Below are 56323 nucleotides of genomic sequence, written 5' to 3' on the forward strand. Positions count from 1 at the left end.
CCGAAGGGCCTTTCCGCTCGACTTGCATGTGTTAAGCACGCCGCCAGCGTTCGTCCTGAGCCAGGATCAAACTCTCCAACAAAAACTTAAGAGAATCAAACCCGGCAACAAAAAACACTTTGTCGCCAAACAATAATCAAACCATTTGGCACTGGCTTATCAAGCACCCTGTTGAGTTCTCAAAGAACAACCACACACCGAACACGGACCTCGGTTGAGGACCACCCTCGGGGCAATCACCCGCACCCGCCGTTTCCGCCGGGCACTCGTAGTACCTTACCCGACTGTTTCCGCCTCGTCAAACCGATGTCTCCCGGTTTGTCACGCTTCGTCCAGCCGTCGTGCACCCGTACGGCGCAGCGGGTTACCGCCGCAATCGTTCGGGGTTCGGCAGGCCGGCCACCGCGGTGTTGCTCCGCGGGCTTGCCCGGTGCCCTGCCGGGAGAGAAAGTTACACGGCCGGGCCGGTAACGCCAAATCGGGGTCGGCCTCGGGCAGAATTGCTGGTCAAATCTGAAATGTCGGACTCTTGGTAGTGGCGACTCCGCCGTCGCGCCGCCGGTTCCGGCCCGACCGGGGACCCGTCAAGGCCCACCCCGTGGCCGCTGCCGGAATCCAGCCGACCCGTGCCGCTACCGCAACCCGGAGGCCGGGGGAACGCCGCCGGGCCGGGCATCGACGAAGACGGCAATGCCGTCCAGCATCCGGCTCATCCCGAACTCGAAGAGCTTGTCGATGTCGAACTCGAACTCCGCCTCGGCGATCCGGGCCAGCGTCGGAACGGCTCCGGAGGCGAAGATGCGGGCCAGCGCCGACCCCTGGCTCGCCATCCACTCCTCGTCGGTCAACCCGGTCTCGTGCTCCGCCTCCGACTCCCAGACCAGGCTGGCCGCCATCCCGTGCACATAACTGGCGACCGCGACCGAGAGATAGAACATCGTGGGCGGGTCGAGCCCGAGTCCGTCCACCGCGCTCATCGTCCAGTCGGTGTGCGCCATCCCCCTCGGTGAGAGCATCGGCCGGGTCAGCGACATCGTCTGCTGCATCCACGGGTGCCGCCGGAACGCCGTCCACTGCATCCGAGTGATCACTTCCAGCCGGTCCCGCCAACCCGGTGGCGGCGGTTCCGGGAGGACGATCTCGCCGAGTACCTCCTCGACCATGAGCTTGACGAGGTCGTCCCGGCCGGGCACGTACCGGTACAGCGCCATGGTGCCGACCCCGAGCTGCGCCGCGACCCGACGCATCGACAGCGCCGCGAACCCCTCGGCGTCGGCGACCTCGATCGCGGCCTGGACGATCCGGTCCCGGGTCAGCCCGGGATCCGCCTCCCGGGTCGCCCGGCGCCGCGCGGGGCCGGGCACCGGCGGAGGTTCCGGTTCCGCCACCACGGTCCCGATTCCGGGTACGGCCCGGACCAGGCCCTCCTGGCCGAGCACGGTCAGCACCTTGGTGGCGGTGGCCATCGCGACACCCCACTCGGCGGTGATCCGCCGGGTCGACGGCACCCGGTCGCCCGGGCGCAGTTCGCCAGCGGCGATCCGGCGCCGGATCTCGGTCACGATCCGACGGTACGGCGGCTCTGCTCCGGTACGGTCCACCGCTGCTCCTCGCTGTCGCCGACGACGTCGCGTACTAGTGCACCAGGCGCGGCCGAGAGTACCGGGTGGCTGCCCGCCGGGCCGGCGCGTCGGGGCCGCGCACCTCAGTCCCCGCTCGAATCCGATCCTTGGAGCACTAGTGCACTAGCGCGGTCAGTCACCTGTTATACCTCGCTATTGTGCCTGCCGAGTCACTTGCTTAGCCTGTACGCAATCACGTTGACCGGGTACCCCGACCGGCCCGTACGGGGATGAGGAGTGGGTGCGATGGCACCGGGATTGACGATCGAAGCGACCGGCTTGGCGAAGGCGTACGGGTCGGTGCGGGTGTTGACCGGCATCGACCTCCAGGTGCCGGAGGGCAGCGTCTTCGCCTTGCTCGGACCCAACGGGGCGGGCAAGACGACGACGGTACGGATCCTGGCCACCCTGGTCCGGCCGGACGGCGGACAGGCCCGGGTCGCCGGTTTCGACATACTGCGGCAGCGGCACCAGGTGCGCCGCCGCATCAGCCTCACCGGGCAGTACGCGACAATCGACGAGTTGCAGACCGGCGAGGAGAACCTCCGGATGATGGGCCGGCTCTCCGGCCTCTCCACGGCGGGCGCCCGGGCGCGGGCCCGCGACCTGCTCGACGGGTTCGACCTCGCGGACGCGGCGGGCCGCCGGGTCGGCACCTACTCCGGCGGGATGCGACGACGCCTGGACCTGGCCGCCGGGCTGGTCGGCCGGCCCTCGGTGATGTTCCTCGACGAGCCGACCACCGGACTCGACCCGCGCAGCCGACAGGCGCTCTGGCAGGTGATCGGCGGGCTGGCCGAGTCCGGGGTGACGATCCTCCTCACCACGCAGTACCTGGAGGAGGCCGACCGGCTCGCGGATCGGATCGCCGTGCTGGACGCGGGGCAGGTGGTCGCGGAGGACAGTCCGGCCCGGCTCAAGCTCCGCTTCGCCGAACAGCGGCTGAGCCTGACCCTGGCCACCGGGACGGACTTCGAGAGCGCCCGGCGGCAGCTCGGCGCGCGGGTGCTCCGGGCCGACCCCGCCAGGCTTGCCGTGGACGTCGCCACCGACGGCACCGCCCCGGGCATCCGCGGCCTGCTCGACGAGGTCGACCCCGGGCGTACCGCGGTGACCCGCTTCGCGGTCCGGACCGCGACCCTCGACGACGTGTTCCTGGCCCTGACCGGCCACACCGCCGGCCGCGCCGAGCCGGCCGCCAGCCGTACCGAGAAGGAGCCCGCCCGTGTCTGACCTCGCACTCGCCGGGCGGCGGCCGTTCGGCACGGACCTGCTGACCATGGTCGGGCGCTGCCTGCGGCTGTCCCGGCGCAACACCGACGCGGTGCTGATGTCGCTGCTGCTGCCGGTGATGCTGATGCTGCTCTTCGTCTATCTGTTCGGCGGTGCCGTCAACACCGGCATGGCGTACGTGAGCTGGGTGGTGCCGGGGGTGATCCTGCTCTGCACCGGGTTCGGCGCGGCAACCACGGCGGTCAGCGTCACCCAGGACATGGCCGGCGGGATCACCGACCGGTTCCGGGCGATGGACGTGAGCGGCGCCGCCGTACTCGGCGGGCAGGTGGCGGCGAGCGTCGCCCGGAACTTCCTGGCGACCGTCCTGGTCTTCGGGGTCGGGTTCGGTATCGGGTTCCGGCCGCAGGCCGGGCCGGTCGAGTGGCTGGCCGCCGCCGGCATCCTGTTGGCGTTCGTCGTCGCCATGTCCTGGTTCTCCGCCGCCGTCGGGCTGCTGGTGCGGTCCGTGGAGGCGGCGAACGGCTTCACCTTCTTCGTGATGTTCCTGCCCTATCCGAGCAGCGCGTTCGTGCCGATCGACTCCATGCCGAGCTGGACCCGGGGCATCGCCGAGCACCAGCCGCTCAACCCGGTGATCGAGTCGCTGCGCGGCCTGCTGCTGGGTACGCCGGTCGGCGCCAGCCCGTGGATCGCCCTGGCCTGGTGCGCCGGCCTGCTCGCCGGGTCGGTCGCGCTCTCGGTCGTGCTGTTCCGGCGCCGGACCGGCTGACCGGATCGCACCGGAGGGATGGCCGCCGTCCTCGGTGAACCTTTCGACCTGAACCGCGCGGCGCTCAGCACCGCGCCCGACCCTGCGGTCCGTCGGACCGCAGGGGAGGTTGAGAAGGGCTCAGTCGACGGCGGCGATCACCGTCTTCGGCTCGGTGCAGAACTCGCGGCTGAAGTCGCCGCCCTCCCGGCCCACCCCGGAGAGGCCGAAGCCGCCGAAGGGCGCGCGCGGCTCGCGTACCCCGAAGGTGTTGATCCAGACCGTGCCGGCCCGCAGCCGCGCGGCGACCCGGTGTGCCCGGCCCAGGTCGCGGGTGAAGAGCACGGCGGAGAGCCCGTACGGGGTGTCGTTGGCGAGCCGCAGCGCCTCGGCCTCGTCGGCGAACGGAGTCACCACCGCGACCGGCCCGAACACCTCCTCGCGGAGCACCCGGGCCGACGCGCCCAGTCCGACCGCGACGGTGGGCCGGACCAGCAGGCGGCCGTCGACCGGGCCGCCGGTACGCAGCTCCCCGCCGTCGGCGTCCACCGAGTCCAGGTAGCCGGTCACCTTGGCGTGGTGCTCGGCGCTGGCGAGCGGGCCGACGTGGGTGGCCGGATCGTGCGGGTCGCCGTACGGCAGTGCCTCGGCGGCCCGGACGAACCGGTCGAGGAACTCCTCGTACGCGGCCCGCTGCACGTAGATGCGGCTGGTGGAGAGGCACACCTGACCCGAGTTGCTGTAGATCGCCCGGGTCGAGCCGGCCACCGCGACGTCCAGGTCGGCGTCGGCGAAGACCAGGTTGGCGCCCTTGCCGCCGCACTCCAGGGAGACCGGGACCAGTGCGCGGGCCGCCGCGGCGGCGATGACCGAGCCGGTCCGGGACTCGCCGGTGAAGGTGATCCGGTCGATCCCCGGTGCGGTGGTCAGCCACTCCCCGGTGGAGTCCGGCCCGAAGCCGTGTACGACGTTGAGCACCCCCGGCGGCACTCCCGCCGCCAGGGCCAGTTCGGCCACCCGGGCCGCCGAGGCCGGCGACTGCTCGGCCGGCTTCAGCACCACCGTGTTGCCGTAGGCCAGTGCCGGGGCGATCTTCCAGACGCCCAGGTTGAGCGGATAGTTCCACGGCGCGATCGCGGCGAAGACCCCGGCCGGCTCGTAGCGCAGGTACTGGTGCAGCCGGTCGTCGCCCGGATAGGTGCTGGCGGTCGACTGCTGGGCGTGTGTGGCGAAGAACCGGAAGTGGTTGACCGCGCTGGTGAGGTTCCAGTTCCGGCTGTTGGTCACCGGCATCCCCATGTCCCGGGTGTCGAGCCGGGCGAGTTCGTCGGCGTGCGACTCCATCAGGTCGGCGAGCCGGTGCAGCAGGGCGGAGCGTTCCCGCTGCGGCATCCGGGGCCACGGGCCGGTGTCGAAGGCGCGGCGGGCTGCCGCGACGGCGACGGTGACGTCCGCCCGGCCGGCCCGGGCGACCCGGGCCCACGGCCGCTGGGTCCACGGGTCCACCGAGTCGAAGTACGCCCCGTCGGTGCTCTCGCCGACCTGCCCGTCGACCACCTGGGCCACCGCGTCGAGCCGGGCCGGACTCACCGCGTCGTCCACTGTCTGCATCGCACGAACACCTCCGTGACGGGGCTGGTGCCGGGGTACGCCCCGAGCGGGCGCCGTATCCGCACTATCCACCACCAGAGAACTGGTGGCAGCAGGATTCTGTTTTGCAGAACCACGACGGATTCTGGTGAGAAGAATCTGGGCTCGGTTCGTTCCGCATCCCGATCATCGGCGTTACTGTCGCCACACGTCGCCGTAACCACTTCGACTCGATCGCCACACCGGCTCGACAGGTACGAGGAGCGGCCATGACCAGTACGGTGCTCCGCCCGACCGACCGGGACAGCGGCACCCCGGCCGCGCACGCCCTGCTGGACGTCCTGGTCGGCTGGGGAATCCGACGGGTGTTCTGCTGCCCCGGCAGCACCGAGGCCGCCTTCCTGGACGCGCTCGTCGAACGGTCCGGCGAGGTCGAGATCGTGCTCACCACGCACGAGTCCGTCGCGGTCGCGATGGCCGACGGCGCCGCCCGGATAACCGGGCAACCGCAGGTGGCGTACCTGCACACCAACGTGGGGCTGGCCAACGGGGTGGCGCAGCTGACCGCCGCGCAGCTCGGCAACGCCCCGGTGCTGGTGCTCAACGGCCTCAAGTCCACCGCGCTACAGGGCCGGGACGGCTTCACCACCGTGCCGTACCCGAGGGACCTGGTCCGGCAGCACGTCAAGTGGGCCCGCCAGGTCAGCTCGGCCGACTCGCTCGCCGCCGACGTCGCCCGGGCGCTGCGTACCTCGGTCGCCGAGCCGGCCGGGCCGACCTGGATCGGGCTGCCGCAGGACGTACTGGAGTCGACCGCGCCGGTGGACGCGGCGCCGGAGAGCCGACGGGCAGCCGACGTACCCCGGAACCGGCCGGACCGGGACGCGGTGGCCGACGCCGCCCGACTGCTCGCCGGGGCGACCCGGCCGGTACTGGTGGCCGGCGGCGACGTGGCCCGGCACGGGGCGGTCGACGCCCTGGTCACGCTCGCCGAGCGGCTCGGCGCGACCGTGCTCGGCGAGGACCGGCGCGGCTTCCAGCGCACCGCCTTCCCGACCGCGCATCCGCGGTTCGCCGGCTGGTACGCCGCGACCCATCCGGCGATCGCCGACGCCGACCTGGTCTTCTTCGTCGGCTGCCGGGTCTTCACCGAGTTCGAGGCGCCGGCCGGGGACGAGTTCCCCCGGCACGCCACCGTCGTGCACGCACACGTGGACCCGACCGAGGTGGGCCGGCTCTATCCGGTGCACCGAGGGCTGGTCGGGCACCTCGGAGCGGTCCTCGACGACCTGCTCGCGGTACTGCCACCGGGCCCGGCGCCCGGCGGTGCCGGCGGGCCGGCCGCGGTCGGAGCACCCACGGCGACCCGAGCGCCCACGGCGGTTGGCGGGGTCTCCGCCGCGCCGGCCTTCCCCGGACACGTCGGGCTCGGTCCGGTGGTGGCCGCGCTGGTCGACGGGCTCGGCACCGACACGACCGTGGTGCTGGACGCCACCACCGCCACCCCGGCGCTGCTCTCCGCGCTGCCGCAGCACCGCCCCGACCAGGTGCTGCTCTCCTCGTCCGGCTCGCTCGGCTGGGGCACCGGGGCCGCGCTCGGCGTCCGGCTGGTCCGGCCCGAGCAGCCGGTGGTCGCCGTCCTCGGCGACGGGTCGTTCCAGTTCGGCATCCAGGCGCTCTGGACGGCGGCGCACCACCGGATCCCGGTCACCTTCGTGGTGCTCAACAACGGCAGCTACAGCGCGGTCGGTTCGGCGCTGCACCGGTTCGGCGGCGCGGCCCGGCGTACCGGGCGATGGCCGGGCACCGACATCAGCGGGCCCCGGATCGCCGAGATCGCCGCCGGGTTCGGGGTGCCGGCGACCCGGGTGGCCGGCCCGGCCGACCTCGCGGCGGCGCTCCGGGCGGTACGCGACAGTGCCGGCCCCGCACTGGTCGAGGTGCTCACCGGCCCCGACCGGCGCACCGACTCCGACCCGGCACGGCAGGACGGCGGCGCGGGCGCCCCGTCCTGACCGGCCGGACCGAGCAGGCAGGAGGGCTGCCGTGTTTGCCAGGAAGCCGAGCACCGGACCGTTCAGTACCGCCCGGGGGCTGCTGCCACTGATCGTGGTCTGCGCCTTCCTCTTCGCCTTCCCGATCGTGATGCTGGTGGTGGGCGCCTTCCGCAACCAGGATCCGAGCCTGCCGGCGAACTGGGGCTGGGACGGCTTCCGGACCGCGTACACCAGCCCGGCGACGTACACCACGCTGCGCAACTCGCTGCTGCTCTCCACCGCCGTCACGGTGCTCGGTACCGCGATCGGCCTGCTCTGCGCCTTCCTGGTCACCCGGACCCGGACACCGCTGCGCCGGCTGGTCACCCCGGGCATGCTGCTGGTCGTCGCGCTGCCGCCGCTGTTCTACGCGATCAGCTGGGGAATGCTCGGCAACCCCCGGATCGGCCCGGTCAACACGCTGTTCCGGGAGCTGACCGGCAGCGAGGCGACCGTCTTCGACGTCAACTCGTGGACCGGGCTGATCCTGGTGATCTCGCTCAAGTCCGCCGGCTTCAGCTATCTGATGCTGCTCGGCCCGTTCCTGGCGCTGGACCGGGGGCTGGAGGAGGCGGCGCAGGTCTCCGGGGCGGGCAAGCTGCGTACCCTGCTCGGCATCGACCTGCCGGTGCTGGCCCCGGCGGTCAGCGGGGTGGTCATCCTCAACTTCGTCATCGGGCTGGAGTTCTTCGACGTACCGCTCTTCCTCGGCGCGCCGGCCGGGATCGAGGTCTTCTCCACCCGGGTCTACGGGCTGATCAGCGAGAGCAGCCCGGCCGACTACGGTGCGGCGAGCGCGCTGTCGCTGCTGCTGGTGGCGATCGTGATGGTGCTGGTCGCGGTGCAGTGGCGGCTGCTGGGCCGGCGCCGCTACACCACGGTCACCGGCAAGGGCTACCGCAGCGACGCCTGGGACATCGGCCGCTGGCGCTGGGCCGGTACGGCCTTCCTGCTGCTCTACGCACTGCTCGCCGTCGTCGCCCCGCTGGTGCAACTGGTGCTCGGTTCGCTCCAGCCGTTCTTCGGCGGCTCGGCCGGCTACTCCCTGGTCAACTACCGGGAACTGCTCGCCGACCCGGCCACCGTACTGGCGCTGCGCGCCACGCTCCTCGTCTCGGTGGTCGGCGGGCTCGGCGCGATGCTGCTGGCGCTGCTCATCGGGTACGCCGTCGGGCACAACCGGACCCGGCTGCGCCGGGTGGTCGAGATGCTCACCTGGCTGCCCTGGGCGGTACCGGGGGTGGTACTCAGCCTCGGCATCGCCTGGGCGTACATCAGCGTGCCGGGGCTTCGCCAGCTCTACGGCACGGTCTGGATCGTGCTGCTCGCCCTGATCGCCGCGACGGTGCCGATCGCACAGCGGGCCACCCAGCCGGCGCTGGCCCAACTCGGCCACGAGCTGGAGGAGGCGTCCCGGGTCGGCGGCGCCGGTCCACTGCGGATGTTCGCCGGCATCGTCCTGCCGCTGATCGCGCCGAGCTTCCTGGCCGGCTGGTTCGTCTCGGCGATCGTCGTCTCCGGCAACCTGGCGGTGCCGATCCTGCTCTCCTCGCAGCAGAACGCCACCGTGCCGCTGCTGGTCCTGGAGCTGTACACGGCCGGCGAGACGTCCCGGGCCGCCGCCCTCTTCGTGATCATGATGGTGCTGCTCTGCGCCGGCCTGGCGCTGCTGGCCGGGCTGGCCCGGCTGGCCGGGTTGCTGCGCCGCCGGGCGCTGCGCACCGCCGCGTCCCGCACCGCCCCGCCGAGCCCCTCGACCCCGTCGAGTCCGTCTACCCCGTCGAGCCGGTCCGGCTCGGTGCCCCCGGCCGGATCGTCGGCCGACCCCACCTCGTCGTCGGCACCCGCAACCCTCGGTTAGGAGAGAAGAACCATGACCTCGCGGAAACTGCTCCGGATCGGCGCGGTCGCGGCGGCGGTCGTCCTGGCGCTGTCCGCCTGCGGTGGCGGCGGACCGGCCTCGGACGCCGCCGCCAACGTGGCCGGCAGCACCGACGACCTCGGCGGCCAGGCCGCCGTCGACACCATGACCGCGCTGTACGAGGCGGCCAAGGCGGCCGGCAAGACCGAGGTCGTGGTCTACGGACCCGGCGAGAACGACAAGGTCGACGTCTACAAGGCGTTCCAGAAGCGCTTCCCGGCCATCCGGGTCACCGGCGAGTACCTGGTCGGGCCGCAGCTAGCCAGCAAGATCAATCAGGAGTTCGGCAGCGGCAAGCACGTCGCCGATCTCGTCCAGGGCGGTGACACCACCGTCGCCGCCCAGCTCGACGAGCAGCGGTACGCGAAGTTCGCCCCGGTCACCGCCGCCACGCTGGGCAAGGAGTACCAGGATCCGAACGGGTTCGTCTACGCCGCCTCCGGCAGCATCATGGGCATCCTCTACAACGTCGACCGGGTGCCCGCACCCGACGCGCCGAAGGGCTGGCGGGATCTGCTGGACCCGCGTTGGAGGGGCAAGATGGTGCTCGACGACGCCACCAAGAACGGTGCGGTGGCCGGCACCTTCTCCCGGATGCTGCACGACGGCCGGTACGACGAGACGTACCTCGCCGGGCTCGCCGGGCAGGAGATCCACTGGGTGGCCTCCGGGCCGGTCGCCGGCAACGCGGTGGCGACCGGGGAGTTCGCGGTCGCGCCGGTCTACCCGTACAGCTTCTATCTGCGGGACAAGGCGAAGCACGCCCCGGTCAACCTGGTCTTCCCGGTCGACGGCGGCAACCAGGTCTCGCCGCACTATCTCGGACTGGTCGACGGGGCACCGCACCCGGACGCGGCCAAGCTGCTGATGACCTGGCTCTTCACCCCCGAGGGGCAGCGCGCGGTCGCCGACGCCGGATACGCGCCGACGATGCCGAACGCGCCGAACGTCAACGGGCTGGCCCCACTGAGCACGATGGACCAGCTCAAACCGTTCGCCATCGCCGAGGTCAACGCGGCCCAGGCGGCGTACCTGGCGAAGTCGAAGCAGATCTTCGGCCGGGGCTGACGATGTCGACGGATCTGTTGATCGAGGGACTGGTCAAGCGGTTCGGCGGCATGGCCGCGGTGGACGGGATCGACCTGCGGGTCCGGCCGGGCGAGTTCCTCACCCTGCTCGGGCCGAGCGGCTGCGGCAAGACCACCACGCTGCGCTGCGTCGCCGGGCTGGAGCTGCCGACCGAGGGCGAGATCTCGTTCCGCGGCCGGGTCTTCGCCGCACCGGGCCGGGCGGTCTTCGTACCACCGGACAAGCGGCGGATCGGCATGGTGTTCCAGAGCTACGCCCTCTGGCCGCACATGACCGTACGCGCCAACGTCGGCTATCCGCTGAAGATGGCGAAGGTGCCGAGGGCGGAGATCCGGGACCGGGTACACGAGATGCTCGGCCGGGTCGGGCTGGCCGAGCGGGCCGACGAGATGGCGGTTGCGCTCTCCGGCGGCCAGCAGCAGCGGGTCGCACTGGCCCGGGCGATGGCCAGCAGCCCCGAGCTGCTGCTCTTCGACGAGCCGCTGTCCAATCTGGATGCCAAACTGCGCTACCAGCTTCGCGACGAGATCCGGAGCCTGCACGACCAGCTCGGCACCACCTCGGTCTACGTCACCCACGACCAGGAGGAGGCGATGGCCCTCTCGGACCGGATCGTGGTGATGAACGCCGGCCGGATCGAGCAGGTCGGGCCGCCCCGCGAGCTGTACTCCCGGCCCCGCAACGCCTTCGTGGCCGACTTCATGGGCTACCAGAACATCCTGCCCGGGGTGGTGGCGGAGGTCCGGGACGGCGGGCATCTCGTCCGGGTCGACGGGTCCACGCTCGCGGTCGCCGTCCCCGGGGCACCGCCCGGCCCGGCCGGCACCGCCAGCTCGGTCGCCTTCCGCGCCTCGGCGGTACGCCTCGACCCGCCCACCGACGGCCCGGCCACCGCGCTCACCGCCCGGGTGCTCCGGTCGACGTACCTGGGTCGGAGCCTCAACCTGCTGGTCGAGGTGGCCGGGGTGCGGCTGCGTACCCAGCTCGACGAGGGGACGCTGGGGCGGGTGGGGCCGGAACTGCCGGGCCCGGGGGACGAACTGACGGTGCACCTGCCGGCCCGGGCGGTCGTACCGCTGGCTCCGGCCCCCGCAGCGGCGGCGCTCGGCTGAGCGGCGGCGGTGGTGCTCGTCGGAAACCGGAAGTCAGTCCGGCAGTCGGTCGAGCTGGGTCAGGTAGCCGGTGCCGGTCCGGGTGATCGCCCCGGCCAGGCTGGTGGTGTCGGGGTCGGCGCCGGCGCGCTGCTCGGCGCCGGCGACCCGGACGGACTGCGCCAGATGTGCCCGGAGGTACTGGCCGAAGAGGCGCCGGAACTCGGCTTCCGGTGCCGAGCCGAGCGCGGTCAACTGGGCGGCGGTGACCATCCCGGGCATGTCGTGCCCCTCGTGCGGGTTGGTCTTCGGCGCGCCGGAGCGGTCGAGCAGCCGCCGGCACCGCTCCAGGTCGGCACGGTGGGTCTCCCGGATCCGGGCGGCGAGCCGGCGCACGGCCGGGTCGGTGGTGCGCTCCGGCACCAGGTCCAGCAGGGGCAGCACCCGTTCGTGCATGGCGACGGCAAGTTGCAGCCAGGCGATGTCGGTGCCGTTGAACGGGCCGGGCGTACCCGCCGGGCCGGGCGTACCCGCCGGGCCGGGCGTACCCGCCGGGCCGGGCGGTCGGCCGGCGGTGACCGGCGCCGCGCCGGTGGGCGTACCCGAAACCGGCGGTGGTGCGGCGGCGGAGCCGGCACAGCCGCCGGCCAGCAGCACCGCGACGAGCATCGCGGCGGCGGCCGGTACGAGGGCGCTGGGCCTCATGTCCGGGTCTCCTTCTCCGGTCGCTGTCGCGCGGGTGGACCCGGCCGGAGCCGGATCCACCCGCGGAGCCCTACGGTCAGCTCGGACGGCCGTCCGCACCGCACTTGATCACGGGGCGGATGCAGTCCCGGACCCGGCGCAGCATCTCGTCCTCGGGCCAGGCGTTGAAGAAGTCGCCGTGCATGGTGAAGCCGGCGCCGGAGGCGAGCCGGAACCGGGCCGGGTCGCCGTTGACCGGATAGCGCAGCACCTGGCGCAGCTTCGGCACCGCCACCGGGTGGCTGGACGGGCAGGCCTGGTTGACCGGGTACGCCATGTGGCTCTTGTGGTCCGGCGAGTCGAGGTCGCGGCCGTTCCAGCACTGCGGGAAGTCGAGGTACGACTCGATCATCGTCCCGGCAGGACAGTTGACGAAGTCCTTGGACGCGCCGACGTGCCCGGCGTGCAGGCAGGACCACCGGGAGATGGTGGTCGAGTCCGGGGCGGTGGCCCGGGCGTTGCCGGCCACGATCCGCAGGCCCAGCGGCAGGGGCTGGGTGTTGGCGACGATGTCGCTGCGGACGCCCTCGCCGAGGTAGTAGAACGTGACGATGGCCGGTTCCACCGGGACGTTGTCGGCGTAGAAGGTGGGCACCCAGTAGGACGAGACGTCGACCCGGGGGTTGCAGGTGGTGCTGGAGTTCAGCAGGTCGGCCAGGTTGGTGTGGGCGTTGGTGGTCGTCGCGCCGAAGAAGCTGTGCATGTGCGAGGCGCCGGGCAGGCCCGGGAAGATGATCGGGTCGTCCGGCAGCCGGTGGCTGTACGGACAGTCGGCCAGGAACTCGGCGACCCGGACGACCCGGGCCTCGGCCGGCTCCGCCCGCTCGATCACGGCGTAGCCGCCGAGCAGGGCGAGCAGGGCGCCGAACAGCGTCACGATTCTCAGCCGGCGGCGCAGCGCGTGCAGGGGTGCGGCCCTTTCCATGTGGGCACTCCTAGCTGGTGAGCGGCCAGCGAGGGTTCCGGCGCCGCCGCCGAAGGCGTCGGAGGTCGCTGGCCAGACTGGTGGTGGTCTGCCCTCGTTCGAGGTCTGAGAGAGCGCTCTCTCTCCACCACAAGCTTGAGCCCGCCGTCGAAAGCTGTCAATACTCTCGCCGCCCCGAACCACTCCGTCCACTCCGTCCACTCCGTCCCGGACCGCTTCCGCCCGGGAGGCCGGGCTCGGACCGGCCGCTCACTCCGCGCGGCGGGTCGGGTCGAGGAAGACGTACCGGATCGCCGGGTTGCGCGCGATCAGCCGCCGTTCCGCCTCGTCGGCGGCGACCTCGATCTCCTCCCGGCTGGCGTCGTCGGCGAAGTTGACCTTCACCGCCACCAGGATGTCCTCCGGGCCGAGTTGCAGCGTCATCAACCGGTGCACGCCGCGCACGTCCGGCACCGCCGTCAACTCCTGCTCGATCTCCGCGCGTACCGCCTCCTGGGCCGCCCGGCCGACCAGCAGCGCGATGTTGTTGTGCGCCAGGGTGGTCGCCACCACCAGCAGCAGCACGCCGATCGCGATCGAGGCGATGCCGTCCCACACCGGGCTGCCGGTCAACTCCGACGCCCCCACTCCGATCCCCGCCAGGACCAGCCCGATCAGCGCCGCGCTGTCCTCCAGCAACACCGCCTTGATGGTGGTGTTCGGGGTACGCCGGGCCACCCGAAGCCAGGAGACGCGCCAGCGGGCCGCCCGGCGGCGCAACTGCCGGACCGACCGGGTCAGCGAGATGCCCTCGGCCACGAAGGAGACCACCAGCACCACGTACGCGACCGTGGGGTCCAGATCCTCGTGCCGCTCCTGGATCGTCTCCGCTCCCTGGAAGATGGAGAACCCGGCACCGATGACGAAGGTGACCACGGCGGCGACGAACGCCCAGAGATAGCTCTCCCGGCCGTACCCGAACGGGTACTGCGTGGTCGGTGGCCGGGCGCCCCGGCGCAGCGCGACGAAGAGCAGCAGCTCGGTGGTGGTGTCGGCGACCGAGTGGGCCGCCTCGGAGAGTACCGCCGCCGAGCCGGAGACCACCCCGGCGATCGCCTTCGCCACCGCCACCGCCAGGTTGGCCAGACCCGCGATTATCACCGTGCCGACGCTCTGGGTGTGCTGCGAACGCGACGAGCTGAGCGGCCCCGCCCGCGACCAGGGCGTCTCGCCGGCGGCCTGACCCTCCGTGTGCTGCGTACTCCCGGCGCCGTCCGGCCCGCGTACGCCCGGCTCCGGCTCCGGCCCGGGTACGCCCGGCTCGTCCCCCGGACTGCGCGCCGGCTCGGCCATGAGGTCAGCCTAGGTTCCGGCGCCGGGCCCATCCGACGGTTGTACGGAGTCCGGCGGGACTGGGGGCGGCGCTTCGTCGTACCCGGTCTCTAGGCTGAACGCCGAGCATGCGGGCCTGACGGGAGGGGGACTTCGTGGCGTACGAGGCAGTGGGGACGGCGACCGACGATCGGCCCGGGCAGCCGGGCCGGGCCGGTCCGGTGGAACCGGTCGTCGATCCGGTGGACCCGGTGGTGGACGCCGCGCTCGCCGAGCCGTTCCCGGACCGCCCGGCCTACGAGGCGGCGATCGTTGAGATCCGGTCGGCCGCGGCCGCCTACTACAACGGCGCGGACCTGGCGATGGACGACGCGACCTACGACGCGCTGATGGCCCGGGTCGTCGCGACCGAGGCCGCCCAACCGGGCTGGAAGACCGACGACTCGCCCAGCGAGCTGGTGGCGGCCGGCGCCGGGCTGGTCGGCGACGTCGTGCACAGCGTCCCGATGCTCAGCCTCGACAACGTCTTCGGCGAGGAGGAACTGGCCCGCTGGGCGACCCGGCTCGACAAGCTGCTCGGCCGTCCCGCCGCCGGCTACACCGTGGAGCCCAAGATCGACGGGCTGGCCATCGCCGCCCGCTACGTGGACGGCCGGCTCACCCAGGTCGCCACCCGGGGGGACGGGCTGGCCGGCGAGGACGTGACGCCGCAGGCACGGCGGGCGGCCGGTCTGCCGGAGCAGCTCGGCGAGCCGCTGACCGTGGAGGTCCGCGGCGAGGTCTACATGACCGACGAGGACTTCGCCAAGGCCCAGGAGATGCGCACCGGCCACGGCGAGCCGGCCTTCGCGCATCCGCGCAGCGCCGCCGCGGGCACGCTGCGGGCCCAGGACCGGGCGTACGATGCGCCGCTCTCCTTCCTCGCCTACGCGGTGCACGGCCTCGATGACGCCGACGGGGCGACCGAGCCCCGCCCGCACTCGGCCACCATGGCGTACGTCGAGAGCCTCGGCGTCGCCACCACCGCCGGTTCGCCGGCCGGGATGCCGCTCTGCACCACCATCGAGGAGGTGCTCGCCGTGGTGGAGTCGCTCTACGCCCGCCGCGGCGAGCTGGGCTTCGGCATCGACGGCGCGGTGATCAAGGCCGACCACCCGGCCGACCGCGAGCTGGCCGGGTCGGGCACCCGGGCACCCCGCTGGGGCATCGCCTACAAGTTCCCCGCCGACACCCGCACCACCACACTGCTCTCGATCGAGGTGCAGGTCGGCCGGACCGGCGTGATCACCCCGGTCGCCGTACTGGCGCCGGTGCAGGTGGGTGGGGTGACGGTCACCTCGGCCACCCTGCACAACTTCGACGACCTGGTCCGGCGCAACGTCCGGGCCGGCGACACCGTCTTCGTCCGGCGGGCCGGTGACGTGATCCCCGAGATCACCGGCGCCAAGCTCGACGAGCGACCGGCCGACTCCACGGCCTACGAGCCGCCGACCCGGTGCCCGCGCTGCGACGGCGAGATCGACCGCTCGCAGAAGCGCTGGCGCTGCACCCAGGGCCGGGCCTGCGGCGCCCGCGAGTCGCTCTCCTACTACGCCGCCCGGGACTCGATGGACATCGAGGGGCTGGGCAGCAAGATCATCGACTTGCTGGTCAGCGCCGGCATGGTCACCGACCCGGCCGACCTCTACGACCTCGACCCCGGCACGCTGGCCACCCTGGAGCGGCTGGGCGAGACCTCGGCCCGCAAACTCGTGGCCAACATCGAGGCGTCGAAACAGCAGCCGCTCTCCCGGGTGCTCACCGGCCTCGGCGTACGGATGACCGGCCGGTCGATGTCCCGCCGGCTCGCCCGGCACTTCGGCAGCATGGAGGCGCTGCTCGCCGCCTCCGTCACCGACCTGCAGGAGGTCGAGGGGGTCGGACCGGAGCGGGCCGTCACCATCGCGGCGGAGCTGGTCGAGCTGGCCCCGGTGGTCGAGAAGCTCGCCGCCCGCGGGGTCAACATGACCGAGCCCGGCGTTCCCGGTCAGGCCGCGACCACCGACGGCGACGGCGACGCGGACGTCCCGACCGCGACCGCGCTGCCGTTGCGCCGGCCGGACGGCACCCCGATGACGGTCGTGGTCACCGGTTCCGTGCCGGGACTGACCCGCAACGAGGGCAACGAGGCGGTCGAACGGCTCGGCGGCAAGTCGTCCGGCTCGGTCTCCAAGCGGACCGATCTGGTGGTGGTCGGCGAGGGCGCGGGCAGCAAGGCGGAGAAGGCCACCAGCCTCGGCGTCCGGGTGATGCCGGCGGAACGCTTCGCCGAGTTGCTCGCCGCGCACACCACCGGGGACGCGACGACGATCGCCGAGATCCTGGCCGAGCCGCAGCCGGAGGCCGAGCCGCAGCCGGAGGCCGAGCCGCAGCCGCAGCCGGAGGCCGAGCCGCAGCCGGAGGCCGAGCCGGAGATCGAGCCCAGGTCGGAGATCGAGCCCGAGCCGCAGCCCGAGGCCAAGCCAGAACCGGAGGGCGAGCCGCGGCCGGCAGCCTCGGTCGGCTGATCGGGGCGGTTGTCAACGGCGGCCGACCACCACGGTCGCCGGCAGGTCGTCGTCGGTGACCACCGCCGGGGCGAGACCGGCCCGGTCGAACACGGCCACGGCGATCTCCGCCTGCTCCAGGCTGGTCTCCACCAGCAGGTGGCCGCCGGGGACGAGCCAGTCCCGGGCTCCGGCGGCCACCCGACGCAGCACATCGAGGCCGTCGCGCCCGCCGTCCAGCGCCACCAGCGGCTCGTGCAGCCGCGCCTCCGGCGGCAACAGCTCGACCGCCTCGCTGGGCACGTACGGCACGTTCGCCACCAGTACGTCGATCCGACCGCGCAGCCGGGACGGAAGGGGCTGGTAGAGGTCCCCGCCGTACACCTGGCCGCCGAGCGGGGCGAGGTTGCGCCGGGCGCACCGGACGGCGGCCGGTTCGATGTCCACCGCGTACAGCACGATGTCGTCGACCAGCGCCGCGACCGCCAGCCCGATCGCGCCGGAGCCGCACGCCAGGTCGAGCACCGTCGCACCCGGCCGGGCCAGTGCGGCGGCCCGGCGGACCAGCAGTTCGGTACGGCGGCGCGGCACGAAGACTCCCGGGTCGACGGCGACCCGCAAGCCGCAGAAGTCGACCCAGCCGACGATGTGCTCCAGCGGCAGGCCGAAGACCCGCCGCTCGACCATGGCCAGCAGTTCGGCCCGGCTCCGCGCGGCGGTACTCAGGAGTTCGGCCTCGTCCTCGGCGAAGACGCAGCCGGCCGCCCGAAGCCGGCGGACGACCTCCGCGCGGTCCGGTGTGGAGGCGGGAGTGGAGATGGGTGTTGACACGTGCAGCCCTTCGGAACGCCTGCCGGCGCTCTCCCGGCTACCGCGACCCGACGTGCCCCGACGAGGCCGCCGACCCGCAGGATGGGAGCACCCGGCCGATCGACACGGAAATCGGTCCCACCTCCTCCGGTCGCGGCGACTGAGGCCCTCAACGTACCCCACGGCCAGCGCGGCGCGGGCGGGGCCGAACAGCGGCGGGCGGCGATCTCCCGAATTCGTGCCGTTGCGGTCGCGGACCGTGGCCGGGAGTCACCGGCGACCGCACAGTTCTTGGCATGACCTCGCCTCGTAGCCACCTTGCCGGGCGCCTCGTCGCCCTCTCGGCCCTCGTCCTGCTCGGCGCCGGCTGTGGCGTCATCAACACGGTCCAGAACGCGGTCGACACGGCCAACACGCTGGGAGACTTCGCCGACCGGTTGGGGAAGTCCGCCCAGCTCACCTTCACCGCCGAATACCGGATCGTCGGAGAGGAGGCCGGCCAGCGGGAGACCGAGACGGTCACCCTCACCCAGCAGCCGCCCCACTCGGCGCTGAGTACCCCGGACGGCCGGCTCATCTTCACGCCGGAGCACATGATCATCTGCTCCGGCGGCGAGTGCCAGAAGAGCGCGAACACCACCGCCGCGACGACCCCGGAAGCCGGCATGGTCGCCGCGGTCGCCGGCCCCGGTTTCGTCACCCCGGAGCTGGCGCTCGGCCTGGTCGCCGCCGCCGCGATCGTGCCGAACACCGACGTGCGGACGACGGAGCGGAAGATCGCCGGGCAGGACACGCTCTGCGCCGACGTCACCGGGGTCAGCGACCCGCAGGGCGGCACCGAGGGAACCCTCGACAAGCTCACGGTCTGTGTCACCGAGTCCGGCGTACTGGCCTCGTTCGTCGGCCGGACGGACAGCGGCGAGCAGGCCGCGATCGAGCTGGTGACGTACTCCGAGAAGGTCGACAGTACGGCGTTCGCCCCGCCGGCCGGCGCCACCGTCGAGGACGTGTCCCAACTCCAGTGGTGACGGCCTCACTCCAGTAGTGACGGCCTCCGGAAACCGGTACGCCCGTCAGGGGCCGGCCCCGCCGAGCAGGGTCGGTCCCTGACCGCCCGGTCTGGAGACCTGTTTCCGCAGCTCCGTCGCCGACCCGGACTGCCGCTCGCCGGCAGCGCCGGGCCGAGCCATCTCGGCGATTCCGCCCCTGCCCTCCGCCCCGGTCCGGCAGGCTCGATGCCAGGCGGGGGTGGCGACGTGCGGGTGGGACTCGATGTCACGGTGTCCGCCCGGGGCGTGGCGACCCGGGTCGGCCTCGCCGTGCTGGCAGCCGTCCCGGCCGTGGTAATGCGGCTGGCCGGCGTCGACCTGCCGGCGGTCGCCGGGATGGCGATCTTCGGGGTGGCGGTGCTCTCGGCGGTCGCCCTGCTGATGTGGGCCTCCGAGGTGGCCCGGGTCGACCTGCCCGGGAGCCTGGCGCTCGCCCTGCTCGCCCTGGTGGCGGTACTTCCGGAGTACGCGATCGACATCTACTTCGCCTTCGCCGCCGGCTCCGATCCCGAATTCGCGGCCTTCGCCCTGGCGAACATGACCGGAGCCAACCGGCTGCTGATCGGGGTCGCCTGGCCGCTGCTGGTCTTCGCCGCCATCTGGGCGGTACGCCGACGCGGGCAATCCGGCGACCGTAGCGGCGTGAGTCTCTCCACGCACCGCCGGACCGAGACGATCTATCTGCTGATGGCCACCGTCTACGCCCTGGTGATCCCGTTGACCGGCCGGCTGGCCTGGTACGACAGCATCGTCCTGGGCGCCCTGTTCGCGCTCTACCTTTCCCGGATCGGGCGTACCGAGCACGCCGAGGAGGCGCTGGTCGGGGTGGCCGCCACTCTCGCCAGAGCGCCGAAGAGGCGCCGCCGGCTGACCGTCGCCGCGCTCTTCGGTACGGCGGCGGTGGTGATCCTCAGCGCGGCCGAGCCGTTCGGCAAGTCCCTCGTCGAGGCCGGCACGGCGCTCGGCATCGACGAATTCCTGCTCGTGCAGTGGCTCGCCCCGGTCGCCTCCGAGGCACCCGAGGTGATCGTGGCGATCGCTTTCGCGCTGCGCGGCCGGGCAGACGACGGGCTCGGCGCGCTGCTGGCGGCGAAGCTCAACCAGTGGACCCTGCTGATCGCCTGCCTGCCGGTCGCCTTCTACCTCGGCGGCGGTGAGTTCGCCGGGCTGCCACTCGACGCGCGGCAGACCGAGGAGCTCTATCTGACCACCGCGCAGACCCTGCTCGGCGTCGCCGTCCTGGCCGACCTGCGGATCTCCCGGGTCGAGGCGGCGCTGTTGTTCCTGCTCTTCGCGGTGCAGTTCGCCGTGCCCACCCAGGCGGTCCGGTACGGCGTCGCGTTCGTGTACGCGGTGCTGGCCGGAATTCTGCTGGCCCGGCACCGCCGGGAACTGCCCGCCCTGGTCCGGGCCAGTTGGCCGACCGGCCGGGCCCGCTCCTGAACCTGGACACACCCGGGTACGGCCCACAGCGCGTCCCCGCTCGGGCCGTACCCGGGGTTTCGGCTACAGGTAGCCCTTGGCCTCCCGCTTGGCGACCATCGGTTCAGCCCCCTTGCCCATCTTCTTCAACGCCTCCCGTAGCTGCTGCTCACTCATCTTCGAGCTGCCCTGGACGCCTGCCTCGTGAGCGCGTTGGCGCAGGTCATGAAGTTCGTCCCGATCACCCATCTCAAGCCTCCCAGTTCCGCCGACGAGGGCGCCGCGGCCGGCACCGTCCCGGACGGCTGGCTTCCCCCGACAGCGGCCGCCAAACGGGGCGCCACGCTCAGGGCGACCTCCCGGCCACCGGCAACCGCGACGCCCATCCGGCCGGCGCCTTCCCGGGCCGGCCGAACCCGGCGGTCACCCCCGGACGAGGACGAAGCCGCTGCGCGGCCGGGTCGGTACCCGGCGCAGCGAGATCCCGAGATCCTGTTCCGGTACCTGGTAGTCCAGGTCGGCCAGTCGGGCGCTGAGCGTGGCCAGCAGCGCCACGGTCGTCGTCTCGCCCGGACAGCGGTGGCCGGTACGCGGATCGCCGCCACCCTGCGGCACCAGCTCGAACGCGCCGATCTCCCGACCGAGGAACCGCTCCGGATCGAAGACGTACGGGTCCGGCCACAGCTCCGGGAGGTGGTTCTGGCCGTACAGGTCGAGCAGGACCATCGAGCCGGCCGGAATGGGCACGTCCTGCCAAGCGAGGTCCCGTACCGCGTGGCCGGCGACGAACGGCGCGAATGGATAGAAGCGGCGGACCTCGTGCCCGAACGCCGTGACGTAGTCGGCGCTGCCGGAGCGGAGCCGGGCCCGGAGTTCCGGCCAGCGGTGCAGGGCGTGTGCCGCGAAGCTGACGAACCAGCAGACCGCGACCGTCGGCCGGACCAGGTTGAGGATCTCCACCGCCGCGAGCCGGGGATCGAGCGGCTCGCCGTCGGCGTCCCGGTAGCGGGCGATCACGTCGAACGCGGATCCGGCGTCGACGGCCCGCCGACCCTGCCGGACCTGCTCGACCAGCTCGGCCAGCCAGCGTTCCCGTCGGCCCCGCGTCTGTCGGGCACGCCAGTGGCGGGGCCCGAGGGTGCCGAAGCCGTCCACCAGCGCCACCATGTCGGCGGCCACCGTGGCGACGTCCGGTTCGGCCAGCGGCACTCCCACCCACTGGCAGACGGCACGGGCGAGGACCCGGCTGACCTCGTCGAAGAGTACGACCGGCTGCCAGGAGGGCCAGCGGTCGACGGTCTCGTCCCAGGCCGTGCCGGCGTACCGCTGGAGGGTGGTGATCGCGTCGGGGGTAAGCAGCGATGTGAAGATCGCCTTGCGGTGCCGGTGGTCGGCACCGTCGAGGGTGTGCACCGCACGCCGGCCGAAGAGGGTGTCCTGGACCGGGCCAGGGATCGCCCCGTGCCGCCGGATGTGCGCCTCGTCGTAGAAGAACCGGGCCGCCTCCGGGCCGCACAGCCCCACCGCCCGCTGCCCGAGCAGCCGGGTCTGGACGGTTTGCGTCCCTTCCCGACGGCGGAGGTTGGGCAGCCAGCCGTACCCCTCGGCGGCCAGCCGCAGCGTGTTGTCGACGAGGAGACCGGGACGCGGAGGCATTTGTCCTTCATGCCCCGGCGAACCGCGACTAAACCGGGGGTCCGGGGCAGGGGGTGGGTCACCGTCCGGCGGCGCACCCCCCGGTGCGGCCTATCCGGGCACCTTCTCCGTCCACCCGGCGACGACCTGGTAGGTGGCCTCGTCGGCGCCCTTGCCCGAGAAGCCGGCCTCGCCCCTTCCAGGGTGACGAAGAGGTTGGTCTCGCGGATCCGCGAGGTGGCGGGGCGGAGGTCCATGCCATGTTCGCACGGCCATGTGGCCCCCGCCCGGTACAACTGGGAGCGCCGCCGCCGCTCACTCCGCTGGGGTGGGTGGCCGGCCCACCGGCCCGGCGGGCGGCTCGGGTACGGAGTCCGGCACCGGCCGGGGCCGGTGCCGGACCGCGGTGCTCAACAGGCGCAGCGGTTTCGGCTCCACCAGCGGTGGCGGATCGGGACTGGCGGCGGTACGCGAGAGCAGCCCGGCCAGTCCGGCCCGAGTGGCGACCACCAGCAGCCGGTCGGTCCGTACCAGCGGCCGGCGGTCCGGCAGGGACCAGAGAGTCTGCCCGACCCGGCCGGTCCGGACGGCGATCAGCCGTACCTCGCCCGGCCGGCTGACGTCGGGGCAGAGCTGGCCCTCCAGTTCGGACCCGGCACCGACCGGCAACTCCGCGACGAGCAGCACCCGGCGGCCGACGGAGATCGCACCCACCACCTCCCGGCCCATCATCGCCGCCGCGAAGGCGGGTGCGGCCAGGTAGGAGACGCTGCGCGAGTGGTCGATCCCGAAGGCCCGCTTGACCCGTCGCGCGAAGCCCTCGTCGAAGAGCCGGAGCACCACCCGCAGCTTGGCCCCGCCGGTCCCGCGCTGCGCCTGCCCGTGCACCGCCCGGCCGATCAGGGCGGTCTCCAGGTTGGTCACGTCGTCGGTGGTGAGCACCAGCAGGGCGCGGCAGGTCTCCACCGACGCGGCCCGCAACGCCTCGGCATTGTTGGCGTCCCGGATCAGGACCGGGATGCGCAGCTCACGGGCGACCGACACCCCTCGGGCGTGTTCCATCCGGTCGATGGCGACCACGTCGAGGCCGAAGTCGTGCAGCTCCCGGACCACCCGGGCGCCGATGTTGCCGAGCCCGACCACGATCACGTGGCCGGAGACCGGCTCGGTGAGACCTCCGGCGGCCAGCGCGAGCCGGGCGTTGACGACGACGTCCACGATCAACGCGGTGACGGTGGGGATCAGCGCCACCCCGGTGACCACGAGCAGCACCGCGACCGCCTTCTCGACCACCGAGGCGCCGGTGTCGGCGTCGGCGCCGCCGAGGGCGGTCAGCACGGCCAGGTACCCGGCCTGGAGCAGGCCGGTGTCCTCGCGGGTGAGCGCGAGCGTGACCGTACCGGTCGTCAGCACGCCGGCCAGCGCCAGCAGGGCCAGCCGGAGGTTGCGACCGAACAGCAACCGGGTGGCGCGCATCGGATGTGGCCGGCGTCGTCGGACCGGTCGGGGCTGGCTGCTCGGCGCCCGGACGAGGACCAGGTCGGCGGCGTCCTCGTCGGCCGGCAACCGGACCGGCTCGGCGAGGCCCTCGGTGATCGCCAGCCCGCAGAGCACGTCGTCGGGGCGGTCGGCGACGTCGGCCCGCGGGGCGGCCATCAGCAGTTCGTCGGGGAGCCGGACGTAGGTGGGAGTGTCGTTGCCGAGCGCCGCGGCCACGAACGCGGGGGCGGCGAACTCGGAACCGGAAAGCACGCCACAGTCGCCGAGCATGCTGGCGATGCCGTCCCCGAGTACCGGATTGAAGAGCCGGACCACGAGCCGGACGGTGGGGCTCACCTCGCGGGCGATCAGCGCGGCGTCCACGTTCGCGACGTCGTCGCGGTCGACCAGCGCGACCGCCGCGGCGGTCTCGATCCCGGCCTGCCGGAAGACCTCCTGGTTGAGCCGGGGCGCGACGATCATCGCCGGTCGGAGGGCCGGCCCGCCGTCCTCCGGCACCAGCTCGGCGATCTCCGGCGCCTGGTCTGCCGAGGCCGACGGCACGATCACCGTGACATGCGCGCTGTAGGTGTTCATCAGCTCGCCGACCAGCCGCTGGGCGAGCGCGTTCGCGCCCCACACCACGAACCGGGGCACCGCGTCGCCGGACACGAACACATGGTAGTTCCCGGAGGCCCAGGAAGATCATGGTTAACCGACACGTCACCGGCCCGTCACGATCAGCACAGCGGACGGTGGCCGGAGAGCCGAGAGTAGGTCCGCTTCCCGAACCGGCTATCCAGATGAGTCGATGGGATCTCCGGCTCGCAGGAATTGTCTAAACTACCCGCGACGGCCACCGAGGGAGGACTAGTGCCGGGGGACCCGGAAGGCATGCTCGTCGACTGGCAGCGACGTGTGGAGCAGCAGACGGCGCTCACCACCGAGCTCAGCCAGCGAATGGAACAGAACAGGGCGACGGTCGAGTCGCGGGGCGGCGAGGCCGTCGTCACCGTCGACTCGTCAGGAGGCATGGCCGAGCTACGCCTCAGCGACCAGGCGATGCGCCTGCCCGCGGACGAACTCGCCTCGATCATTCTCGACACCAGCCGGCGCGCCCAGGCGAAGATGGCGCAGCAGATGGTCGCCGTGGTGAGCAGCCTCTACGGCGCGGGCTCCGAGACGGCCTCCTTCATCGGTGGCGCATACACCAAGCAGTTCCCGGAACCGCCTGAGGACGAGGAGCGTGACCACCGATGAGCGACATCAGGCTGCCGACGGCCGAGGTCCGCAAACATGCCCAGATGGTGGACGAGGCCGGCCGGATGTGCGGCGAGGCCGCCGCCGGTGCCGAGTACGTCAGCCTGCACGACGAGGTGTACGGCATCCTGTGCAGCCCGTTGTTCCTGCCGATCATCGATCCGCTGTCGGACCATGCGTTGACGGAGATCCGCAACGGGGCTGACGCGACCACGCACCTGGCGGAACTGCTCCGGGCCCTGGCCGACAACGTCGACATCACCGACGGCGCCGCGGCGACCCGGATCAGGGAGGCGGGCGGCCGATGAGCACCGACGCGGCTTTCGGCCGAGCCTCCGTCATCGCGCCCGAGGGTGAGACGAAGGCGTGGGAGGGCGCCGGCATCTTCGAGTCGGCCTGCGGCGTGGTGGACGGCATCTCGAACGGGAACTGGCTGGGCGTCGGCGGCAACGCCGTGGCTGCCGGCCTCTCCGCCATCGGCGCGATCATGGACCCGTTGCAGGCGGTCTTCGCCGCCGGCGTCGGTTGGCTGATGGAGCACGTCAGCTTCCTGCGCGAGCCGCTGGACAAGCTCGCCGGAGACCCGAAGGCGATCGAGGGGCACGCCCAGACCTGGTACAACATCGAGCGACGCATCTACGAGGCCACCGACTTCTTCGTCGACCAGGTCAACCGCAGCACCGCGCAGTGGACCTCGCAGGCAGCGGCGGCGTACCGGCAGCGCGCCCGGAGCCATGCCGAGTCGGTGCAGGCACTGGGCAAGATCGCCGACGCGATGAGCAAGGCGACCACGATCGTCGGCGCGATGGTCGGTGTCATCCGGAACACGATCCGCGACATCGTGGCCGAGGTCGTCGGTGCGTGCATCTCCAAGGCGGTCCAGGCTCTCACGGTGGTGCTGATCCCCAAGGTCGCCGCCGAAGTCGCCATCCTGGTGGGCAAGACCACTAGCAAGATCCTCAACCTGCTGGAGCGACTGTTCCAGGCGATCAAGCAGATCGGCATGCTGACCAGCAAGTGCGACGCCATCCTGGCGCAGATCGGCCAGGCCAGCCGCGGCACCCTGCTCCTCGAGGCGTTCCGCATCCAGGCGATCGGCGAGGCCGGGGGAAGCGGCTTGAGCGGGTTCAGGGGGGCGTTCAACACGATCGGACGGGGCCACACCGCCGTGTACGGCACCGTCGACCAGGTGATCCAGAACACCGCGCGCAGCGCGGGCCAGACGAACGGCTCGCAGAACGGTGGGCAGGCCGGCGATACGCTACGGGGCAACAATCCAAGCCCTACGCCTATCGAGCTTCCGCTCTGACGGAGGACTTTCATGGAACCGTTGGACGACCGGATCGCCGGGCGCCTTGCCGAGATCAAAGAGCAGCAGCGCGAACTCGACCGCAAGAATGCCGCGCAGGCCGCCGAGGAGGCGGACCCCGGCGCTGCGGTGGTGCAGCGCCGCAAGGGCAACGGCTTCCGGTCGTTCCTGTTCCTCACCGGAATACTCGTCCTGGCGGCCGGCATGCTCGGCACGGCGGTGACGCTGAGCAGGCTGGCCGGCAAGGACATGGCTGACGCCCGGCGCGAGGGTCAGGCGACCGTCGGTCGATGCGTCGAGCACGGCCCGATCAGCAATCGCGGCTTCGGTTACTGGGAAGCCTGCGAGGTCGACATCACCTGGGACGACGGCCAGCTCGAGGAGATGACTGCCGGAGCCATATTCGACTCCTCCGACACGGGCACCACGGTTCGCGTCGGGGACCTGGGCAGGGATCGCACCACCCGGTTACTGGCTCGAGCCGACGTCGAAGCTCGCCCATGGCTGTTGTGGATCGGTTACGGGGTCGGACTGCTCGCGCTCCTGCCCACCTTCGTAGGGGTGCTGCTGCTGCGGGAGGTGCTGAGGTTCCGAAGGAAGAAGTAGTCGTATCGAGGACGTGCCGAGCGCGCCGGACCGGTGGACCTAATCGCGTTGCGGCCGGCGGCTGCGCCACGTACGTTCCCGGTACGCCGACGAGCCGGAAGGAGGTCAGAACAGTGTCCGATGTTCTGCGCCCCCTCCGCGCCCCGGCGTCCGCGCGGATCTGACCCGGGGCGCTCGCGTCTGCGAGGATCACGCCATGACCGATCTGGTCGTACGCCCGCTCGTCGCGGGCGAGGAAAGTCTGTTCGACTCCATGCCCGATCCGCTCCCGCAACTGCGTCAGGTCGGCTACGCCGAAGGGCTGGCCGGCGGCGGCTACCGCCCCGAGCACACCTGGGTCGCCCTCCGGGCCGGTCGGGTGGTCGGCCGGGCGGCCTGGGTACTGCCGCCCGGCGCCGTCGGTGCCCCGTGGCTGGAGCGGTTCGACCTGGACGCCGAGCCGGAGGTGGGTGCCGTGCTGCTGCGCGCCGCCCACCGGGCGCTCGGCGGCGCACGGATCTACTACGCCGCCCTGCCGGCACACTGGCGGCGCCGGCCGGAGGTGCTGGCCGTGGTCGAGGCACCGATGGCGGCGGCCCGGCTCGCCGGACTGGTCGAGCGGGGCGAGCGGCTGCGCTGCTCGTGGACGGGCACGCCGTTGCCGACACCCTCCGGCCGGTACACCTTCCGGCCGGCCACCGACGCGGCGGAGATCAACGCCCTGGTCGCCCGGATCGCCGAGCCGGATGTGCTGACCGGCAAGGAGGTCGCTCGGGCGGTCGCCGGCGTCGACCTGGCCACCGACCCGCTGGCCTGGCTGGGCCGTCCGGTGGAGAACTGGCGGATCGCGTTCGACGCCGGACAGCCGGTCGGGCTGGTCGGAACGGCCGGGGACGCCTGCTATCCACTCGTCGCCTACCTCGGCCTGCTCGACGAGGCTGTCCGGGGTGAACTGCTGGCCGAGGCGGTCCGGGTGCTGGCCGAGGGCGGCGCCCGCGAGGTGCTCGCCGACGTGGACGCCCATCGGGTACGCGTACTGGCCGAACTGGAGCGGACCGGGTTCCGGCAGTTGCGCTCCCGGGTGGTCTTCGTACCGGCGGCTGTGCCCGTACCGGATGGGGCACCGACCGGCTGACCGGACCGGCTCGACCGCGCGGGTCGCGGCGGGCGGAGCTGGGATCTTCACCCGCCGTGACCTGGTGCCAGCCGGCCGTCGAGCAGCCGGGAGAGGTCGGTCAGGCTGCTGACCGGTGCGCCGGGGGTCGCCGAGGATGCGGGCGGCCCGGTTTCGCCGGTGATCGGGGCTCGCCCCGCTCACCGGGTCGCACGCGTGCGTCGCGCGGCGACGTAGCGGCGGATCTTCTCGGCGGTTCCGCAGTCGTCCATGCTGCACCAGCGGCGACTGCGGTTCTTGCTCTCGTCGTTGAAGACGAAGCGACAGCCGCCGCATCCCTTGATCCGGTCCAGCGCGCCCGTGGTGAGAAGCTGGACCGCCGCGTGCACCACCGGCCGTAGCGGCCGGACAAGGGTGTGGTCGCCCCGCCAGGCCCACCCGAACGTGTTTCCGGGTTCGAGTTGTGCGTGGCCGAGCGCGTCCGCCTCGTCGTCCCGGAGCCGGGCCAGCACAGCCGCGCTCGGATCATGGCCGGCGGCCAGCGGCCGGAACACCTCGTCGAGGTAGTCGCGGGTGCGCAGCGCTCGGGCGAAGGCGGTGTGGGCGCCGCCCGGGTCCGCGCGGGACAGTCGGCGCAACGCGGCCGCCTCGGTCTCGGTGAGGGCGCCCGCGTACACGCCCCAGGCGACCAACTCCGGGTAGCCCGTGAGCACGTCGTCGTCCGGAGGCCCGACGGGTGGACCGGTGCGGGTGTTGATGAAGTCCAGGGCGAGGTTGCCGCCCACCAGGCGCATCCGCGTGACGTCCTCGACTGTTTCCATCGAAACCAATTTTACCAGTTGCAGCGCATCGAGTACGCCCGATAGCGTGTTGCCGTCATAGTTGGTTTAGCAGGTAACACAGGGAGGGCCGGATGGGGCACAGGCGGGCAGTGGGAGCGCTGGTCGGCTTGTCCGCCGGGACGTTCCTCTACACCACCGCCGAGGCGCTGCCGATCGGGCTGCTGCTCCCGATGGCCGCCGACCTGGCCGTCTCACCGTCCCAAGTGGGCATGCTCGTCACCGCGTACGGCGCGGTGGTCCTCGTCGCCTCGGTCCCGCTGACGGCGCTGGTCCGCGGAGTCCCTCGCCGACGACTGCTGTCGGCGCTGCTGGCCGGCTTCGTGGTCAGCACCGCGATCACGGTCTTCGCGGGCACGTTCGCGCTGGTGCTGGCAGCCAGGATGGCGACCGCAGCCACCCACGCGCTGTTCTGGGCGGTGGTGGTGCCGGCCGCGGCCGAGCTGTTCCGCCCCGGGCTACGCGGGCGGGTGGTCGCGATCGTGTTCGCTGGCGGCAACGTCGCGCTGGTCCTCGGTGTGCCCGCGGGCACCTGGCTGGGCGAACGCGCCGGCTGGCGGGTGTCGTACCTGGCGGTGGCCGGACTCGGCGCGATCGTGTTCGCTGCGGTGGCCTCGCTGCTACCCTCGACGCGGCCCGACCAGGGACATGCCGCCCGAGGCGCGACACCCGACGTCCGCCGCTTCTGGCTGCTGGTCGCCGTGGCCATCCTGGCGACCGCCGGCGCCATCGCCGCCTACACCTATGTCGCCCTCTTCGTCACCGAGGTCAGCCGGTTTCCCGCCGCGTCGGTCGGGGCCATCCTGCTGGCGCGCGGCGTCGCCAGCGTGCTCGGGATCCTCGCCGTCGGAGCGGTGGTGGACCGCAGCCCGTGGCTCACCCTGGTCGCGACCGTCGCACTGCAGGCAGTGGCACTGCTCGGGCTGTACCCGCTCGGCCACCGGCCGGCAGCGGCCGTCGTCCTGCTCGCTCTGGCCGGACTGGCGTTCGCCGCGTTCACCGCGGCGCTCGGTGGTCTGGTGCTGCAGGTGGCGCCCGGGCGCTCCGACCTCGCCGCCGCGACGGTCTCCGCCGCCGTCAACGTCGGCATCACTGCTGGCGCCCTGGTCGGCAGCCTCGCGCTGCCGAGCCACGGCGTACGCAGCACGGTGCTGATCGGCGCCCTGCTCAGCGTCGTCGCTCTGCTATTGGCTCTCGGCGAACGACTCATTCGAGACTGAGTAACACGCGGTCCAGGACGACGCGGTTGCCGCGTGGGGTTCTCGGTCAGTGCCAGTTGTGCAGCGGTACGCACGGAGGCCGGCCTCAGCCCGGAGCCTGCCGGCTGAGGTGCTCCCAGGCCCGGTACTCCGCCGCGCGGGCCTGATCCATCTGCTGGACCATGTCGTAGGAGGCGCCGCCGACGATCAGCCGCAGCGGCGGCTCCGCCAGGTCGACCAACTTCATGATCACCGGCGCCGCGGTACTCGGGTCCGGACCGGCGTCCTCGCCCCACATCTCGGCCAGCATCGCGCGCAGCGACTCGTACTCCGGACGCGGCTCCGTCATCGTGGTGCCCCGGGTGAACAGATCCGTGCCGTACCCGCCTGGCTGCACGATCGTCACCTTGATCCCGAACGGCGCCACCTCCATCGCCAGCGCCTGGCTCACCGAGTCGAGCGCGGCCTTGCTCGCCGCGTAGAACCCGACGGACGCGAACCCGCCGACGGATCCCATCGAGGTGACCTGCAGGATGTGGCCGGACCGTTGCGCCCGCAGGTACGGCACGACGGCCTGGGCCACCCAGACCGCGCCGAAGAAGTTGACGTCGAACTGGGCGCGGATCTGCTCCTCGGTGGCCTCCTCCACCATGCCGAGCAGCAGCCCGCCGGCGTTGTTGACCACGATGTCGAGCCGGCCGAACGCCGCTGCCGCCCGCTCCACCACCTCCTGCACGGCTGCGCGGTCGCGGACATCCAGCGTCAGCCGTACGAGACCGTCCGGATGAGCGGCGGCCAGGTCGTCGAGCGGGCCGAGGTCCCGCGCGGCGGCGACGACCCGGTCTCCGGCAGCGAGCGCCGCCTCGGCAAAGGCCCTGCCCAAGCCCCTCGACGCGCCGGTGACGAACCATACTCGGGCAGTTGTCATGTGATCTCCTCGCTTAGGTGAGACGAGACGGTCCGCCTCGCGAATGCAGAGTCTGCAGGCACGTCGCCTCGCTGTCAAGACGGAACGTCTCGTCTCGTGCAATGATATGCTTCAGGGCGTGCCCAGCCCCAGAAAACCCAACCCCGCCCGGCGCAACGAACGATCCCGGCGGGCCGTCCTCGACGCCGCGCGCGATCTGGTCTCCGAACTCGGTTACCCCAAGGTGACGATCGAGGCCATTGCCGCCCGTGCGGGAGTCGGCAAGCAGACCATCTACCGCTGGTGGCCGTCCAAGGGCGCGGTGATCTTCGACTCGTTCCTGGCGCTCAGTGAGGGCAGCGAGGGCATACGGCTGCCCGACACCGGCGACCTCGAGGCCGACCTCAAGACCGTCATGCGGGCGACCGTCGCCGAGTTCGCCGACCCGGTGTTCGAAGCACCCGTCAGGGCGCTCAACATGGAGATCCTCGGCGATTCCACCCTCGCCGCCCTGTACCACGAGAAGGTGGCCGGCCCCGTCGACGAAGCCAAGAAGGAACGGCTCCGCAACGCCCAGCAGGCGGGCCAGCTTGCCGCGGACGCCGATCTCGACCTGCTGCTCGAGGTGCTGTACGCCCCCCTCTACCAGCGCTGGCTGCTCCGCTCCGGGCCACTCACCCCGGAGTACGCAGACGCGCTCGTGGAGATCACCCTCCGCGCGTTCGGCCACCGACCTGCTGGGCCGGGGCCGTCATAGGGACCGCTGTAGCAGGACCTGATCGGCGAGGCACAGCACCATCCCGAGGCCGCCGCCGCCCCTGCTGATCCCAGCCGCGCCCGGCTGTCTAACCGCGACCTGGATTTGGTGTGGCAGTGCCGCCTGGGGTCGGCTCGGTTTTCGCGTAGAGGATCTCGCGGGCCTGCTCCGCGGCGCGGGTGATGCTCTCGCCGACGAAGTCGACGAAGCGGGCGATGTTCTCAAGGCGGGTGGCAGCCGGGGTGCCCGAGCCGAGGATGTTGACGCCCTGCCGTGCGGTCTCGGCGAGCTGGGCGTCGGACCGAGCGGTGGCGATCATCACGACCTGTGGGCGCGCTCGCTGTCCGACGGCCGCGAGTGGGCGCTGACCACCGACGGCGAGCCCGCCTACCAGTACGGGTCCAGCCCGGAGTGAAAGCCGAATGGTGAAGACCAGCAGGATCTGCCGCTCGGTCCGGGCGAGTGACGTTTCTCCGGTACCGGCGCTGCGACCTGGCTGGGCATCGGCTTTCTCAGGTCCCAACTGCCGCCCGCGAGTTCGCTCACCCCGCGCGGGCTCGCCGTCGCCGCCATCAACATCGACAGCCTGAGGGACCTGGCGGCGGAGAAAGGCCGGGTTGTCGCCCTCGCAGGAGGATCGGCATGCCCTTGTGGTTGGGGCGGAGGCAGACGACCGCGCCGCCGAGCGGCGCCGTCCCATCGGGCCGGAAGACCCGACGGAAGTTCAGCCGCGCCGTGGTTCAGTTACATTCCGCAGTTTCGTCCGGGCATTCAGTCACGTAGTGTGAAGTTGCACAGCAGCCGCTCCAGTCCCCGGCGGATGTCCTGCCCAGGCACATCACCGGGAGCATCGGATGACTGTCCCACCGGTCCACACCATGTCCGCCACCGAGTCGTTGAGTGATCTTGTAAGGCGGATCGCTGATCGGGACCAGGCGGCCTTCAGTCGCCTCTACCGTCGTCTCGTCCGCTCGGTCTTCCTGCAGGTCTGCGAGAGCCTCGGCAGCCCGGCAGACGCCGTTCCGGTGACCCGGGCGGTGTTCGTCGAGGTGTGGCGGCTCGCGCCGGTCTCCGACGCCCGTCGAGACGACGTGCTGGTCTGGATCACCGGCATCGCCGCTCGCCGTGCCGGCGACAAACTCCGGGAGATCGACCACGATTCGTCGGCCGTCAGCACCGACTACGACGGACACTTCGATCGCGAGCTGGCAGCCGGTTTTGGTACCGAACCGTCCACAGTGTGGTCCGCGCCTCCCGGGACGCGGCGTACAGGTGGTCTTCGACATTGACGAGCGAGCGCCCCTCCGCATCGACGACGCGGAGGGGCCCACACAAGGCGTCATCCCGACGCGATGTCGGCGGGTGTCATCGTGGCGGGGTGGATGTCGAGCATCCGGAGCAGCGAGCCGTTGAGGTTCGTGTCGACCATCCGGGGCAGTTCCCGGTCGACCCAGTCGGCCCTGGCCGACAGACCTCTCGCCCGCAGTCTTGCGACGATCTCGGCGCGATGGATGTGCATGGCATGTCCCTTCGGCTGTGTTTCGTGGATGACGCCGCCGTTTCCCGGGGGGCGGTGCCGTTTCTGGATGGCGGCTAGCGCAGCGTCACTTGTCGCCGAGCCCGGCCAGTGCGATCGGAGTGGCCCGAAGTCGGGTGAGGGTTCGATTCAGCAGTCGGGATACCTGCATCTGGGACACCCCGATCTCGGCGGCGATCTGGGTCTGGGTCATGTTGTCGTAGAACCGCATGGCGAGGATGCGGCGCTCTCGTACGGGAACCGTCGCGAGGAGTAGTCGCAGCGTCAGGCGGTCGTCCACGCGGGCGTAGTGCGGATCGACGCCGCCGAGGAGGTCGATGGGCTCGTCGCCGGTTTCCACCGCGGATGGGGCGTTCAGCGACGTCAGGCGGTAGACCTGTTCGGCACCGAGCGCGGCACGGAGTTGGTCGACGGTGATGTGCAGGTGGTCGGCGAGTTCGGCCGGCGTCGGGGTACGGCCCCGTTGCTGGCTGAGTTCGCCGCTGGCGGTCCTGACCTCGCCGGTCAGTTCCTGCATCGCGCGTGGTACCCGCATTCCCCAGGTCGTATCCCGGAAGTGCCGTTTGAGGGCGCCGAGGATGGTCGGGACGGCGTAGGAGACAAAGGCGGTCCGGCGGTCCGGGTCGTACCCGTCGACGGCGTTGACCAGGGCGACGGCGGCGACTTGGGCCAGGTCGTCGAAGGGTTCGCCGCGTCCGGTGTAGCGCCGTGCGAGTCGATGTGCCGTCGGCAGGTTCGCCTCGATGGCCCGGGCTCGGATTCTGACGCGGTCGGAATGCCCGGCGGGCAGGGCGTCGCGTTGGCGAAGTAGCTGCTCGGTGCCGGTCGACGCGCGGGCTGGTCGGACGTCAGGGGGCGGGGCAACAGTCTGCACGGCGGCCCAGGGCAGCCGGGGGTCGCTGATGACCGGCGTCGTCCCTTCGGTGGGGCGGTGGGGCGGACCTGTGTTCATGGTTGACTCGGCGGGAACGGTCATGGTGATCAACGCCCTCGGGGAAGCCGCCGCAGTGTGCCGGCGGGGACGGCGCCCCCGCACTGAAGGCGCCTGGAGTCGCTGGGTGACCGCAAGGTCCGGGCGGCGAGGGGACGCCAGCGTGAACGCTGACTGGCGCGTCGGTGTGGTGGGGGCGGGTCCTGCGGATCACTCTACGCCCTCATCAAGTGGGTACGACCGGCCCGGCGCGGCCGGATCGTGCCGTCATTACCGGCGACGCCGCGCGGGGAACGTGCGACACGAGCGCGGCGACCGGGCGGGCCCCGGACTGTCCGGCGTAGGCTGGCCGGTGACAAGCCGCCATGCAGCGAGTCGCGTTCGACCCGGTCCCCGTCCTACGTCACCTGCCCGTCGCGGCCCTGACGAACCGTTCGGGGTATCGGAGGCGCCTTCGTGGATTCACCTCTGGTGCCGCCCTGTTCGGGTGGAGCGGTGCGATGACCGCCGATCGCCGGACGCGGTTGTGGAGCCTGGTCGTCGAACACGCCCAGGGCCGGCCGGTCACGGTCGAACATGTCTGTGCCGCCGTGATGTCGGCCACCGGGCTGGACGGTGCCGCCGTCACGGTGCTCGGCACCGGCTTCCGCCAGACGGTGTACGCCAGCGATGACGTCGCGTCGGACCTGGCAGAGCTGACCCTGACCCTCGGCGAGGGACCGGCCGCCGATGCCGTCGCCGGCGCCCCGGAACTGGTCGCCGACCTGACGGCCCCGGACTGCCTGGTCCGCTGGCCGGTGTTCGCACCGGCGGCGATGCGCACCGGGGTGTGTGCGTCGTTCGCGCTACCGCTGCGGGTCGGTGCGGCCCGCATCGGTGTCCTGGACCTCTACCGTGCCCGACCCGGTGGCCTGGACCGCGAGCAACTGGCCGACGTGCTGATGCTCGCGGACACCGTCTGCGCGCTGCTGCTCGACGCCGCGCAGCACAATCGGTCACGCCCGGACGGACGCTGGCCCGAGCAGGTCGGCCTGCACCACCCCGAGGTACACCAGGCCACCGGAATGGTGACCGTGCAACTGGGGGTGAGCGCGGCGGTGGCCCTCATCCGGCTGCGCGCCTACGCGTACTCCCATGACCGACGGCTGCGGGACGTCGCCAGCGACGTGGTCGCCCGACGCCTCCGCTTCGGCCCCCACCTCGACCGGGGCTCCGACGAGGGCGGGGGCACTGACCGCTGAGTTCGGAACCGGCATGTCCGTGTCAGGTTCGCCGAGTCGTGGCAGCCGGCTGCCGGACGGCAGGTCTACGCTGTGCCGAGGGAGAGTGAGATGGCCGAGATCCAGCTGACCAATGTGTTCGTCGAGTTGGCCGACACTCTCGTCGACGAGTTCGACGTGATCGACTTCATGCACGTCTTGACCGAGCGGTGTGTGCAGCTCTTGGGTGTCTCGGCTGCCGGGCTGCTGCTGACCGACCAGCAGGGCACGCTGCAGGTCGTGGCGGCCTCCTCCGAACGGACCCGACTGCTGGAGCTGTTCCAACTACAGACCGACCAGGGCCCGTGCGTGGACTGCTTCCGTACCGGCCGACCCGTGTCGGTCGCCGACCTCAGCACCGCCGGCCGCTGGCCGCGCTTTGCCGCAGCCGCGGCCGAGGTCGGATTCGCCTGCGTGCACGCCCTGCCGATGCGCCTGCGTACGGAGGTCATCGGTGCGCTGAACCTGTTCGACAGGCAGCCGGGCGCGCTCGGTGAGGACAAGCTGCATGTCGCCCAGGCCCTGGCCGACGTGGCCACCATCGGCCTGCTGCAGCAACGCGCCATCCACCGCCGCGACACCCTCACCGAACAGCTACAAACCGCGCTGAACAGCCGCGTCCTGATCGAACAGGCCAAGGGCGTTCTGGCCGAACGCCTCCAACTGGACATGGCCGAAGCCTTCACACTGCTTCGCAACGACGCCCGCAGCCACAACCGGCGGCTGTCCGATCTCGCGCAGGCCATCGTCGACGGGACCGAACAGACCCCACCAACGACGGTCACCGGCCCGAGCCGGTGACCTCCTCAGCGGGATCGACAGCCGCAACCCGCGCCGAGGGGAGCGATGTCGCGGCGCTCGGCAGAGGTGGTCGTAGCGTGCGGGGCCCGGGCGAACCGCCCGGGGCTCTCGTCCCCCCGCTCCCCTCCAAGGAACATCCAGGTCCAGTTCCTCCGACGAACGGTCGACGGCCTCGTGGCCGGGGATTGGAGTAGCCGCAGCGGTGTAAGCGACACCCAGACGGGATCTTCGGTCGAGGCAACTGGGCATATCGGGCCGAACAGGCGTACGATGGGGCTATCCCGGAAGCGACGACAACTCAGCCTTGAGGTGCCCGCCATACCGGCCCACCCCCCAGAGGGGGATGTCATGTCCGACCTTCTCCGCACCACCCAAGGCGCACCGGTCGATTCGGCCACCACGGCACCGCCGAAGCCCTCGGCCGCACCGACGTCGACGTCGCCGACGACGACCCGGATGCCACACACCCGCACCGGCGCCGCCTGGTTCGGGATCTGCGCCGCCGCGCTCATCTGCGTGGTGCTCATCGTCTTCATGCTGCAGAACACCCGCAGCGTCGAGATCAGCTTCCTGTGGATGCACGGCACTCTGCCGTTGGCCCTGGCCCTGCTGATCGCCGGTGTGGGCGTCGCGATCCTGACCATGGTGGTCGGCGTCGCCCGTATCACCCAACTGCGTAGGCTGTCCCGCCGCCGGCGTCACTGATCCGCGCCCTGGATCTGGGCGTACGACGAGCCGGGCGCGATGAGCCGCTGCGGTTGCGCAGCTGCGCCCTTCCGCTACCCCGCCGGCAAATTCGACGCCTCGGCCTGCCGTTCTCCCGACCTCAGCCCCTCGCCGGATCCCTTGCGGCGACGGGCGGAAGGAACCTGCCATGACACACGCCACTGCTACCAGCCGCGCGACGACGATCTCGCCAACGCCGCCATCGACTCCACGACTGCGGATGGAACCCACCGGCTCCCGCCGTACCCTCCTGGACGGCGGTTGGTGGCCCCGCTCGACCGACCCCGTCGCGGAACTGCCGGGGCTCGTCCTGGCCATCGACAAACTACGCGGACCCGTCACCAGGCTCGTCCTCGCCGCCGACGGCTGGGACATCCACCCCCGCCGGCTGGGGGTGGGTGACCGGGTCCTCCGGCTGGGCTACTTCAGCAGCCAGCCCATCAGCTTACTCACCGCGCTGTGCGCCAACGGCGACCGCGTCGACCTGCTGATCGTCCCGCCGAAGACCGCGAGCGACACCGCCGACGCGGCGATGGTCCTCGCCGCCGTCACCAGCAACCAGGTCCACCCCCAACACATCCTGCTCGCCGTCACCACGTCCACTCCGCGTGCGGTCGATGACGCTCCCGTAGCGGTGTGGGAGGACGAAGGCGGTCAGCCAGGTCTCACACCGCCCCGGATCTTGTCGGAGACGCGGTAGGGCGGCATCGTCCCGCCGACGATGTGGACAGACCACGGTGGGGCGGGGTTTCGGTACCGCACGCACCCGGCGGCGCCACACGGCGGCGTACGACGAGTTCCCGAGGAGGACGTTGTCCTTGCACTCTCGGGCGGCGAGTGCTAGACCATAGTTAGCACTCGCCCTTCGTGAGTGCCAGCCGAATGGGATGAGCCCTTTGTGGGCGTGCGCGATGTGTTCGTCGCAGGTCGGTCCGAGCAGTGCTGAACGTCGGCACGACGAGTAGAGGACGACACAGATGGCCAAATTGATCGTATTCGGTGAAGACGCCCGTCGCGGCCTCGAACGCGGCATGAACATGCTCGCCGACACGGTGAAGGTGACGCTCGGCCCCAAGGGCCGCAACGTCGTGCTGGGTAGCGGATGGGGTGCGCCGACCATCACCAACGACGGTGTGAGCATCGCCAAGGAGATCGAACTCGACGACCCGTACGAGAAGCTCGGTGCCGAGTTGGTCAAGGAGGTCGCGAAGAAGACCGACGACGTGGCCGGGGACGGCACGACGACGGCCACCGTCCTGGCCCAGGCACTGGTGCGGGAAGGACTGCGCAACGTTGCCGCCGGGGCGAACCCGGTCGCACTCAAGCGCGGCATCGAACAGGCCGTGGTCGCGGTGACCGAGGCGCTGCGCCACCAGGCCCAGGAGGTCGAGACCAGGGCGCAGATCGCGGCCACGGCGTCCATCTCCGCCGCCGACCCTGTTGTCGGTGAACTCATCGCCGAAGCGATGGACAAGGTCGGCAAGGAAGGCGTGATCACCGTCGAGGAGGGCAACACCTTCGGCCTGGAGCTGGAGTTCACCGAAGGCATCCGCTTCGACAAGGGCTACATCTCGCCCTACTTCGTCACCGACGCCGAACGGATGGAAGCCGTTCTCGACGACCCGTACCTGCTCATCGTCGAGAACAGGATCTCGAACCTGACCGACCTCCTCCCGATCCTGGAGCAGGTCATGCATGCGGGCAAGCCGCTGGCCATCATCGCCGAGGACGTCGAGGCGGAGGCCCTCGCCACCCTTGTCGTCAACACGGTCCGCGGCACCCTCACCTCGGTCGCGGTCAAGGCGCCCGGCTTCGGTGACCGCCGCACGGCCATGCTGGCCGACCTCGCCGTCCTCACCGGCGCTCAGGTTGTCAGCGACACCGTCGGTCACACGTTGGGCAACGTGACCCTCGACATGCTCGGCCGGGCCCGCAGGGTGGTCGCCACCCTGGACGAGACCACCGTCGTCGACGGTGCGGGTGAGCTGGACCAGATCGCCGGGCGCGTCGCGCAGCTCCGCTCCGAGATCCAACACAGCGACTCCGACTACGACCGGGAGAAGCTGCAGGAGCGGCTGGCGGCATTGGCCGGCGGCATCGCGGTGATCAAGGTCGGTGCGGCCACCGAGGTGGAACTCCGGGAGCGTAAGCACCGCATCGAGGACGCCGTCCGCAACGCCAGGGCCGCCATCGAGGAGGGCCTGCTACCCGGCGGTGGTGTGGCGTTGGCCAACGCCGCGGGCACGGCGTTCGACAAGCTCGACCTGGCCGGTGACGAGGCCACCGGCGCGAACATCGTACGGGTAGCCCTCACCGCGCCGCTCAGGCAGATTGCCAGCAACGCCGGCCATGAGGGAGCGGTGGTGGCAGAGAGGGTCAGCTCACTTCCACCCGGCCAGGGCCTCGACGCCGCCACGGGCGAGTATGTCGACATGATCAAAGCGGGCATCGTCGAACCTGCCAAGGTGACCCGTTTCGCATTGCAGAACGCTGCGTCGATTGCCGCGCTGTTCCTGAGCACCGAGGTACTCATCGTCGACAAGCCGTAGCCGCCCGGGCGCCGGGTCGCCGGCACCTCGGGTCTGGCACCGTCCGGGTCGGCCAGCACGGCTACGGCCGCACTGGCCGACCCGGACAGGGATGAAGCAGATCGGCCCGGCCGTCTCCGGACGGCCGGGCCGATCTGGGATCAGGCGGTGACGGTGAGCTGGTTCTTGACGCTGGTGACGCCGGCACCCGACCACGCCACGTTCTCGGCCTGACGGCGTTCGGCGCACGAGCGTACGGCCCCCCGCAGCGTTACCTCGGTGCCGTTGACCTCCGCCTCGACCTGCTCGGCGTCGAGCTGGGCGTTACGCCGGATCGCCGAGCCGATCGCCGCTTTCAGGTCGTCGGAAGCCGATGCGGGCGCCATCAGCCTGATGGTGTTGCTGACCGCCGTGACGCCCCTGAGATACATGACCGCGCGTGCGGCGGCCTCCCGCTCGTAGTGGCGGGTGACGGTGCCGGAGAGGGTGACCACACGATTGTGGACCCCGACCGTGACGGCGTCGGAGGGTACGTCGACCGCCCAGCCGAGCATTTGGTTCGCCGCCTCGGCGATGTCGCGGTCCTTGGCGCCGAACGCGCCCGGGTCGCGGACCACGATGTCGACGGCGACGGCCTGCACACCGGCCACCCGCATGGCCGCCCGTTTCGCCGTATGCCGCTCGGGCAGCGTGCCCACGTCACCGGAGAGTGTCACCACGCCGGCGTTCGCCAGCACCACGAGATGCGCGGCGTCAATGCTGGAATCGAAAGTCAGTTCGTTGGTGACGTTGGTCTGCAGGTCCCTGTCACTTACCTGGACGGTGCGTGTCATGGACCAACCCTGACCCTCCGCCTGCCTATGTGCCACCGCATTTGGTGCATATTCAAATATATCTTGAGCTTGATTCTCAACTGTGGGATTTTAATGCGCTATGCAAACCTATTCTGTGTCATCGTTTGTCTCCCGAGTGAACCTTTTTCAACCTCCCCTTGCGGTCCGTCAGAGGGCGAGGTCGGACGGGGTGTGTGAGCGCCGCGCGGTTCAGGTTGAAAAAGGTTCATTGTTGGGCCTCATCTCGCCGGAGGTCCGTGGAGTCTGTCCGGCCGGACGGGAGTGCGGGGCGTGCCGGGCGTCCCGCCGTCCTCGGGTGAACGCGAACCGCCGCTCGGAGCGCGTCGGGGCGTAGTGTTCGGGCTCACCCGGCTGACGCGTTCGCTCCACCGAGGCCCGCTCCGGCACCTTCAGGCCGGCCGAATTCGTACGCGAGGAGAAGCGGATGACGATCGACAACGACAAGACCGTCGATTTGTTGCGTGGTCGCGGTCACCAGGTCAGGGCCGACTGGATCGACCGCGGGCTGCCGGACGGGTTCGACGGCGTCTGTCCCGGGGACCCGCTCCCGACCGGCCTCCACCCCGCCGGCCTGGCCGATCGCGCATCGCGGTGAGGGTGGCCATGCTGGGACCGGTGGCGTGGCGCACGCCTCCACACCATTACGGGCCTTGGGAACAGGTGACCGGCCTGCTCGCCGATGGTCTGGTTGCCCGGGGCGTGGATGTGACGCTGTTCGCCACGTTGGACTCGGTCACCTCGGCCCGGTTGGACGGAGTGTGTCCACGGGGGTACGCGGACGATCCGGCCGTGGACGGGCGGGTGGCGGAGGCGATGCACGTCGCGCACGCGCTGGCGCGGTCCGCCGAGTTCGACCTGGTGCACAACCACCTCGACTGGCTGCCGCTGGCCTTTGCCGCGCACTGCCACGCTCCGCTGGTCACCACCATCCACGGCTTCTCGGATTCGGGGATCCTGCCCGCGTACGCGAGGGCCCGGTCGGCCTACGTGTCCATTTCCGACGCCGACCGGGTCGCCGCGCTCGACTATGTCGCCACCGTGTACCACGGAATCGATCTCGACGGGTTGCCGTTCGCGCCCGACGGGGGACCAGGACTGATCGCGTTCGGCCGGATCCACCCCGACAAGGGCACCCACATCGCGATCGAGATCGCCCGGCGAACCGGCCGGCCGCTGGCCATCTGCGGGATAGTCCAGGACGAGCGGTACTTCGCCGAAGAGGTGGCCCCGCACATCGACGGCGAACGCGTCATCTTCCACGGCCCGGTCGGCCCGCGTCGCCGCGGCGAGCTCCTCGGCGCCAGCGCGGCGCTGCTGCACCCGATCGCCTTCGACGAGCCGTTCGGCCTGTCGGTGGTGGAGTCGATGGCGTGCGGCACGCCGGTGGTGGCGTACCGGCGCGGAGCGATGCCGGAGGTCGTCGACGAGGGTGTGACGGGTTTCCTGGTGCACTCCGTCGAGCAGGCTGTCGCGGCCGTCGCCCGGATCGCGACCATCGACCGGCTCGGCTGCCGGATCCGTGCCCGGCAGCGGTTCGACGCCGACCGCATGGTGGCCGACTACCTGCGCGTGTACCACGACGTCGTCCGCTGACCGGATCGGTACCGTCCGCTGACAGGTCGATGCTGATAGTGTTGGCCCGCCGATGGCTTTCGAGGGTCCGGCACAGGTCCGCGATCGGCCAGACCCCGCGTGAGGCGGTGGCTCCCCGCAGACCCGTCCTGCCCGTCACACACGCTGGCCAGGTGGGCGCCACTATCGCGTGAGGTCCGTACCCGCTCGCGCGGCAGCGGCCGACAACCGAAAGGCGCGGCGCATGGCCCGCAGCTACGGTTTTCTCAGCACCCATCCACCGACCCAGTGCGGACTGGCCACCTTCAACGCGGCCTTGGCCGCCCATCTCGCCACGGACGGACCGCCAGACGGCGTTGTCCGCGTCATCGCCTCCGCCGAGGACCCCGCCGGTCCGGCGGCGCGGACCACCGGGCACGCGGGAGCGTTCGGCCCCGAGGTCGTGCATGACTGGTCGACGCGGGGCGTCGCCGGTTGGCGGGACGCCGCCACGGCCCTCGACCGCTACGACATCGCCGTCGTTCAACACGAGTACGGCATCTACCCCGGACCCGACGGCGAGGACGTGCTGCCGCTGCTGCGCCGGCTCACGGCGCCGAGCATCGTGGTCCTGCACACCGTGCTCGCGCATCCGACTGCCGGGCAGAAGGCGGTACTGGAGCAACTCGTGGACGCGGCAAGCGCGGTCGTCACCATGACCGACACCGCCCGCGACCGGTTGCTTGTCGGCTACACCGTCGAGGCTGGCAAGGTCACGGTGATCCCGCACGGCGCGGCCGAGCATGCCGCACCGCCCGTCGAACCGCGTCAGCGTCCCCACCTGCTCACCTGGGGACTGCTCGGCCCCGGTAAGGGAATCGAGTGGGCGTTGCGGGCCCTCGCCCGGCTACGCGACCTCCGCCCGATGCCCAGCTACACGGTCGCGGGCCGGACCCACCCGAAGGTGCTCGAGCACAACGGCGAGGCGTACCGGGCGGACCTGCACCGCTTGGGCGCGATCCTGGGTGTCTCGCACGCCGTCGACTACCAGCCGGTCTATCACGAGGAGAGCGCGCTGGGCCGGCTGATCCGCTCCGCTGATGCCGTCGTGCTGCCCTACGACTCTCGCGAGCAGGTCACCTCCGGCGTGCTCGTCGCGGCGGTCGCCGCCGGAGTCCCCGTCGTCGCGACGCCCTTCCCGCACGCTGTCGAGATGCTCACCGACGGCCCCGGTCTGCTCGTGCCCCACCAGGATCCGGCGGCACTGGCCGCCGCCATCCGGCGGATCCTGACCGAGCCCGGCCTGGCCGCCAGCCTCGCCGATCGCACCCGCACCGGGATATCGACGCTCCGATGGCCCGCGGTGGCGGCCCGGTACCACGCTCTCGCCGAGCGACTCCTCGCCGACAGAGTCCGCACCGGTGGCTCACCTGCCGTGACCGCCGCACCGGCATGACCGCACCCGCGTCCCGCCTGCCTGTGCCCGCGCCCAGTTTCGCGCACCTGGCCCGGCTGACCGACGACACCGGCCTGTTCGAACATGCCCGGAATGCCACCGTGCGCCGCGAACACGGCTACTGCACCGACGACGTCGCCCGTGGACTGGTCGTCACCAGCCGCGAACCCGATCCGCCCGACGCCGTACAGCAGCTCGCCGAGTGCTACCTGACCTTCCTCACCCACGCCCAGGACGACAGCGGCGCCTTCCACAACCGGCTCGGTCACGATCGACGCTGGACCGACGAGCCCGGTCTCGGCGACTGGTGGGGGCGGGCGGTGTGGGGGCTGGGCACCGCCGCCGCGCGCAGCCGCGCCCCGTGGATCCGCGACGAGGCCCTCGTCGCCTTCACGCTCAGTGCCGGTCGGCGATCGCCCGCGCCGCACGCGATGGCCTTCGCCGGCCTCGGCGCCGCCGAGGTACTGCACGGACAGCCGGACAACCGGATCGCGGCCGACTTGCTGGTCGACGCCGCCGTCGCCGTCGGTGTCCCGACCGGTGACCCGGACTGGCCGTGGCCGCAGCAGCGGTTGACCTACGCCAGCGCCGCTCTCGCGGAGGTCGTCATCGCCGCCGCTGACCTGCGCGGCGACACCAGGCTGCTCGCCGCCGGGCTGCGGATGCTGGCCTGGCTGCGCGACATCCAGTTCGCCAATGGTGTGCTGTCGGTCATCCCGGTCGCCGGGTGGCAGCGCCATGCCCCACGAGCCCGGCACGACCAGCAGCCGATCGAGGTCGCCGCCCTCGCCGACGCATGCGTCACCGCCGCGGCCGTCACGGGCGACTCCGTCTGGGGAACCGGCGTGGGCCAGGCAGTCGCCTGGTTCCTCGGCGCCAACGACGGCGGCACGGCCATGTGGGATCCGGCGACCGGCGGCGGCTACGACGGCCTCACCCCGGATGGCCCCAACCTCAACCAGGGCGCGGAGTCGACTCTCGCGCTCATCTCCACCCTGCAGCACGGCCGGCGGTGGTCATGACCGTGGAGGCTGTTGAGCGACCAGCCCCGTCCTGGACCCGGTCGGCGGCTTCCGGCTCGGACTGCCGGCGCGAGTCGACATGACCGGGCCGGACCTGGCCACCCGGCTGGGCCTCACCCTCAACCCCGACCCGGCACGGGTCGTCGTCAAACTCTTCGTCCCGGGCGAGGACGCGGCCCTGGTACGCACTCGCGCCTCCGCGATCATCGAACGCATCGCCCGGCTCGACGACGACGAAACCACCCGCCTGCTCCAGCGGACCCTGCAGCGATTCGGCGGCCGGCACCACGATCTGGAATCCACTTTCCGGCACCACCACGACCTGGTCCACCACCGAGTGCCCCGGACCAGCGAACTGTCACCCACGGCCCGCCTGCTCGTCGGCGCATACTTCAGCCACGAGTACGCCGTGGAAGCCGCCGCTCTGTGCAACCCGTCCATGGTGCCGCATCCGGATCAGACCGGTCTGGATCCCGACCAACTACGCGCGGCGGTCAGCCTGCGGCAGATCGGCGAGGGACACCTGTCGTCGATCGGCTTCGCTACCGCCGTACTCGGACCCGGGCACCGCCTCACCGTCGCCGACCGGTCAGGCCCGCTGGTCACCGGGCGCCGCATCAATGCCCGTCACCGCAGAGACCTGCTCGCCGCCGGGCTCGCCGAGGAAGGCTGGGACAACGAAGTCTCCGCCACCGTGCTGGGACGCCTGCCCGAACGTTTCGACGACCACACCTTCGAACAGGTGCTGACCAGCCTTCCCACCGACCTGCTCACCCGCACCACCAGCCAGCGCACCCTTGAGCAACTGCGCCGTACCGCCTCGGCCAGCTACGCCGTGACCTTTCCCGCCGACGTCCCGCTCCACCGACGGATCCTCTGGCCGGCCGCCCCCGCCGAGAACAACGGCATGGAGGACGCCCGCTTTGTCAGAACTACCGGCGACGACGGCGAATCGGCCTACCACGCCACCTACACCGCCTACGACGGCAGACGTGTCGCCGCCCGCATGCTCAGCAGCGACGATCTTCGCCACTTCCAGGTGACCCCGATGCGCGGGCCGGCATCCCGGAACAAGGGCATCGCACTGTTCCCCCGCTCGATCGGCGGCCGTCACCTCGCGCTGTGCCGCTCCGACGGCGAAACCATCGGCCTGACCCGCCTTGACAGAGCCAACCGGTGGCAGCCTCCGGTGCCGTTGCACGCTCCGCATCGCGGCTGGGAACTGATCCAGGTCGGCAACTGTGGATCACCCATCGAGACCGACGCCGGTTGGCTGGTACTCACCCACGGAGTCGGCCCGATGCGCCGGTACGCCATCGGCGCCCTCCTGCTCGACCTGCACCGGCCCGACCGCGTCATCGCCGAACTACCCGGCGTACTCCTCGCACCCGACGACACCGAACGCGACGGATACGTGCCCAACGTCGTCTACTCGTGTGGCGGTCTGCTGCACGCCGGCACCCTGTGGTTGCCGTACGGGGCCAACGATGCCCGGGTCCGGTTCGCCGTCGTCTCCCTCACCGCCCTGCTGGAGGCGATGGAAGACGTACCCGCACGGTAGTTCGGCGCGGGACAGAGGTCCCGGCATCACCTCGGTGACCGGCCCGCTCGAACCCGATACTCGGGTCCGGCGCCCCGGCCTCGATGACACCTGCCTTCCCGATGCCCGCGAAGCAGCCGGCGTGGATCCTCGCTGTCAGGGTTGGCGACCACTACGAGCCCGGGGAACTGATCGCGCTTGCCATGGCGAGCAGCCGGCCCTGTTGCAGCGCCTGCCAGAAGCGGACCCAAGACACGAAACCTCCTACCTACCGTCGGTGGGTCTCCGGCGGTGACACCGTCTCTACGCTGGGATCGAAGGAGGCGTCCTGGCAGCTTATGATGTCGTTTGAGGGTATGCGGGCGATTGACAACCGACGCCGATGCGTGTCGACGATGCTCCGATCGTCGACCGGACCAGGCATCCTGTGACAACCGACCGGGCGGTCGGGTTGGCGCGCCGGGCCGAGGGCCCGCAACGAGCAACCCTGTTGGAACTGTTCCTCGATCTGGTGTTCGTCGCCGCGCTCGCCCTGACCTCGCAGAAGCTCGCCACCGACATGAGCTGGGCCGGCGTCTTCCAGACCCTGCTACTGCTGCTGGCGATCTGGTGGGTCTGGTCGATCACCGCCCTGACCACCGACCTCTACCTACCGCAGCGGCCACCGATCTTCCTGATGACCATCTCGGTCATGTTCGGCACGATGCTGATGGTCGCCGCGCTGCCCGCAGCCTTCAGCCGTGACGGGTTGGCTTTCGCGGGCGCGTACGTGGCCATCCACCTTGGCCGCAGCCTCTTCCTGATCCCCGCGCTGCGGAGTCGGCAGGCACGTCGGCACGCCGCGCGGTTCCTGTTCTGGTTCTCCGTCTCGGCCGTACCGTGGCTGCTCGGAGCCATCGTGACCGGCACCGCGCGTGGCGTACTGTGGACGGCGGCGCTGGCCCTGGACTACGGAGCGGCATGGCTTCGCTACCCCACCCCCTGGCTCGGTCGGGTCCCCAGGTCGCAGTACAGAATCGCGGCCGAACACCTGGCCGAGCGTTACCAGCAGTTCTTCACCCTCGCCCTCGGCGATCTCATCCTGGTCACCACGCTCACGTACGCCGGCTCCGGGTTCGCGGTCGACCGGACCGTCGCTTTCGTGGTCGCGTTCGCCACCACCGTGCTGCTGTGGCAGATCTACGTCCAACGCGCCGGAGCACTGCTCCAGGCCGCAATCGAATCCTCCCGTGACCCGGGGCGGCTGATGCGGTCGGCCCCCTACACCCACCTGCTCATGGTGGCCGGCGTGGTCGCCTCCGCCGCCGGAGCCGAAACCGTCATCCGTCACCCCACCGGAGACACCACCTTGGGGCTCGTCTGCATCGTTCTCGGCGGTCCCGCGTTGTTCCTGGCCGGCCGGGCCCGATTCGAGTACGAGGTGTTCAGCCGGGTATCCCCGTCCCGACTGATCGCGCTGCTCGTGCTCGCCGTCGCCGTACCCGCGATGATGCATGTGCCACCGCTGGGAGTCGCCATCGTCGGTAGCCTCGTGCTAGCCGGGATCGCCGTCACAGACCTCTTTCGCGCCCACGGTCGCTCACCCGAAGCGCCATCCCCCGCCCTCTGAGAAACTCCTGACGCAATGATGTTGGGCGTATCCCGGATGCTGCACCGGTTTCCTGGGCGCAGGGAGACGCTCTCCTCCGGGTGATATTTCGTGCGGACGAATCCCGCCACCGCGGGCCTGAGCCGCGGACTGAAGGTGTTGGACGTCGTTCACTCGAACTCACGACGGCGCCGTGCCGACGACCCCGGGTCAGGGATCGTCGGCACGGCGCCGGACGAGTCCGTCCGAGTGAGGCTGGCCTCGCGCACCGGTTTCTGGACCGTCCTCCGCCATCGTGCGGACGGACGGACTCACCGAGGTCTTCCGCTACTGACCGTAGGCCTTCGCGGTCCAGCCGAGCGAGCCGAGGGAGCCACCCTTGATGTCCGTGCCGACTCCGTCCGTCTTCTTGGCGTCGAAGTGCACGGAGGCCGCGCCGGCGGCGGTGATCCCGAGCAGCGGTCGGCCATCGGGGTGCGCGTCACAGTAGCCCGTGCTGAGGCTGGTGAAGGGTGCCCAGCCGCTCGCCCGCAGTACCTTCGAGGTGATCGTCGTCGGGGTGGCCCGGTTGATCCGCCACTCCTTGAGCTCCCCGTTGGCCTTGGTACCGATCAGCACGTCCACGGCGGCGCTGCCCGTCCCGCCGCTGCGCTCGTAGGTCAGGGTGTTGACCGCGTCCCAGCCGGAGGTGGTCAGCCTCACCGGCGACGAGAGCGTGAACACGCCGTCCACATAGGTCTCGGTGTAGCGGTAGAGCGAACTGCCCGCCACGCGGTAGAGGTACGGCGACGCCGATGCGAGGATGCGGGTACCGGCGAACCCGTTCGCGAGGTGGCTGGCACTCATCGCCGTGATTCTCCAGGTGCCGTCGACCAACTCGCCCTGACGGCTCACCTTGTAGAGCCGGCCGTCGGTCGGATGGGCGGCGTACTCGGTGCTGCGGAAGATGGTGTCGTCACCGGAGCCGCCGATCTGCTGATGCGCCGACGGCACCCAGCCGAGATTGTCGTTGGCATAGGCCTTGGTGCTGGTGCTGCCACCGGAGTAGACGTAGCTGAGACGCTGCCCATCGGAGCGGTACGCCGCCGTGGAGACACTGCAGTCCGCAGGAACGTCACTGAGCGCCGCAGCCGCCGGCCCGGCGGGCACGACGACTCCGGCCACGACGAGACCGGTCGCGGCGACGGTCAGCGCGGTCGCGGCGGCCGCGATGGATCTGCGCATGAGGGAAGATCCTCCAGGTAGGGCGAGTTCGGGATGGCCAATTCGAGACGTCTGCCGTCTCGTCGTCCGTCAAGGGTTGTTGATCATGACGGGATATTTGTTGACTTGACGATCTTCCCACAGGCGAGCCAGGCCCGGGCGTGGGGCCAGTGGCTGGGTACGTGCGGCGCGGGCCGGCGTGGTACATCCTTCGCTGAATACAGTGCTGGGCCACTGACCGGCGTACCGTGGGCGGCGGCTCAGCGTCCCGGTGCCGTGGCCGGTCGACGTCGATCTGACGACGCTCTGGCCGCAGCGCGCCACCAGCGGCGCGACGCCAACGCGGCCAACCCGGCGCCGGCGGTGTTGAGCAGCACGTCGTCCACCGAGGACACCCGGTCCAGCCGCAGGAGGTACTGCGCGGCTTCGACCAGAACCGAGCAGCCCGCCGCGAGCGCCAGGATCCGCGGTACCGACGCCAGCGCCGCGAACCGCAGCGGGGCGAGGAAACCCAGCGCCGCGAACACCAGCAGGTTGCCGACGACCTGACCCGTCGCGGTCGACGGCCCCCCGTCGGCGAAGATCGTGAGCAGATCCCGCAGCGGTACCAGGCTCACCCGACCGGGGACGGCGCCGGCCCGGTCGCCCGGCAACAGGATCATCCATACCCACGGCACCGTCCCGTAGACGATGCCGACCTCGGCCAGGGACATCCGCCACGCCCACGCCGACGTGGTGCCGGTGCCACTCCGACGGCGTGCCAGGGCCCACACCGCCAGCGCGGCCAACGGCAGTACGGCCACCGTGATGAGTACCACCCCAGTGAACGTGCCGACCCAGCCGTGCCACCCCTTGATCACGCAATCTCCGCTTCCGTCCGACCGCGAAATCTACCCCGGGCCGCCCCTGCCCGGCGGCCGGCCCAGTCAACCGCTGCCAGGGCATGGACATGCCTCGGCAGGGGCCTGTCCAACGCCCGCATCGCAACATACGCCGCTCATATGCGGTGCCGGGGATACTGGCCGGATGCGGGTGCTGCTGGTCGAGGACGAACAGCCGCTGGCCACGTACCTCGCGGCTGGGCTGCGCAGGCACGGCTGCGCCGTCGACGTGGCACACGAGTTACAGCCGCAGCTCGCGCCCCGGCCAGCGGGAACGCAGCCAGCGGTCGTGGCTGGCGACCACGATCGCGCCGGGTCCCGTGGCCAGAGCCTCCTCCAGCTCGTCGCAGAGCCGCGGTGAGAGGTGGTTGGTCGGCTCGTCGAGCAGCAGCAGTTGGGGCGGGTCGGCCACCAGCAGCGCCAGGGCGAGCCGGCGCCGCTGGCCGACCGAGAGCTGGCCGACCGGCCGGTCCAGGTCCGCGGAGCCGAGCAGGCCGAGCGAGAGCAGCGGTACGGACTCGGCACGCTTGGCACCGAGCGCCGCCTCGTAGGTCTCCCGCGCGGTGCGGCCCGGCCGGTCGAAGACGGTGTCCTGGGCGAGCAGGCCGACCCGCAGTTCACGCCGTCGGCGCAGCGCACCGGTGGTCCCCAGCCGGCCGGCCAGCACCGCGAGCAGTGTCGACTTCCCCGCCCCGTTCGGCCCAGCGACCAGTAGCCGGTCGGTGGCCGAGACGTCCAGCCGGTCGAGCGCGAGCCGGCCGGGTACGCGGATGTCCCGCAAGGACACCAGGATCCCGTCTGTGGCGGTACTGGCCAGCGCGGTGACCCGGAACCGGAGCGGTTCCGGCGGCTGGTCGACCTGCTCGCGTTCCAGCTCGTCGAGGCGGCGGGTGGCGTTACGCACCCGCCGTGAGATCTGGTTCTGTACCCGCCCTGCGGTGTGTCCGTAGCCCATCTTCTCGTTGTCGCGTCGGGCACGCCCCGGTGCGACCTCGTGCGCGGTCACCTCGACGGAGCGGCGCAGCTCGGCGAGTTCCTCCTGCTCCTCGGTGAAGCGGCGCTGCCAGCGTTCTCGCTCCGCCCGCTTGGCGGCCTGGTAGTCGGTGTAGTTACCGCCGTAGCGGGTCGGGCCGTCCAGGGCCGGATCGAGGTCGATCAGATCCGTGCAGACCGCGTCGAGGAACGCCCGGTCGTGGCTCGCCACCACCACGACCCCGGGCAGGCCACGCAACTGCTCCTCGAGGAAGGCCGCGGCGGCGTCGTCGAGGTGGTTGGTGGGCTCGTCGAGCAGCAGCGCCGTGGGCCGCCGTACCAGGAGGGCGGCCAACGCGACCCGCCCGCGTTGCCCGCCGGACAGGGACCCGAGCGTCCGCTCGCGTGGAAGCACCCCGAGGCCGAGACCGGCCAGCATCATCTCGGCGCGCCGGTCGGCGTCCCAGGCGTCGCTGGCCTGCGCGCGGTCGAGCCGATCGCCGTACGCGGCGAGTAGGTCGACGTACTCCGGCGCGTCCTGCGGGGTGTCGGCCAACGCGCCGCTGAGCCGGTCGAGTTCGGCGAGATCCTCACGGGCCTCGCGCAGCGCGTCGTCGAGCACGGCGGCGATCGTGGAGGCCGGGTCGAAGGGCATCTCCTGGTGCAGGAAACCCAGTTCCGGTGGGCGGACGACGGTACCGGCGTCGGGCTCGTCCGCCCCGGCGAGCAGCCGCAGCAGAGTGGACTTGCCGGTGCCGTTCTCGCCGATCAGCCCGATCCGCTGGCCGGGTGCGGCGGTGAGGGAGACGCCGTCGAGCACCCGGCGGGTACCGAGCGTGCGGACCAGATCGTGGGCGAGCAGGGCAGACTTGGACATGCGAGAGACACCACCATCGGAATCGTCTTCGACCCGCCGGCCGGTGCCGCCGTTCGGGCGTGCGGGAGGGTCAGGGGATCACCGGCGCCGGTCCGGCTGCGGGCGGGGACGGCCCGCGAACCGGGGCGGCCCGGGGTGCGTCAGTCGACGTCCGGGGGGCCGGTCTCCAGCAGGCGTCCCTCGGCGAGCCGCAGCCAACGGTTGACGTTGATCTCCGCAAGAAACCGCTCGTCGTGGCTGACCACCAGCAGCGCTCCCTCGTAGGCGTTGAGCGCGCTCTCCAACTGACCGACGCTGACCAGGTCGAGGTTGTTGGTCGGCTCGTCGAGCAGCAGTAGTTGCGGCGCCGGCTCGGCGCCCAGGACGCACGCCAGGGTGGCGCGCAGCCGTTCGCCGCCGGAGAGCACCCCGACCGGCAGGTGGGCCCGGGGGCCACGGAACAGGAAGCGGGCGAGCAGGTTCATCCGCTGCGCGTCCGGGGTCTGCGGCGCGAACGCGGCCAGGTTCTCCGCCACCGTACGGTCCAGGTCCAACAGGTCCAGCCGCTGGGACAGGTACGCGATGCGGCCGTCGGCCCGCTTGATCTGGCCACCCTCGGGCTCCAGGTCGCCGTTGATCAGGCGCAGCAGGGTGGACTTGCCGGCGCCGTTGGGGCCGAGCAGGGCGATCCGCTCCGGCCCACGGATCGTCAGGTCGACGCCGTCGGCGGCGAACAGGGACCGCTCGCCGTAACGGACCTGCATCCGTTCGCCGGTGAGGAGTGTGCGTCCGGCCGGTACGTTGGTGCCGGGCAGCACCAGCGAGATCTTCTGCTCGTTGCGCAACGCGCGCCCTGCCTCGTCGAGCCGGGCTTTGGCGTCGTTGACCCGCGAGGAGTGCATCTCGTTCGCCTTGCCCGCGGACTCCTGAGCGTCCCGCTTCATGGTACCGGCGAAGATCTTCGGCAGGCCGGCGTTCTTGAGGTTGCGGGAGGCGTTGCTGGCCCGGCGTGCCGCCCGCTCGCGGGCCTCCTGCAGCTCCCGCTTCTCCCGCTTGAGCTCCTGCTCGGCGTTGCGGACGTTCTTCTCCGCCACCTCCTGCGCGGCGCGCACGGCCACCTCGTACTCGGTGAAGTTCCCGCCGTAGAACCGCAGCTCGCCGCGGTCGAGTTCGGCGATGCGGTCCATCCGGTCAAGCAGTGCCCGGTCGTGGCTGACCAGTAGCAGGCAGCCGTTCCACTGCTCCAGCACGTCGTAGAGCTTGTGCCGGGCCTCGAGGTCGAGATTGTTGGTCGGCTCGTCCAGCAGCAGCACGTCAGGCCGCTTCAACAGCTGCGCCGCCAGGCCGAGGGAGACGACCTGGCCGCCGCTGAGGGTCTCCAAACGCCGGTCGAAGGCGAGGTCGCCGAGGCCGAGCCGGTCCAACTGGGCGCGGGTCCGCTCCTCGATGTCCCAGTCGTTGCCGATTGTGGTGAAGTGTTCCTCGCCGGCGTCTCCGGACTCGATTGCATGTAGTGCCCCGAGCAGCGGAGCGATCTCCAGAATCTCGGCCACGGTCAGGTCGCCGGCCAGCGGCAGGCTCTGCGGAAGGTAGCCGAGCACCCCCTGGACCGAGACGGACCCGGCGGTCGGCCGGTACTTGCCGGCGATCAGCGTGAGCAGCGTGCTCTTACCGGCACCGTTCGGCGCGACCAGCCCGGTACGACCCCCACCGATCGTGAAGGAAAGGTTCTGGAAGACCGGGGTGTCATCCGGCCAGGAGAAGGTCAGGTTCGAGCAGACGATGAAAGGATCGGACATCGGGAAACAACCTCGGAGGTGAGGGCAGGCGGAGCCCAGCCGCCCGGCAGGGGACATGGTCTCGAAGCAACGACGACACGACCACGGCAACGGCGCTCTTGGGCGCGGGCCGGTGGCCGATCACATGTCCGGTCTCACCCGGAGATGTCGTCGTCACCCACCATGTCTCGTCTCCCATGTTTGTCTGATCATCCATGTTCAGATCATTCGCGATCTACCGTAGCACCTGCAGCACTCGGCCCGCCGGCCATCAAGCGCAGCGCTCGCAAGGCCGCCAGAACCGCGAAAAATCAGAAGACCGAGCCGACAGGAGGAGGGCAAAACGCCAGGTCAGGGGGATGAAGATTTCGTCGACTACCCGGAGTAGCGATGCGCCCATGACACAGGCGCGACAACGAGCGTCCACACGCTACCAACGACCGAGGCTCCCGACCTATGTTTCCGCAGGTCGGAAGCCTCTTGATCTTGCGCCCGAAGGGATTCGAACCCCTAACCTTCTGATCCGTAGTCAGATCCATCGATGAATCGACAAGTTGTCCAGCCCAGTCCAACCGCGTCCCACCCAGTCCGAACGGATCCCCGCGGGTACGGGATTCAAGCGACACTTACCGATGTCATGGATGGTGCCTAAATCCACCCCAGTTCCAATGGGTCCGTGCCAGTACCCCGACGTCCGAGCACCCACGGAGCACCCACGGGCCCTCAGCCGCCTCGCCAAATCTGGAGCGATCGCGTGCGTGACATCGAGAAAGACAGTGGTTCATCCGTGGTAGTGCGTTCCTGACCCTATGCTTGTCCCAATATTCGGGGATAAGCCTGGAGTGCGGCGGATCACTCGGCGTCTTCTTAGGTCCGTCCTCTAGCAGCTACCACCCCTGCGGTCACGGTGTACGCCGTAGCGGGCAGAGCAAGAAATGTCGCCCCGGAGGATCCACTCCGATAGATAGGAAGTCGACTACGCGGCTGGGCTCGAATGGTGAGCCAGCCCAAGACCGCGCCACCCCAACCTCGCGTACCCCCGACACGGCCACCGCCGTCACGGCTACGATACCGGCCGCAGGCTCCACATCCTCACCCAGCTGTGGCGGAACACCGGACGTAGGAAAGTCGCGGCCTGCGGTCGGACCCGCAGCACCAGAACGCCTCACCGAGTAGTTCGGTTGGTTCCTCGTGGGTCGCCCGGCCGGCCCTGATCCTGCCCCGTCGCCCGGGCTTTGCTCGCCGGTACAGAATCGCGTTTCCATTCCTCGATCTCCGGTGTCAGAATCCTCTACCGCTTCAACTGCGGCACCTTCATCCCGCCGATGTCATGGAGAGATCGTGAGCGACAGCAACCGACCGCCAGCCGGCGAAGAGATCTCCCCCGCCGGTATCGACAGGGCCGGACCGACGCCCGGCCAGGTCGAACAGCACGACACCGTCGCCCAGGCCGGCCGGCGCGACCAGCTCCAGCTTCCCGCCTGGATGACCCGGGCAGCGCCAAACCCGGATCCCCGGCGGCGACATCGGGTGCGGGCCTGGCTGGACGACCACGGGCTCAAAGTGCTGGCGATCGGAATCGTGGTCGCCCTCTTCGTACCGTTCGGCCTGATGATCCGGGACGTCTGGTTGGCACCGCCCGGCACGCCCAGCTACATCAGCGCGGTGAACGTGTACGCCGGCACGGACGCGGCCAGATACCGGGAGGGCCTGACCGGGATCGAGCCTCCAGAGGCCCACCCCACCACCGGCTTCACCGCCGAACAGGTCGGCACGGCGTTGGGCGTCATCCGGCAGGCGTTGGCCGCCTCCCGACTGGACGACCGGATGCTCACCGGGCACGACCCCGGCGCGTTCCTCGACCTCCTGGCCCCAGCCGACCGAGCGGCCCGACATGCGGACTTCGCCGACGGGTCGGTGCCGTTCTACGCCACACAGATCTCGGCACGGATTCCGCTCGCCGAGGTGGCGCCCCGGGTGCAGGGCGAGATCACCTATCAGGGGATCACCCTCGCCGGGGCGCCGGTGCTGGAGGTGGTCACCCGGTTCACCTGGGTGTACGCGTTCGACGTCCAGCAGGCGGGGCGCGGCCGGCACCTGGTGACGGTCACCGACGGGCTGGTCTGGCACGTCGTACCGGCGACACACACCGATGCGTCCGCACGCGGACTGCACCTGTTCGACGGCGCGTCTCGAGCAGAGAACGCGGAGTGTGAAGCGTATCGGAAGGGCCGGATCACCCCGGCCGGGCGCATTGCCACCCCGTGCGCTCGGTGACCTCGACGAACTCGAGCTCGATTCTCATGCCCGTCTCCCCCTGCGGTGGGCCAGAAGACCTGTACCGCGCCATAACTCGTGACGCGGCCTGAGTACGGTCGGCAGCGTCGGCAGGTCTTCGAGATCCCGGAACCGCGCGTGGTGGTCACCGAGCATCGGGTCGTGGCGGTGGCGTGTGCGTGTGGGCGGGTCACGGTGGGTGCCGCGCCGGCGTCAGGCAGGACGCAGTACGGGCCGATGGTCAAGGCCGCTGCTGTGTACGCCCGCGGTAGGCAGTTCCTTCCCTACGCCCGGGCCGCGCGGTTGTTGGGTGACCTGGCCGGGGCGCCGGTGTCGACCGGGTTCGTTCACGCCGTGTTCATGCGGGCCGCGGCCCTGCTCGCGCCGTTCGTCGACCGGCTACGGGTGCTACTGCGGGCGGTGCCGGTGTTGCACGCCGATGAGACCCCGGCCCGGGCGTACGTCCATGTGGCTTGCACCGTCGACTACGCCCTGTTCCACGTCGCGGGCGGTCGAAAGCCGATATCGACGCCGGTGGGGTACTGCCGGATACGGCGGCACGATCGTGCGGGACGGGTACGCCGCCTACCAGCACCTCGACGATGCCACGCACGCCTGGTGCGGGGCGCACCTGCTTCGGGATCTGGCCGGGGTGCGCGAGACCGACCCGGGCGGGCAGACCTGGGCTGAAGCGATGGCCACTACCCTGCTCATCGCGAAGAAGGCCACCGAACAGGCGGTCACCGCCGGCCGTGCCACGCTCACCGAGCAGGAGATCTTCGAGATCCGCTCCTACTACGCCGGGGCGCTGGCCACCGGTCGTGCGGAGAACCCACCCGACCGCAACGGCGACCTGTCACGAGCCGGCAAGCTCGTCGAACGCTTCACCAACCACCGGGACATGATCCTACGGTTCGTGCTGGACCTGGCCGTACCGTTCACCAACAACACCGCCGAACGGGCGCTGCGACCGGTCAAGCTCCAACAGAAGATCTCCGCTACCTGGCGGGTCCTGCACGGCCTGGCCGCGTTCGCCACCGTCCGCTCCTACCTCGACACCGCCGCCAAACACGGCAAGGACGCACTCGACGTGCTCAAGCAGCGTTCACGACCGGCCCCTGGATGCCATCAGCCCTCCCAAGCTGAATACGTACCTTCGAAGATCTGCCGAGCGGACAACTCGGCTTGTAGCGACCGCGTGAGGACGTCACCGATCGACACACGGATGTGGGTCTGCGGCCCCTGCAAGACGCCCGCGTCCAAAATGATCCGCAGGGTTGCGGTGGCGTAGTCCGGCTGAGAGACGGACTCGACACGTCGAAGAGGAGCGCGATGTTCATCGCGTTCCGGTGTTTTCCGC

48 protein-coding genes, 1 tRNA gene, 1 rRNA gene and 1 pseudogene (1 of these 51 cut by a window edge) are annotated in these 56323 nt (G+C 71.0%); 31 read left to right on the forward strand and 20 right to left on the reverse strand.

All coding sequences use genetic code 11. The features are described 5' to 3' along the window. Positions 1 to 82, reverse strand: a 16S ribosomal RNA gene (locus tag ACQEVC_RS07620); it reaches 1434 nt to the left of the window's first position. 550 nt (positions 83 to 632) lie between these two features. Then, positions 633 to 1601 carry a TetR/AcrR family transcriptional regulator C-terminal domain-containing protein gene (locus ACQEVC_RS07625; protein WP_432874459.1) on the reverse strand — a complete coding sequence of 323 codons (969 nt, stop codon included), beginning with the start codon at positions 1599 to 1601 and terminating at the stop codon, positions 633 to 635. A 267-nt stretch (positions 1602 to 1868) separates the two neighbouring features. Here ACQEVC_RS07625 and ACQEVC_RS07630 point away from each other — a divergent pair, with 267 nt between their 5' ends. After that, complete coding sequence (locus ACQEVC_RS07630; RefSeq protein WP_432874460.1) at positions 1869 to 2855, forward strand: ATP-binding cassette domain-containing protein; 987 nt, start codon at positions 1869 to 1871, stop codon at positions 2853 to 2855. Beyond that, the gene (locus ACQEVC_RS07635) at positions 2848 to 3627 is read left to right on the forward strand and encodes an ABC transporter permease (protein WP_432874462.1); all 780 of its coding nucleotides are present in this window, start codon (positions 2848 to 2850) and stop codon (positions 3625 to 3627) included. The genes ACQEVC_RS07630 and ACQEVC_RS07635 overlap by 8 nt, the downstream gene beginning before the upstream one ends. A 120-nt stretch (positions 3628 to 3747) precedes the next feature. Here the strand turns inward: ACQEVC_RS07635 and ACQEVC_RS07640 are convergent, their stop codons facing one another. Then, positions 3748 to 5217 (reverse strand): aldehyde dehydrogenase, encoded by a 1470-nt coding sequence (locus ACQEVC_RS07640; protein WP_432874463.1) that lies wholly within the window; start codon positions 5215 to 5217, stop codon positions 3748 to 3750. A 248-nt stretch (positions 5218 to 5465) separates the two neighbouring features. Between ACQEVC_RS07640 and ACQEVC_RS07645 the strand changes: the two genes are divergently transcribed. Genes ACQEVC_RS07645 through ACQEVC_RS07660 form a run of 4 tightly spaced genes read left to right on the forward strand, consistent with a single transcriptional unit; the run spans position 5466 to position 11354 of the window. Then, entirely contained in the window at positions 5466 to 7211 is a 1746-nt protein-coding gene (locus tag ACQEVC_RS07645; RefSeq protein ID WP_432874465.1) for a thiamine pyrophosphate-binding protein, read from the forward strand. A 31-nt stretch (positions 7212 to 7242) separates the two neighbouring features. Continuing rightward, positions 7243 to 9093: an ABC transporter permease gene (locus ACQEVC_RS07650; RefSeq protein ID WP_432874467.1), complete on the forward strand. Its 1851-nt coding sequence runs from the start codon at positions 7243 to 7245 to the stop codon at positions 9091 to 9093. Positions 9094 to 9105: 12 nt separating this feature from the next. Then, positions 9106 to 10221, forward strand: a complete 1116-nt coding sequence (locus ACQEVC_RS07655) for an ABC transporter substrate-binding protein (protein WP_432874469.1) — start codon at positions 9106 to 9108, stop codon at positions 10219 to 10221. 2 nt (positions 10222 to 10223) lie between these two features. After that, positions 10224 to 11354, forward strand: a complete 1131-nt coding sequence (locus ACQEVC_RS07660; protein WP_432874471.1) for an ABC transporter ATP-binding protein — start codon at positions 10224 to 10226, stop codon at positions 11352 to 11354. A 33-nt stretch (positions 11355 to 11387) separates the two neighbouring features. On the opposite strand, the gene ACQEVC_RS07665 is transcribed toward ACQEVC_RS07660, so the two are convergent. From ACQEVC_RS07665 to ACQEVC_RS07675, 3 genes are all read right to left on the reverse strand, one after another. Further along, positions 11388 to 12038 carry a DUF305 domain-containing protein gene (locus tag ACQEVC_RS07665; protein WP_432874473.1) on the reverse strand — a complete coding sequence of 217 codons (651 nt, stop codon included), beginning with the start codon at positions 12036 to 12038 and terminating at the stop codon, positions 11388 to 11390. Positions 12039 to 12114: 76 nt separating this feature from the next. Beyond that, positions 12115 to 13002 carry a DUF1996 domain-containing protein gene (locus ACQEVC_RS07670; protein WP_432874474.1) on the reverse strand — a complete coding sequence of 296 codons (888 nt, stop codon included), beginning with the start codon at positions 13000 to 13002 and terminating at the stop codon, positions 12115 to 12117. Positions 13003 to 13251: 249 nt separating this feature from the next. Further along, positions 13252 to 14334, reverse strand: coding sequence for a cation diffusion facilitator family transporter (locus ACQEVC_RS07675; RefSeq protein WP_432874475.1), 1083 nt, complete (start codon positions 14332 to 14334; stop codon positions 13252 to 13254). Positions 14335 to 14468: 134 nt separating this feature from the next. Between ACQEVC_RS07675 and ligA the strand changes: the two genes are divergently transcribed. Beyond that, positions 14469 to 16859, forward strand: coding sequence for an NAD-dependent DNA ligase LigA (gene ligA, locus ACQEVC_RS07680; RefSeq protein ID WP_432874477.1), 2391 nt, complete (start codon positions 14469 to 14471; stop codon positions 16857 to 16859). 12 nt (positions 16860 to 16871) lie between these two features. Here the strand turns inward: ligA and ACQEVC_RS07685 are convergent, their stop codons facing one another. Further along, a complete protein-coding gene (locus ACQEVC_RS07685) occupies positions 16872 to 17669 on the reverse strand; it encodes a putative protein N(5)-glutamine methyltransferase (protein WP_432874479.1) in 798 nt (265 codons plus the stop codon). A 275-nt stretch (positions 17670 to 17944) separates the two neighbouring features. Here ACQEVC_RS07685 and ACQEVC_RS07690 point away from each other — a divergent pair, with 275 nt between their 5' ends. Together ACQEVC_RS07690 and ACQEVC_RS07695 are read left to right on the forward strand one after the other, a co-directional pair. Continuing rightward, positions 17945 to 18676 carry a hypothetical protein gene (locus tag ACQEVC_RS07690; protein ID WP_432874481.1) on the forward strand — a complete coding sequence of 244 codons (732 nt, stop codon included), beginning with the start codon at positions 17945 to 17947 and terminating at the stop codon, positions 18674 to 18676. Positions 18677 to 18904: 228 nt separating this feature from the next. Further along, positions 18905 to 20140, forward strand: coding sequence for a sodium:proton exchanger (locus ACQEVC_RS07695; RefSeq protein WP_432874483.1), 1236 nt, complete (start codon positions 18905 to 18907; stop codon positions 20138 to 20140). Positions 20141 to 20542: 402 nt separating this feature from the next. On the opposite strand, the gene ACQEVC_RS07700 is transcribed toward ACQEVC_RS07695, so the two are convergent. Together ACQEVC_RS07700 and ACQEVC_RS07705 are read right to left on the reverse strand one after the other, a co-directional pair. Further along, positions 20543 to 21775: a cytochrome P450 gene (locus tag ACQEVC_RS07700; protein WP_432874485.1), complete on the reverse strand. Its 1233-nt coding sequence runs from the start codon at positions 21773 to 21775 to the stop codon at positions 20543 to 20545. A gap of 294 nt (positions 21776 to 22069) precedes the next feature. Beyond that, positions 22070 to 23905 carry an NAD-binding protein gene (locus ACQEVC_RS07705; RefSeq protein ID WP_432874488.1) on the reverse strand — a complete coding sequence of 612 codons (1836 nt, stop codon included), beginning with the start codon at positions 23903 to 23905 and terminating at the stop codon, positions 22070 to 22072. A gap of 201 nt (positions 23906 to 24106) precedes the next feature. Here ACQEVC_RS07705 and ACQEVC_RS07710 point away from each other — a divergent pair, with 201 nt between their 5' ends. From ACQEVC_RS07710 to ACQEVC_RS07730, 5 genes are all read left to right on the forward strand, one after another. Next, entirely contained in the window at positions 24107 to 24493 is a 387-nt protein-coding gene (locus ACQEVC_RS07710; RefSeq protein WP_318403340.1) for a YbaB/EbfC family nucleoid-associated protein, read from the forward strand. After that, positions 24490 to 24801: a type VII secretion target gene (locus ACQEVC_RS07715; protein WP_432874491.1), complete on the forward strand. Its 312-nt coding sequence runs from the start codon at positions 24490 to 24492 to the stop codon at positions 24799 to 24801. Before ACQEVC_RS07710 ends, ACQEVC_RS07715 begins: the two co-directional genes overlap by 4 nt. Continuing rightward, positions 24798 to 25802, forward strand: a complete 1005-nt coding sequence (locus ACQEVC_RS07720) for a hypothetical protein (RefSeq protein WP_432874494.1) — start codon at positions 24798 to 24800, stop codon at positions 25800 to 25802. Before ACQEVC_RS07715 ends, ACQEVC_RS07720 begins: the two co-directional genes overlap by 4 nt. A gap of 12 nt (positions 25803 to 25814) precedes the next feature. After that, positions 25815 to 26408, forward strand: a complete 594-nt coding sequence (locus ACQEVC_RS07725; protein WP_432874496.1) for a DUF6346 domain-containing protein — start codon at positions 25815 to 25817, stop codon at positions 26406 to 26408. A 196-nt stretch (positions 26409 to 26604) separates the two neighbouring features. Beyond that, entirely contained in the window at positions 26605 to 27522 is a 918-nt protein-coding gene (locus ACQEVC_RS07730) for an acetyltransferase (RefSeq protein WP_432874499.1), read from the forward strand. Positions 27523 to 27701: 179 nt separating this feature from the next. On the opposite strand, the gene ACQEVC_RS07735 is transcribed toward ACQEVC_RS07730, so the two are convergent. Further along, complete coding sequence (locus ACQEVC_RS07735; RefSeq protein WP_432874502.1) at positions 27702 to 28322, reverse strand: CGNR zinc finger domain-containing protein; 621 nt, start codon at positions 28320 to 28322, stop codon at positions 27702 to 27704. A gap of 92 nt (positions 28323 to 28414) precedes the next feature. Here ACQEVC_RS07735 and ACQEVC_RS07740 point away from each other — a divergent pair, with 92 nt between their 5' ends. Then, positions 28415 to 29560, forward strand: a complete 1146-nt coding sequence (locus ACQEVC_RS07740; protein WP_432874505.1) for an MFS transporter — start codon at positions 28415 to 28417, stop codon at positions 29558 to 29560. 85 nt (positions 29561 to 29645) lie between these two features. Here the strand turns inward: ACQEVC_RS07740 and ACQEVC_RS07745 are convergent, their stop codons facing one another. After that, positions 29646 to 30467: an SDR family NAD(P)-dependent oxidoreductase gene (locus ACQEVC_RS07745; RefSeq protein ID WP_432874507.1), complete on the reverse strand. Its 822-nt coding sequence runs from the start codon at positions 30465 to 30467 to the stop codon at positions 29646 to 29648. Positions 30468 to 30585: 118 nt separating this feature from the next. Here ACQEVC_RS07745 and ACQEVC_RS07750 point away from each other — a divergent pair, with 118 nt between their 5' ends. Then, positions 30586 to 31203, forward strand: coding sequence for a TetR/AcrR family transcriptional regulator C-terminal ligand-binding domain-containing protein (locus ACQEVC_RS07750; protein WP_432874509.1), 618 nt, complete (start codon positions 30586 to 30588; stop codon positions 31201 to 31203). Between the two features lie 88 nt (positions 31204 to 31291). On the opposite strand, the gene ACQEVC_RS07755 is transcribed toward ACQEVC_RS07750, so the two are convergent. Then, complete coding sequence (locus ACQEVC_RS07755; protein WP_432874512.1) at positions 31292 to 31525, reverse strand: hypothetical protein; 234 nt, start codon at positions 31523 to 31525, stop codon at positions 31292 to 31294. A gap of 532 nt (positions 31526 to 32057) precedes the next feature. Between ACQEVC_RS07755 and ACQEVC_RS07760 the strand changes: the two genes are divergently transcribed. Beyond that, positions 32058 to 32492, forward strand: coding sequence for a hypothetical protein (locus ACQEVC_RS07760; RefSeq protein WP_432874515.1), 435 nt, complete (start codon positions 32058 to 32060; stop codon positions 32490 to 32492). 50 nt (positions 32493 to 32542) lie between these two features. Here ACQEVC_RS07760 and ACQEVC_RS07765 read toward each other — a convergent pair whose 3' ends face one another. Beyond that, positions 32543 to 32722, reverse strand: coding sequence for a hypothetical protein (locus ACQEVC_RS07765; RefSeq protein ID WP_318403325.1), 180 nt, complete (start codon positions 32720 to 32722; stop codon positions 32543 to 32545). Positions 32723 to 32807: 85 nt separating this feature from the next. Next, positions 32808 to 33692 (reverse strand): SigB/SigF/SigG family RNA polymerase sigma factor, encoded by an 885-nt coding sequence (locus tag ACQEVC_RS07770; RefSeq protein WP_432874518.1) that lies wholly within the window; start codon positions 33690 to 33692, stop codon positions 32808 to 32810. A 479-nt stretch (positions 33693 to 34171) separates the two neighbouring features. Here ACQEVC_RS07770 and ACQEVC_RS07775 point away from each other — a divergent pair, with 479 nt between their 5' ends. The 5 genes from ACQEVC_RS07775 (at position 34172) to groL (ending at position 39006) form a co-directional block, all read left to right on the forward strand. Next, on the forward strand, positions 34172 to 34912 hold the full coding sequence (locus ACQEVC_RS07775; RefSeq protein ID WP_432874521.1) for a GAF and ANTAR domain-containing protein: 741 nt from the start codon (positions 34172 to 34174) through the stop codon (positions 34910 to 34912). A gap of 90 nt (positions 34913 to 35002) precedes the next feature. Beyond that, a complete protein-coding gene (locus tag ACQEVC_RS07780; RefSeq protein ID WP_432874524.1) occupies positions 35003 to 35731 on the forward strand; it encodes a GAF and ANTAR domain-containing protein in 729 nt (242 codons plus the stop codon). A gap of 348 nt (positions 35732 to 36079) precedes the next feature. Continuing rightward, positions 36080 to 36436 carry a lipopolysaccharide assembly protein LapA domain-containing protein gene (locus ACQEVC_RS07785; protein WP_432874527.1) on the forward strand — a complete coding sequence of 119 codons (357 nt, stop codon included), beginning with the start codon at positions 36080 to 36082 and terminating at the stop codon, positions 36434 to 36436. A gap of 241 nt (positions 36437 to 36677) precedes the next feature. Further along, complete coding sequence (locus tag ACQEVC_RS07790; protein WP_432874530.1) at positions 36678 to 37157, forward strand: DUF5994 family protein; 480 nt, start codon at positions 36678 to 36680, stop codon at positions 37155 to 37157. 277 nt (positions 37158 to 37434) lie between these two features. Continuing rightward, the gene (groL, locus tag ACQEVC_RS07795; RefSeq protein WP_432874533.1) at positions 37435 to 39006 is read left to right on the forward strand and encodes a chaperonin GroEL; all 1572 of its coding nucleotides are present in this window, start codon (positions 37435 to 37437) and stop codon (positions 39004 to 39006) included. Between the two features lie 140 nt (positions 39007 to 39146). Here the strand turns inward: groL and ACQEVC_RS07800 are convergent, their stop codons facing one another. Then, entirely contained in the window at positions 39147 to 39818 is a 672-nt protein-coding gene (locus tag ACQEVC_RS07800; RefSeq protein WP_432874536.1) for a BON domain-containing protein, read from the reverse strand. A gap of 445 nt (positions 39819 to 40263) precedes the next feature. On the opposite strand from ACQEVC_RS07800, the gene ACQEVC_RS07805 reads away from it, so the two are divergent. From ACQEVC_RS07805 to ACQEVC_RS07830, 6 genes are all read left to right on the forward strand, one after another. Then, complete coding sequence (locus ACQEVC_RS07805) at positions 40264 to 40434, forward strand: hypothetical protein (RefSeq protein ID WP_432874538.1); 171 nt, start codon at positions 40264 to 40266, stop codon at positions 40432 to 40434. After that, positions 40431 to 41432: a glycosyltransferase family 4 protein gene (locus ACQEVC_RS07810; RefSeq protein ID WP_432874541.1), complete on the forward strand. Its 1002-nt coding sequence runs from the start codon at positions 40431 to 40433 to the stop codon at positions 41430 to 41432. The genes ACQEVC_RS07805 and ACQEVC_RS07810 overlap by 4 nt, the downstream gene beginning before the upstream one ends. Before the next feature lie 223 nt (positions 41433 to 41655). Beyond that, a complete protein-coding gene (locus ACQEVC_RS07815) occupies positions 41656 to 42846 on the forward strand; it encodes a glycosyltransferase (protein ID WP_432874543.1) in 1191 nt (396 codons plus the stop codon). Then, positions 42843 to 43868, forward strand: coding sequence for a glycosyltransferase (locus ACQEVC_RS07820; RefSeq protein ID WP_432874546.1), 1026 nt, complete (start codon positions 42843 to 42845; stop codon positions 43866 to 43868). The genes ACQEVC_RS07815 and ACQEVC_RS07820 overlap by 4 nt, the downstream gene beginning before the upstream one ends. 79 nt (positions 43869 to 43947) lie before the next feature. Then, positions 43948 to 45429 (forward strand): glycoside hydrolase family 130 protein, encoded by a 1482-nt coding sequence (locus ACQEVC_RS07825; RefSeq protein WP_432874548.1) that lies wholly within the window; start codon positions 43948 to 43950, stop codon positions 45427 to 45429. 406 nt (positions 45430 to 45835) lie between these two features. Then, the gene (locus ACQEVC_RS07830) at positions 45836 to 47017 is read left to right on the forward strand and encodes a low temperature requirement protein A (protein ID WP_432874551.1); all 1182 of its coding nucleotides are present in this window, start codon (positions 45836 to 45838) and stop codon (positions 47015 to 47017) included. Positions 47018 to 47323: 306 nt separating this feature from the next. On the opposite strand, the gene ACQEVC_RS07835 is transcribed toward ACQEVC_RS07830, so the two are convergent. The 5 genes from ACQEVC_RS07835 to ACQEVC_RS07855 form a co-directional block, all read right to left on the reverse strand. Then, positions 47324 to 48220, reverse strand: a complete 897-nt coding sequence (locus ACQEVC_RS07835) for a hypothetical protein (protein ID WP_432874553.1) — start codon at positions 48218 to 48220, stop codon at positions 47324 to 47326. A gap of 239 nt (positions 48221 to 48459) precedes the next feature. Continuing rightward, positions 48460 to 49059 (reverse strand): VanZ family protein, encoded by a 600-nt coding sequence (locus ACQEVC_RS07840; RefSeq protein WP_432874555.1) that lies wholly within the window; start codon positions 49057 to 49059, stop codon positions 48460 to 48462. Between the two features lie 262 nt (positions 49060 to 49321). Further along, entirely contained in the window at positions 49322 to 50929 is a 1608-nt protein-coding gene (locus ACQEVC_RS07845) for an ABC-F family ATP-binding cassette domain-containing protein (protein WP_432874558.1), read from the reverse strand. Between the two features lie 140 nt (positions 50930 to 51069). Next, positions 51070 to 52707 carry a ribosomal protection-like ABC-F family protein gene (gene abc-f / locus ACQEVC_RS07850; protein WP_432874560.1) on the reverse strand — a complete coding sequence of 546 codons (1638 nt, stop codon included), beginning with the start codon at positions 52705 to 52707 and terminating at the stop codon, positions 51070 to 51072. A gap of 466 nt (positions 52708 to 53173) precedes the next feature. Continuing rightward, positions 53174 to 53262 (reverse strand) — tRNA-Ser (locus tag ACQEVC_RS07855). Between the two features lie 765 nt (positions 53263 to 54027). Here ACQEVC_RS07855 and ACQEVC_RS07860 point away from each other — a divergent pair. The 3 genes and pseudogenes from ACQEVC_RS07860 to ACQEVC_RS07870 all read left to right on the forward strand — a co-directional run bounded on the left by ACQEVC_RS07860 (position 54028) and on the right by ACQEVC_RS07870 (position 56254). After that, positions 54028 to 54963 carry a hypothetical protein gene (locus tag ACQEVC_RS07860; RefSeq protein WP_432874562.1) on the forward strand — a complete coding sequence of 312 codons (936 nt, stop codon included), beginning with the start codon at positions 54028 to 54030 and terminating at the stop codon, positions 54961 to 54963. Positions 54964 to 55158: 195 nt separating this feature from the next. Further along, positions 55159 to 55470 (forward strand): annotated as a pseudogene (locus tag ACQEVC_RS07865) (IS66 family transposase); the annotation flags it as partial. Next, the gene (locus tag ACQEVC_RS07870; RefSeq protein WP_432874565.1) at positions 55430 to 56254 is read left to right on the forward strand and encodes an IS66 family transposase; all 825 of its coding nucleotides are present in this window, start codon (positions 55430 to 55432) and stop codon (positions 56252 to 56254) included. The pseudogene ACQEVC_RS07865 and the gene ACQEVC_RS07870, both read left to right, overlap by 41 nt. The last annotated feature ends 69 nt before the right edge of the window (positions 56255 to 56323 follow it).

The organism is Plantactinospora sp. CA-294935 (assembly GCF_050936445.1).
GTDB lineage: Bacteria > Actinomycetota > Actinomycetes > Mycobacteriales > Micromonosporaceae > Plantactinospora.

Excerpts from the sequence above, each read along its gene's own strand:
- ACQEVC_RS07640 (WP_432874463.1), bottom strand. The coding sequence starts at position 5,217 with ATGCAGACAGTGGACGACGCGGTGAGTCCGGCCCGGCTCGACGCGGTG.
- groL (WP_432874533.1), top strand. The coding sequence starts at position 37,435 with ATGGCCAAATTGATCGTATTCGGTGAAGACGCCCGTCGCGGCCTCGAA.
- ACQEVC_RS07825 (WP_432874548.1), top strand. The coding sequence starts at position 43,948 with ATGACCGGGCCGGACCTGGCCACCCGGCTGGGCCTCACCCTCAACCCC.
- ACQEVC_RS07665 (WP_432874473.1), bottom strand. The coding sequence starts at position 12,038 with ATGAGGCCCAGCGCCCTCGTACCGGCCGCCGCCGCGATGCTCGTCGCG.
- ACQEVC_RS07670 (WP_432874474.1), bottom strand. The coding sequence starts at position 13,002 with ATGGAAAGGGCCGCACCCCTGCACGCGCTGCGCCGCCGGCTGAGAATC.
- ACQEVC_RS07765 (WP_318403325.1), bottom strand. The coding sequence starts at position 32,722 with ATGCACATCCATCGCGCCGAGATCGTCGCAAGACTGCGGGCGAGAGGT.
- ACQEVC_RS07645 (WP_432874465.1), top strand. The coding sequence starts at position 5,466 with ATGACCAGTACGGTGCTCCGCCCGACCGACCGGGACAGCGGCACCCCG.
- ACQEVC_RS07725 (WP_432874496.1), top strand. The coding sequence starts at position 25,815 with ATGGAACCGTTGGACGACCGGATCGCCGGGCGCCTTGCCGAGATCAAA.
- ACQEVC_RS07760 (WP_432874515.1), top strand. The coding sequence starts at position 32,058 with ATGACTGTCCCACCGGTCCACACCATGTCCGCCACCGAGTCGTTGAGT.
- ACQEVC_RS07870 (WP_432874565.1), top strand. The coding sequence starts at position 55,430 with ATGTGGCTTGCACCGTCGACTACGCCCTGTTCCACGTCGCGGGCGGTC.
- abc-f (WP_432874560.1), bottom strand. The coding sequence starts at position 52,707 with ATGTCCGATCCTTTCATCGTCTGCTCGAACCTGACCTTCTCCTGGCCG.
- ACQEVC_RS07675 (WP_432874475.1), bottom strand. The coding sequence starts at position 14,334 with ATGGCCGAGCCGGCGCGCAGTCCGGGGGACGAGCCGGGCGTACCCGGG.
- ACQEVC_RS07785 (WP_432874527.1), top strand. The coding sequence starts at position 36,080 with ATGTCCGACCTTCTCCGCACCACCCAAGGCGCACCGGTCGATTCGGCC.
- ACQEVC_RS07775 (WP_432874521.1), top strand. The coding sequence starts at position 34,172 with ATGACCGCCGATCGCCGGACGCGGTTGTGGAGCCTGGTCGTCGAACAC.
- ACQEVC_RS07820 (WP_432874546.1), top strand. The coding sequence starts at position 42,843 with ATGACCGCACCCGCGTCCCGCCTGCCTGTGCCCGCGCCCAGTTTCGCG.
- ACQEVC_RS07735 (WP_432874502.1), bottom strand. The coding sequence starts at position 28,322 with ATGGAAACAGTCGAGGACGTCACGCGGATGCGCCTGGTGGGCGGCAAC.
- ACQEVC_RS07845 (WP_432874558.1), bottom strand. The coding sequence starts at position 50,929 with ATGTCCAAGTCTGCCCTGCTCGCCCACGATCTGGTCCGCACGCTCGGT.
- ACQEVC_RS07835 (WP_432874553.1), bottom strand. The coding sequence starts at position 48,220 with ATGCGCAGATCCATCGCGGCCGCCGCGACCGCGCTGACCGTCGCCGCG.
- ACQEVC_RS07690 (WP_432874481.1), top strand. The coding sequence starts at position 17,945 with ATGACCTCGCCTCGTAGCCACCTTGCCGGGCGCCTCGTCGCCCTCTCG.
- ACQEVC_RS07815 (WP_432874543.1), top strand. The coding sequence starts at position 41,656 with ATGGCCCGCAGCTACGGTTTTCTCAGCACCCATCCACCGACCCAGTGC.
- ACQEVC_RS07800 (WP_432874536.1), bottom strand. The coding sequence starts at position 39,818 with ATGACACGCACCGTCCAGGTAAGTGACAGGGACCTGCAGACCAACGTC.
- ACQEVC_RS07660 (WP_432874471.1), top strand. The coding sequence starts at position 10,224 with ATGTCGACGGATCTGTTGATCGAGGGACTGGTCAAGCGGTTCGGCGGC.
- ACQEVC_RS07715 (WP_432874491.1), top strand. The coding sequence starts at position 24,490 with ATGAGCGACATCAGGCTGCCGACGGCCGAGGTCCGCAAACATGCCCAG.
- ACQEVC_RS07630 (WP_432874460.1), top strand. The coding sequence starts at position 1,869 with ATGGCACCGGGATTGACGATCGAAGCGACCGGCTTGGCGAAGGCGTAC.
- ACQEVC_RS07780 (WP_432874524.1), top strand. The coding sequence starts at position 35,003 with ATGGCCGAGATCCAGCTGACCAATGTGTTCGTCGAGTTGGCCGACACT.
- ACQEVC_RS07730 (WP_432874499.1), top strand. The coding sequence starts at position 26,605 with ATGACCGATCTGGTCGTACGCCCGCTCGTCGCGGGCGAGGAAAGTCTG.
- ACQEVC_RS07745 (WP_432874507.1), bottom strand. The coding sequence starts at position 30,467 with ATGACAACTGCCCGAGTATGGTTCGTCACCGGCGCGTCGAGGGGCTTG.
- ACQEVC_RS07655 (WP_432874469.1), top strand. The coding sequence starts at position 9,106 with ATGACCTCGCGGAAACTGCTCCGGATCGGCGCGGTCGCGGCGGCGGTC.
- ACQEVC_RS07700 (WP_432874485.1), bottom strand. The coding sequence starts at position 21,775 with ATGCCTCCGCGTCCCGGTCTCCTCGTCGACAACACGCTGCGGCTGGCC.
- ACQEVC_RS07790 (WP_432874530.1), top strand. The coding sequence starts at position 36,678 with ATGGAACCCACCGGCTCCCGCCGTACCCTCCTGGACGGCGGTTGGTGG.
- ACQEVC_RS07720 (WP_432874494.1), top strand. The coding sequence starts at position 24,798 with ATGAGCACCGACGCGGCTTTCGGCCGAGCCTCCGTCATCGCGCCCGAG.
- ACQEVC_RS07805 (WP_432874538.1), top strand. The coding sequence starts at position 40,264 with ATGACGATCGACAACGACAAGACCGTCGATTTGTTGCGTGGTCGCGGT.
- ACQEVC_RS07770 (WP_432874518.1), bottom strand. The coding sequence starts at position 33,692 with ATGAACACAGGTCCGCCCCACCGCCCCACCGAAGGGACGACGCCGGTC.
- ACQEVC_RS07740 (WP_432874505.1), top strand. The coding sequence starts at position 28,415 with ATGGGGCACAGGCGGGCAGTGGGAGCGCTGGTCGGCTTGTCCGCCGGG.